At 56.9% G+C, this 56,831-nt stretch carries 57 protein-coding genes (2 of these 57 cut by a window edge); 25 read left to right on the top strand and 32 right to left on the bottom strand.

Going from position 1 to position 56,831, the window contains the following annotated elements; translation table 11 throughout:
• From ABLQ08_RS28390 to ABLQ08_RS28380, 3 genes are all read right to left on the bottom strand, one after another.
• A protein-coding gene (locus tag ABLQ08_RS28390; RefSeq protein ID WP_352949603.1) for a branched-chain amino acid ABC transporter permease crosses the window boundary here: on the bottom strand, positions 1–313 show its 5' portion. It extends 719 nt beyond the left edge of the window; the window shows 313 of its 1,032 coding nt (coding positions 1–313); its start codon is at positions 311–313; its stop codon lies beyond the left edge, outside the window.
• A gap of 4 nt (positions 314–317) precedes the next feature.
• Positions 318–1,238 (bottom strand): branched-chain amino acid ABC transporter permease, encoded by a 921-nt coding sequence (locus tag ABLQ08_RS28385; protein ID WP_352949601.1) that lies wholly within the window; start codon positions 1,236–1,238, stop codon positions 318–320.
• A gap of 103 nt (positions 1,239–1,341) precedes the next feature.
• Entirely contained in the window at positions 1,342–2,628 is a 1,287-nt protein-coding gene (locus ABLQ08_RS28380; RefSeq protein ID WP_352949599.1) for an ABC transporter substrate-binding protein, read from the bottom strand.
• A gap of 181 nt (positions 2,629–2,809) precedes the next feature.
• Here ABLQ08_RS28380 and ABLQ08_RS28375 point away from each other — a divergent pair, with 181 nt between their 5' ends.
• The gene (locus ABLQ08_RS28375; RefSeq protein WP_352949597.1) at positions 2,810–3,622 is read left to right on the top strand and encodes a MurR/RpiR family transcriptional regulator; all 813 of its coding nucleotides are present in this window, start codon (positions 2,810–2,812) and stop codon (positions 3,620–3,622) included.
• Between the two features lie 69 nt (positions 3,623–3,691).
• On the top strand, positions 3,692–3,895 hold the full coding sequence (locus tag ABLQ08_RS28370) for a hypothetical protein (RefSeq protein WP_352949595.1): 204 nt from the start codon (positions 3,692–3,694) through the stop codon (positions 3,893–3,895).
• Positions 3,896–4,013: 118 nt separating this feature from the next.
• Here the strand turns inward: ABLQ08_RS28370 and ABLQ08_RS28365 are convergent, their stop codons facing one another.
• On the bottom strand, positions 4,014–5,153 hold the full coding sequence (locus ABLQ08_RS28365; protein ID WP_352949593.1) for a helix-turn-helix transcriptional regulator: 1,140 nt from the start codon (positions 5,151–5,153) through the stop codon (positions 4,014–4,016).
• A gap of 494 nt (positions 5,154–5,647) precedes the next feature.
• The gene (locus ABLQ08_RS28360) at positions 5,648–6,949 is read right to left on the bottom strand and encodes an aspartate aminotransferase family protein (protein WP_352949591.1); all 1,302 of its coding nucleotides are present in this window, start codon (positions 6,947–6,949) and stop codon (positions 5,648–5,650) included.
• Between the two features lie 101 nt (positions 6,950–7,050).
• On the opposite strand from ABLQ08_RS28360, the gene ABLQ08_RS28355 reads away from it, so the two are divergent.
• Positions 7,051–7,908 carry a LysR family transcriptional regulator gene (locus ABLQ08_RS28355; protein WP_352949589.1) on the top strand — a complete coding sequence of 286 codons (858 nt, stop codon included), beginning with the start codon at positions 7,051–7,053 and terminating at the stop codon, positions 7,906–7,908.
• A gap of 55 nt (positions 7,909–7,963) precedes the next feature.
• On the opposite strand, the gene ABLQ08_RS28350 is transcribed toward ABLQ08_RS28355, so the two are convergent.
• Entirely contained in the window at positions 7,964–8,407 is a 444-nt protein-coding gene (locus tag ABLQ08_RS28350; RefSeq protein ID WP_352949587.1) for a VOC family protein, read from the bottom strand.
• Positions 8,404–8,817, bottom strand: a complete 414-nt coding sequence (locus ABLQ08_RS28345) for a GFA family protein (protein WP_352949585.1) — start codon at positions 8,815–8,817, stop codon at positions 8,404–8,406. The genes ABLQ08_RS28350 and ABLQ08_RS28345 overlap by 4 nt, the downstream gene beginning before the upstream one ends.
• An 88-nt stretch (positions 8,818–8,905) precedes the next feature.
• On the opposite strand from ABLQ08_RS28345, the gene ABLQ08_RS28340 reads away from it, so the two are divergent.
• Positions 8,906–9,634: a helix-turn-helix transcriptional regulator gene (locus tag ABLQ08_RS28340; RefSeq protein ID WP_352949583.1), complete on the top strand. Its 729-nt coding sequence runs from the start codon at positions 8,906–8,908 to the stop codon at positions 9,632–9,634.
• Between the two features lie 14 nt (positions 9,635–9,648).
• Here the strand turns inward: ABLQ08_RS28340 and ABLQ08_RS28335 are convergent, their stop codons facing one another.
• From ABLQ08_RS28335 to ABLQ08_RS28300, 8 genes are all read right to left on the bottom strand, one after another.
• Positions 9,649–10,590, bottom strand: coding sequence for an ornithine cyclodeaminase family protein (locus ABLQ08_RS28335; RefSeq protein WP_352949581.1), 942 nt, complete (start codon positions 10,588–10,590; stop codon positions 9,649–9,651).
• A 3-nt stretch (positions 10,591–10,593) separates the two neighbouring features.
• Entirely contained in the window at positions 10,594–11,733 is a 1,140-nt protein-coding gene (locus ABLQ08_RS28330) for an NAD(P)/FAD-dependent oxidoreductase (RefSeq protein ID WP_352949579.1), read from the bottom strand.
• The gene (locus ABLQ08_RS28325) at positions 11,726–13,222 is read right to left on the bottom strand and encodes a M81 family metallopeptidase (RefSeq protein WP_352949577.1); all 1,497 of its coding nucleotides are present in this window, start codon (positions 13,220–13,222) and stop codon (positions 11,726–11,728) included. The genes ABLQ08_RS28330 and ABLQ08_RS28325 overlap by 8 nt, the downstream gene beginning before the upstream one ends.
• Positions 13,219–14,187 (bottom strand): agmatinase, encoded by a 969-nt coding sequence (speB, locus tag ABLQ08_RS28320; protein WP_352949575.1) that lies wholly within the window; start codon positions 14,185–14,187, stop codon positions 13,219–13,221. Before speB (ABLQ08_RS28320) ends, ABLQ08_RS28325 begins: the two co-directional genes overlap by 4 nt.
• Positions 14,188–14,204: 17 nt before the next feature.
• Positions 14,205–14,951: an amino acid ABC transporter ATP-binding protein gene (locus ABLQ08_RS28315; protein WP_417714961.1), complete on the bottom strand. Its 747-nt coding sequence runs from the start codon at positions 14,949–14,951 to the stop codon at positions 14,205–14,207.
• Between the two features lie 22 nt (positions 14,952–14,973).
• Entirely contained in the window at positions 14,974–15,648 is a 675-nt protein-coding gene (locus ABLQ08_RS28310; RefSeq protein WP_352949571.1) for an ABC transporter permease subunit, read from the bottom strand.
• The gene (locus ABLQ08_RS28305; protein ID WP_352949569.1) at positions 15,641–16,366 is read right to left on the bottom strand and encodes an ABC transporter permease; all 726 of its coding nucleotides are present in this window, start codon (positions 16,364–16,366) and stop codon (positions 15,641–15,643) included. The genes ABLQ08_RS28310 and ABLQ08_RS28305 overlap by 8 nt, the downstream gene beginning before the upstream one ends.
• A 107-nt stretch (positions 16,367–16,473) precedes the next feature.
• Entirely contained in the window at positions 16,474–17,268 is a 795-nt protein-coding gene (locus ABLQ08_RS28300) for a transporter substrate-binding domain-containing protein (RefSeq protein ID WP_352949567.1), read from the bottom strand.
• Between the two features lie 167 nt (positions 17,269–17,435).
• Here ABLQ08_RS28300 and ABLQ08_RS28295 point away from each other — a divergent pair, with 167 nt between their 5' ends.
• Positions 17,436–18,374: a LysR family transcriptional regulator gene (locus ABLQ08_RS28295; RefSeq protein WP_352949565.1), complete on the top strand. Its 939-nt coding sequence runs from the start codon at positions 17,436–17,438 to the stop codon at positions 18,372–18,374.
• A 93-nt stretch (positions 18,375–18,467) separates the two neighbouring features.
• Here the strand turns inward: ABLQ08_RS28295 and ABLQ08_RS28290 are convergent, their stop codons facing one another.
• From ABLQ08_RS28290 to ABLQ08_RS28280, 3 genes are all read right to left on the bottom strand, one after another.
• Positions 18,468–19,307 (bottom strand): polyphosphate kinase 2 family protein, encoded by an 840-nt coding sequence (locus ABLQ08_RS28290; RefSeq protein WP_352949563.1) that lies wholly within the window; start codon positions 19,305–19,307, stop codon positions 18,468–18,470.
• A 12-nt stretch (positions 19,308–19,319) separates the two neighbouring features.
• Entirely contained in the window at positions 19,320–21,899 is a 2,580-nt protein-coding gene (locus ABLQ08_RS28285; protein WP_352949561.1) for a plasma-membrane proton-efflux P-type ATPase, read from the bottom strand.
• Between the two features lie 132 nt (positions 21,900–22,031).
• Positions 22,032–22,556 carry a winged helix-turn-helix transcriptional regulator gene (locus tag ABLQ08_RS28280; RefSeq protein WP_352949559.1) on the bottom strand — a complete coding sequence of 175 codons (525 nt, stop codon included), beginning with the start codon at positions 22,554–22,556 and terminating at the stop codon, positions 22,032–22,034.
• Positions 22,557–22,608: 52 nt separating this feature from the next.
• Here ABLQ08_RS28280 and ABLQ08_RS28275 point away from each other — a divergent pair, with 52 nt between their 5' ends.
• Positions 22,609–22,980 (top strand): VOC family protein, encoded by a 372-nt coding sequence (locus ABLQ08_RS28275; protein WP_352949557.1) that lies wholly within the window; start codon positions 22,609–22,611, stop codon positions 22,978–22,980.
• A gap of 183 nt (positions 22,981–23,163) precedes the next feature.
• On the opposite strand, the gene ABLQ08_RS28270 is transcribed toward ABLQ08_RS28275, so the two are convergent.
• Complete coding sequence (locus ABLQ08_RS28270; protein ID WP_352949556.1) at positions 23,164–24,060, bottom strand: LysR family transcriptional regulator; 897 nt, start codon at positions 24,058–24,060, stop codon at positions 23,164–23,166.
• Between the two features lie 96 nt (positions 24,061–24,156).
• Between ABLQ08_RS28270 and ABLQ08_RS28265 the strand changes: the two genes are divergently transcribed.
• The 6 genes from ABLQ08_RS28265 to ABLQ08_RS28240 all read left to right on the top strand — a co-directional run bounded on the left by ABLQ08_RS28265 (position 24,157) and on the right by ABLQ08_RS28240 (position 29,676).
• On the top strand, positions 24,157–24,300 hold the full coding sequence (locus tag ABLQ08_RS28265; protein WP_352949554.1) for a hypothetical protein: 144 nt from the start codon (positions 24,157–24,159) through the stop codon (positions 24,298–24,300).
• 46 nt (positions 24,301–24,346) lie between these two features.
• Positions 24,347–24,712, top strand: a complete 366-nt coding sequence (locus ABLQ08_RS28260) for a cupin domain-containing protein (RefSeq protein WP_352949552.1) — start codon at positions 24,347–24,349, stop codon at positions 24,710–24,712.
• 69 nt (positions 24,713–24,781) lie between these two features.
• Complete coding sequence (gene speB, locus ABLQ08_RS28255) at positions 24,782–25,726, top strand: agmatinase (protein ID WP_352949550.1); 945 nt, start codon at positions 24,782–24,784, stop codon at positions 25,724–25,726.
• Positions 25,727–25,812: 86 nt separating this feature from the next.
• Positions 25,813–27,207, top strand: coding sequence for an NAD(P)/FAD-dependent oxidoreductase (locus ABLQ08_RS28250; protein WP_352949549.1), 1,395 nt, complete (start codon positions 25,813–25,815; stop codon positions 27,205–27,207).
• Between the two features lie 23 nt (positions 27,208–27,230).
• Entirely contained in the window at positions 27,231–28,172 is a 942-nt protein-coding gene (gene speB / locus ABLQ08_RS28245) for an agmatinase (protein ID WP_352949547.1), read from the top strand.
• Between the two features lie 46 nt (positions 28,173–28,218).
• On the top strand, positions 28,219–29,676 hold the full coding sequence (locus ABLQ08_RS28240) for an aldehyde dehydrogenase family protein (protein ID WP_352949546.1): 1,458 nt from the start codon (positions 28,219–28,221) through the stop codon (positions 29,674–29,676).
• A gap of 122 nt (positions 29,677–29,798) precedes the next feature.
• Here the strand turns inward: ABLQ08_RS28240 and ABLQ08_RS28235 are convergent, their stop codons facing one another.
• Positions 29,799–30,371, bottom strand: coding sequence for a cupin domain-containing protein (locus tag ABLQ08_RS28235; protein ID WP_352949545.1), 573 nt, complete (start codon positions 30,369–30,371; stop codon positions 29,799–29,801).
• 147 nt (positions 30,372–30,518) lie between these two features.
• Between ABLQ08_RS28235 and ABLQ08_RS28230 the strand changes: the two genes are divergently transcribed.
• Positions 30,519–31,796, top strand: coding sequence for a 4-aminobutyrate--2-oxoglutarate transaminase (locus ABLQ08_RS28230; protein ID WP_352949543.1), 1,278 nt, complete (start codon positions 30,519–30,521; stop codon positions 31,794–31,796).
• 1 nt (position 31,797) lies between these two features.
• Complete coding sequence (locus tag ABLQ08_RS28225) at positions 31,798–33,267, top strand: NAD-dependent succinate-semialdehyde dehydrogenase (protein ID WP_352949541.1); 1,470 nt, start codon at positions 31,798–31,800, stop codon at positions 33,265–33,267.
• A gap of 93 nt (positions 33,268–33,360) precedes the next feature.
• Here ABLQ08_RS28225 and ABLQ08_RS28220 read toward each other — a convergent pair whose 3' ends face one another.
• On the bottom strand, positions 33,361–34,002 hold the full coding sequence (locus tag ABLQ08_RS28220) for a TetR/AcrR family transcriptional regulator (protein ID WP_352949539.1): 642 nt from the start codon (positions 34,000–34,002) through the stop codon (positions 33,361–33,363).
• Between the two features lie 123 nt (positions 34,003–34,125).
• On the opposite strand from ABLQ08_RS28220, the gene ABLQ08_RS28215 reads away from it, so the two are divergent.
• The 7 genes from ABLQ08_RS28215 to ABLQ08_RS28185 all read left to right on the top strand — a co-directional run bounded on the left by ABLQ08_RS28215 (position 34,126) and on the right by ABLQ08_RS28185 (position 42,105).
• Positions 34,126–36,198, top strand: a complete 2,073-nt coding sequence (locus ABLQ08_RS28215) for an FAD-dependent oxidoreductase (protein ID WP_352949537.1) — start codon at positions 34,126–34,128, stop codon at positions 36,196–36,198.
• A complete protein-coding gene (locus tag ABLQ08_RS28210; protein WP_352949535.1) occupies positions 36,195–37,532 on the top strand; it encodes a glutamine synthetase family protein in 1,338 nt (445 codons plus the stop codon). The genes ABLQ08_RS28215 and ABLQ08_RS28210 overlap by 4 nt, the downstream gene beginning before the upstream one ends.
• 221 nt (positions 37,533–37,753) lie before the next feature.
• Positions 37,754–38,113, top strand: coding sequence for a cupin domain-containing protein (locus tag ABLQ08_RS28205; protein WP_352949534.1), 360 nt, complete (start codon positions 37,754–37,756; stop codon positions 38,111–38,113).
• Positions 38,114–38,134: 21 nt separating this feature from the next.
• Positions 38,135–39,214, top strand: a complete 1,080-nt coding sequence (locus ABLQ08_RS28200) for an extracellular solute-binding protein (RefSeq protein ID WP_352949532.1) — start codon at positions 38,135–38,137, stop codon at positions 39,212–39,214.
• Between the two features lie 65 nt (positions 39,215–39,279).
• On the top strand, positions 39,280–40,389 hold the full coding sequence (locus ABLQ08_RS28195; protein ID WP_352949530.1) for an ABC transporter ATP-binding protein: 1,110 nt from the start codon (positions 39,280–39,282) through the stop codon (positions 40,387–40,389).
• 12 nt (positions 40,390–40,401) lie between these two features.
• The gene (locus tag ABLQ08_RS28190; RefSeq protein ID WP_352949528.1) at positions 40,402–41,310 is read left to right on the top strand and encodes an ABC transporter permease subunit; all 909 of its coding nucleotides are present in this window, start codon (positions 40,402–40,404) and stop codon (positions 41,308–41,310) included.
• Positions 41,311–41,313: 3 nt separating this feature from the next.
• Positions 41,314–42,105 (top strand): ABC transporter permease subunit, encoded by a 792-nt coding sequence (locus tag ABLQ08_RS28185; RefSeq protein WP_352949526.1) that lies wholly within the window; start codon positions 41,314–41,316, stop codon positions 42,103–42,105.
• Between the two features lie 78 nt (positions 42,106–42,183).
• Here ABLQ08_RS28185 and doeB read toward each other — a convergent pair whose 3' ends face one another.
• From doeB to ABLQ08_RS28135, 10 genes are all read right to left on the bottom strand, one after another.
• On the bottom strand, positions 42,184–43,173 hold the full coding sequence (doeB, locus tag ABLQ08_RS28180; protein ID WP_352949524.1) for a N(2)-acetyl-L-2,4-diaminobutanoate deacetylase DoeB: 990 nt from the start codon (positions 43,171–43,173) through the stop codon (positions 42,184–42,186).
• A 4-nt stretch (positions 43,174–43,177) separates the two neighbouring features.
• Entirely contained in the window at positions 43,178–44,392 is a 1,215-nt protein-coding gene (doeA, locus tag ABLQ08_RS28175; protein ID WP_352949522.1) for an ectoine hydrolase DoeA, read from the bottom strand.
• A 3-nt stretch (positions 44,393–44,395) separates the two neighbouring features.
• The gene (eutC, locus tag ABLQ08_RS28170; protein WP_352949520.1) at positions 44,396–45,388 is read right to left on the bottom strand and encodes an ectoine utilization protein EutC; all 993 of its coding nucleotides are present in this window, start codon (positions 45,386–45,388) and stop codon (positions 44,396–44,398) included.
• A gap of 1 nt (position 45,389) precedes the next feature.
• A complete protein-coding gene (gene eutB, locus ABLQ08_RS28165) occupies positions 45,390–46,391 on the bottom strand; it encodes a hydroxyectoine utilization dehydratase EutB (protein ID WP_352949518.1) in 1,002 nt (333 codons plus the stop codon).
• Complete coding sequence (locus ABLQ08_RS28160; protein WP_352949516.1) at positions 46,388–47,185, bottom strand: ectoine utilization protein EutA; 798 nt, start codon at positions 47,183–47,185, stop codon at positions 46,388–46,390. The genes eutB and ABLQ08_RS28160 overlap by 4 nt, the downstream gene beginning before the upstream one ends.
• Before the next feature lie 49 nt (positions 47,186–47,234).
• A complete protein-coding gene (locus ABLQ08_RS28155) occupies positions 47,235–47,672 on the bottom strand; it encodes a universal stress protein (RefSeq protein WP_352949514.1) in 438 nt (145 codons plus the stop codon).
• A gap of 9 nt (positions 47,673–47,681) precedes the next feature.
• On the bottom strand, positions 47,682–48,965 hold the full coding sequence (locus ABLQ08_RS28150; RefSeq protein ID WP_352949512.1) for a TRAP transporter large permease: 1,284 nt from the start codon (positions 48,963–48,965) through the stop codon (positions 47,682–47,684).
• 12 nt (positions 48,966–48,977) lie between these two features.
• Positions 48,978–49,556, bottom strand: coding sequence for a TRAP transporter small permease (locus ABLQ08_RS28145; protein ID WP_352949510.1), 579 nt, complete (start codon positions 49,554–49,556; stop codon positions 48,978–48,980).
• 68 nt (positions 49,557–49,624) lie between these two features.
• Positions 49,625–50,644, bottom strand: coding sequence for a TRAP transporter substrate-binding protein DctP (gene dctP, locus ABLQ08_RS28140; RefSeq protein WP_352949508.1), 1,020 nt, complete (start codon positions 50,642–50,644; stop codon positions 49,625–49,627).
• Positions 50,645–50,909: 265 nt separating this feature from the next.
• Complete coding sequence (locus ABLQ08_RS28135; protein ID WP_352949506.1) at positions 50,910–52,295, bottom strand: PLP-dependent aminotransferase family protein; 1,386 nt, start codon at positions 52,293–52,295, stop codon at positions 50,910–50,912.
• 65 nt (positions 52,296–52,360) lie between these two features.
• Here ABLQ08_RS28135 and ABLQ08_RS28130 point away from each other — a divergent pair, with 65 nt between their 5' ends.
• The 4 genes from ABLQ08_RS28130 to ABLQ08_RS28115 all read left to right on the top strand — a co-directional run bounded on the left by ABLQ08_RS28130 (position 52,361) and on the right by ABLQ08_RS28115 (position 56,370).
• Positions 52,361–52,861, top strand: coding sequence for an Lrp/AsnC family transcriptional regulator (locus ABLQ08_RS28130; RefSeq protein ID WP_352949504.1), 501 nt, complete (start codon positions 52,361–52,363; stop codon positions 52,859–52,861).
• Positions 52,862–52,975: 114 nt separating this feature from the next.
• Complete coding sequence (locus ABLQ08_RS28125; RefSeq protein ID WP_352949502.1) at positions 52,976–54,460, top strand: NAD-dependent succinate-semialdehyde dehydrogenase; 1,485 nt, start codon at positions 52,976–52,978, stop codon at positions 54,458–54,460.
• A gap of 20 nt (positions 54,461–54,480) precedes the next feature.
• Entirely contained in the window at positions 54,481–55,851 is a 1,371-nt protein-coding gene (locus tag ABLQ08_RS28120) for an aspartate aminotransferase family protein (protein ID WP_352949500.1), read from the top strand.
• 192 nt (positions 55,852–56,043) lie between these two features.
• The gene (locus tag ABLQ08_RS28115) at positions 56,044–56,370 is read left to right on the top strand and encodes a WGR domain-containing protein (protein ID WP_352949498.1); all 327 of its coding nucleotides are present in this window, start codon (positions 56,044–56,046) and stop codon (positions 56,368–56,370) included.
• Here the strand turns inward: ABLQ08_RS28115 and ABLQ08_RS28110 are convergent.
• Positions 56,367–56,831, bottom strand: partial view of a LacI family DNA-binding transcriptional regulator gene (locus ABLQ08_RS28110; RefSeq protein WP_352949496.1) — the end only. 639 nt of this gene lie beyond the right edge of the window; only the last 465 of its 1,104 coding nucleotides appear in the window; its start codon lies off the right edge, out of view; it ends in the stop codon at positions 56,367–56,369. The genes ABLQ08_RS28115 and ABLQ08_RS28110 overlap by 4 nt on opposite strands.

Genomic DNA, 56,831 nt, shown 5'->3' with positions numbered 1-56,831 from the left:
GAGCTGCCGCGGCAATCGCGATTGCAATCCCGCCCCAAAGGCTGACTGCCACTTCCTGTTGGAAGAGACCGAATGCATAGGCCCCGATGCCCAGATAGGCGCCATGACCGAAGGAGTGCAGGCCGATATAGCCAAACAGAAGATTGAAGCCGAGAGCAAACAGGATCCAGATCGCGATCTCGATACCCAGATACTGATAGAGACCCACGGACTCCATCCAGAACGGCGCAGTCAGCAGCAGCAGTGCGAACAGGCCGATAGCTGGCGTGAACGGGGACCCGCCCCGGGCGGGAATGTCGGATAGGGAAATCACGGGATCAGTTCTCCAGTGCGCTTTTGCGTCCGAGCAGTCCGCGGGAGCGGAAACCGACTACGGCAATGAGCAGCAGATACATGGACATCATCGACCAGGCCGGCAGGTAGGCTCCGGTTACGCCGACGGAAAGCCCGACGAGCACCGCTGCGAGAACCGCCCCCCAAAAACTACCGACGCCGCCGATCACGATGATCAGAAATGCGGGGATCACAACATCGAGGCCGACATGGGGACGCAATCCCCAAATGGGTGTCAGGATGATACCGGCGAGACCCGCCAGGGCCGCACCGAAACCAAAGACAAGAAGACGAAGTTTCGACAGATCGTAGCCAAGCGCGCGAACCATTTCGCTATCATGGCTGCCTGCCTTGATGATCGCGCCGTAAGGTGTCCGTTCCAGGAAGAACCAGACGCCACCTATGGCAATCAGTGCAAAGCCCGCAGCAAAAAACTTGTACTTTGAAAATATCAACCCTCCCATAAGGAAGGCGCCGTTGATTACCTGGGGCACCGTCAGACTTTGCTCGCCCGTTCCCCAAACCAGGCGGACTATCTCTTCAATCACCAGAGCCGCACCAAATGTGAGCAGCAAACCATAGAGCGGTGCCTTGCCATACGTGGGGCGCAGGCAGAGTTCAATGATCATGCCAGCGCCCGCTGCCAGCAACGGGCCGATAAACAATGCAAGAACATAGCGCATGCTGATCGGCAGGCTCAGCCACCAGACCCCGATGTCAGTCGATCCGAACCACTCGCCACCGATGGTGGCCAACGCGAAGTAAGCTCCGAGCGCGAAGAGCGACCCATGCGCCAGGTTGATGACCTCCATGACGCCGACGATCAGTGTGAAACCCAGCGCTATGAGCGCAAACAACAGCCCGAGTGTCAGGCCGTTTATTATGTGAGGAACAAGTTCGATCATTTTCTTTGTCCGATGACGTCCGTTCCGCCGGACGCAAGCCTTTGTCCTGAAGAACCGGGCCGGATCATCACTGAACCAACCCGGCTTCAGCTTAACCGATCCGTCAGGCGTCGAAGGTCGGCGTCTCGTCGTAGCTTTCCAGCTTGCAGGATCCCTGACTGGCTTCGTCCCGTACCTCGTTCGGATCCGACTGCGTCAAGATCTTGAACATGTCGTTCTCGTCCCTTGGTTCATCGTTCGCAGTTGCCAGATAGATCGTCTGCTGAACCTGATGGGTGTTGGGATCGATGACGGCGAAATGGTGCTGCATGCGCTCCTCGGCAGACATCACATGGCCTTCAAGCTGCTTGATGACAGCAATGTTGTTTGTCGTACCGGCCCGTTCGATCGCATTCAGCAGTTCCCGTGTCGCCATGTAACCGTTGTAGAAGACATTCCCCGGAACACGCATGGACGTGTCCGGGTACATGGCCTGGTAACGCGCGACAAAATCCTTCACACCCGGCAGGTCGAGGCCGTAGTACCAGGTGGTTCCAAAGACCCCGAACAGGTTTTCCAGGGGCAATCCATAGACATCCGGCCAGTCCTGCTGGTTGTTTATCCAGGCCGGTTTCGATCCCATGCCGAGCTGCGCCACCTGCTGTCGCAGTGCAATCTGGTCGTCTCCGCCGACGGCAGCTGCCACAACGTCCGGATTGACCTGCTGGATCTTCAGAAGTGCCGCCGAAAAGTCTCTTGTGCCCTGTGGGATCAGGATTTCTTCGACGACTTCCCCACCGTATTGATCGACCAGCCCGCGTGTCGACTTCGCTGTATCGTGCCCCCACACATAGTCGTTTGTCAGCAACAGGAACCGCTCCCCGTAGCTGTACATGGAATTGCGAACGGCGGCCTTTGCAAAATTGGTTCCATTACCGTCCCAGACGAATTTGACCCGGTGGCAGTTCTTGCCGCTTTCAGTCGGTGAAGACGAGTTGGTGTTGAAATAGATGACACCGTAACGCTGAGCCACCTGGCTGATTGCATTGGCCACACCGGAACTTACGGCGCCAATCAGAAAGCCGCAGTCTTCACGAGTGATCAGACGCTCAGCGACACGCGACCCGGTGGCCGGAGATGTTTCCGTGTCGATGTGAACAAATTCGATCTGGCGCCCCAGAACGCCGCCGCGCTCATTGGCCTCAGCGATCGCCATCATCATGCCCCGGCGGTCACTCGCACCGGAATTCGCGTATTGCCCGCTGGCATCAGAAGTGATGCCGATCCTGATCGGCTTGTCAGTAGCCTGGGCCCAGACCCTGTTGTGCGTCCATGGCCCTGCAAATGCAGCAAGGCCACCAGCAGCGGCTGACCCCAACAAAGCGCGCCGCGATACCTTCGAGTTAGACATAGTGCTCCTCCCATCAACAATCTCGGCAAGGCCGAGCTCCGACATTGCCGCAGCCCTCCTCGAGACCAATCGAATGTCGTGTCAATATGATTGAAAATTTTTTCTATTGTTGTCAATGAATTTTTTTTCTCGTAATTTGAATGAAATTTCACAAAACGGAATTCAGGCAAAGAAAATTCAGATGAACCAGCAGGCCCCAGAGACTTTTGACGCTCTCAGACAACGCATAAGAGATCGCTTTTCGGACCTCAGCCCGCATCTTCAACGCATCGCCAGGGCGTCCCTGGAAGAGCCAAACGGTTTTGCATTGAACACCACACCGGTGATTGCGGAATCTCTGGGCATTCAGCCTTCAACGCTGATACGATTTGCCAAGGAATTTAACTATGCAGGTTTTTCAGACCTTCAGCGGGTCTTCCGTCAGCGTCTGATAGAAGGCAATGCGACAGTTCGCGATCAGGTGCTTGAGCGCGACGAAGCTTCTCAGGCCATCGACACGCAAGCCGATCTCAAGCAATGCATATCCGCCCATGTTGCCTGTCTGGAGGCACTTGAAAAAACGTGTGATATCGAAGCCCTGAACAAGGCGGTTCAACTGCTGCGGCAGGCACGGCACGTCTACATCGCCGGTCTCCGCCGTTCGCGGCCCATTGCGGATTATCTGAATTACTGCCTGCTTCGCGGCGAGCGCTCCTGCAGTCTCCTGGATTTTGCTGGCGGAATGGCCGGGCCACAGATAGCAACCATCAGCAACGAAGACATCCTGTTTGCAATCGCCTTTCCACCCTATTCGAAACATGTGGTGGATGCGCTGATGGACGCCCATGTTTCGGGACGCCGGATCATCTCCCTGACCGATGGTCCGGACAGTCCGCTGGCGAGCTACGCGGAAGTGTCCTTGTTCATCGGCTCGGACACAACCAGCAGGCTGCAACCGATTTCCGGAGCCGTGGCCTTGATCCAGACATTGGCCGAAGGAGTAACAAGGCCCTAGAAAACGTCATACCGGGTCAGCCACATGACGCCCCAAGGATTTGCTCTGTCTCACGAAAGACGAGAATTCTTGGCAGGCAGTGTTGCAGCCCTACCGAGCCGAAGCTTCGAGCTAAAGCCGTGCTATATCGACATGGTTTTCGAGATCCTGGACGACCTTCAGCATCGGGATGGCAAGACCAATTTCATGGTCGAACAGAACGCAAAAAAGGGATTGGAATTCGCCGACATCGGCTGTGTCCACGTATCCGGTCAGCTTGCCCGTACCGGATAAAACGACGAGCTGATCGCCGATCCGGACATCGGCCGGCTGCTCCTGGGCGGGTGAGACCGTATCATCTGGCAGAAAGTCCCAAAACACTCTCAAGATGATTCAGCGGAGATCGGCAGGATCAGTCGTCTCTCAACAGGTTCACCCCAAAACTCATCAATAGCCGAACGAACTGCGTGCGGGTGCTGCATTGTGTTTTGCTCAGGATCGATTTGACCTGTCCGTTGATCGTCGGCACTGCACGACCGTTCGTCTCGGCGATCTCGGTATTTGTCATGCCATTTGCCAGAGCGGGTATCAGCGCGGCTTCTGCTTGTGTCAGGCCGAATGCCTGTTGGAGGGCCGCCGGATTGATGGATACCGGCAGGCTGGTGTCGATGCTGTAGAGCACGAATCCGGTAAAGATGCCCGAGCTGATTTCCCCGAACCTGTTCAGGTGCTGCAACTCAACGCTAAGATAGCCTCCGTCTTCTTTCGAAATCACCTCTTTTCGAGGCCGGGCACCGAACTTGCCGTGATTTCGAACATCGGACTTCAACTCATGGAACCGCTTTTCGTCTTTGGCATTTTTGAAGCGCAGCACTCCATTGGGGGCTTCTTCAAAGACACCGCACTCTTGCCTCTGTCGACAGAATTCCCGATTTTCCTGAACGATCCGGCCATGCCGATCCAACACCGATATGCCGACAACCAATCTGTCCATTGCTCCCAGAACATCGAGCCGTTCTGAGGCCAGTTGCCGCGCTGGACGGCTCAAATCAAGCGATTTTGCCAGATGCGGAAGAAGAACATTGAGCCGGTTCAGCTCCTCAGCCGTTGCAGGTCCTCTTCCGTCTGCGTATTGCAACGTGAACTGACTGAGATCCAGATTGTCCTTGTTCAAGAAAGCAATCACCCTATGGCGCAAACCGAACTCCATCATAGATTTCACGTTCGGCTGGTTCAGAAACTCTTCGTAATCGTCATAGACCGCTTCATCGCTGATGGCTTCTATCTCGTCGAACGTTGAAAGGGCCGACTTGGCCAGAGACCTTTCGACGGTCTCATGCGCCAGGTATTGCAACGCGTAGTTCTTGAATTCGGTTATCGGGAACGCGTTGCTCATGTGTGCGACCTGAAAGGGAATGGAACCGCCGTACTCATCGCTTTCAAAAATTGCACAGCTAAAGGCTCCCGATGCATCGACCAGCCTGTCCAGCACAGCAGGCCACAGCTTCGGATCGATCGCAGCGTCATAAATGGAATGGATCAATTCGTTCATTCTCGGGTCCATTTTCGCCCCCCCAAATTGCAACGAACGGACTTGCAGATCGCATTTCAGCTCAATTCCTGCGAGCACGTCAACACCGTCACCACTCTGCACGAAATGGAGGTCAATCTGATAACCCATTCACGAAAAGTCACCACGTCATCTACCGAAGCGAAAAGGCTAATTGATCAAACGTCGACGAGGCGCTCTGACAGCAGCTGAGACCAGTGGAGGTCACGCTGTTCGAAGGGATTGCCTGGTAGCGTCCGAACAACTTACCTGTGCCGAAACTGAAGGTGGGCTGAGCGGTGCCCCGGATACCGGAAGGGGCTTCCCGGAGGAGGAGAAAGCGCGCGCGCTCCCCCCCTGTGAGAGAAAAGGCGTTTGGAATTACTGATCGCCAGTTTGCTTGAAAGTGCGCGCCAAAACCGAATGAGGCACCCAAATTCCCCGTGAAAAGTTGCCGTCCCATCAATCAACTAACCTTGGGGTTCAGCGATCTTTCATCAACTCACGGCCGCAATCGACTCTCCAAGAATTTCAACACCTCTTTCAAGTTCTTCATCCGATATCGTCAAGGGTGGGGCAAGGCGGAATACACTGGCCAGTCCGGGCAGATTGACAATGTTCATCCAGACACCACGCTGCGCGGCTTCGCGGCAGATCCGCTGCCCAAGTTCTTCGGCTGGAAGCTTGCTTTGCCTGTCGGTGACAAACTCAACCCCCACCATGAGCCCCCGCCCTCGAATGTCGCCGATGCAATCGAACCGTTGTCGCAGGTCATTGAGCCCGGCCTGAAGCTGTTCTCCTGCTTGCCGGGCCCGTTCGACCAGCCCTTCGCTTTCAACGACATCGAGGACGGTCAGACCGACAGCGGCAGGAAGCGGATCGGAAACATGTGTGGTGAAGAACAGGAAACCGCGTTCGTAAGCCTTTTCCTCTATTTCCTTGCTCGTCAAAACGGCGGCGAGCGGCAGTCCGGCTCCGAGGGTCTTGGAGAGTGTCAGAATATCGGGAGTAACGCCGTCGCGTTCAAAGGCAAACATCGTGCCTGTACGTCCGACACCCGTCTGGGCCTCATCAAGGATGAGAAGCATACCGCGCTCTTCGCATTTCCTTTTGAGCGCTGCGAGATAGCCGACGGGCAGATCCAGGACGCCTCCGACGGACAGGATTGGTTCTGCAATGAATGCCGCAAGGCTACCTGTCGATTGGCTGTCTACCAGAGAAAAGGCATCATCAAGTTCGGTCTGCCAATCAAGACTTCCATCCGGATGAGTGAATCTCGGCCGATAGGGATTTGGTGCGGGTATCGCAAACGATCCGACATTGGCAGGTCCGGTGCCGTGAGGCCGCTTGCTATATGTGGCCGATGCCGCCGCACCGGTCATGCCATGCCAGCTCTTTGAAAAAGCGACGACTTCGTGTTTCCCGGTCACCTGCTTTGCCAGACGAATGGCTGCCTCATTGGATTCGCCGCCCGTTGACAGCAGAAGCACTTTCTCAAGGCCGGGCACAATGGAGCCCAGACGTTCTGAAAGATCGACAACAGGGCGTGAAAGCAATCCGCTGAAGAGATGATCGAGTTCACCAATTTGCCGTCTGACGGTTTCGACAATCGCCGGATGCGAATGGCCGAGCAGTGCACTCATCTGTCCAGACGTGAAATCCAGGATCCGGTGTCCTTCCGTATCGAAGAGATAACTCCCCTGCGCGCGTTCGATGATTGTGCGTTCGAACTCTGCTCCATACCGCAACACGTGATTGTCGACGGTGTTCCAAAATGCGGTGTCACAGTTGCTCGGCATTTTGTGTTCCTCCCGGAAAAAGATTGAATGCCTTTTTGCCATATGGGCATGTCTTAGAAAAATTGATATAATCAAACTCTGATATCAATAAAATCGATAACATGCCTCCATTGGAAATATCTCTTCTTCGCAGTTTCGTCGCCGTAATGCGTCTCGGCTCGATAAGTGCAGCAGCGTTGCAGGTCGGGCGCACGCAGTCCGCGCTCAGCACGCAGATGAAACGGCTCGAGCAGATCGTCGGAGGAGAAGTGTTTCACCGCTCCGGCAGCGGTGTCAGCCCTACCCGGTTGGGCGAACGGCTCATGACCCACGCTCAATCCATCCTTGCTGTACATGATGAGGCGTTGTCCGACCTTACCGACAAGGGGCTTCAAGGGTCGGTCAGACTAGGCTGCCCGGAAGACTACTTGAATGCATTCATTCCGAACATTCTTTCTCGCTTTTCCGCTGAACACCCAGCGGTCGAGATTGAAATTGCCTGTGCTCCGACTTCTGAGCTCAAATCAATGCTTCATCGAAGGCAAATAGACGTCGCTCTCCTGTCTGAGACCATGGACACCATCCCGAAGGAACCGCTTCGCCGCACAAGACTGGTCTGGATTGCGAGCAAACCACGTTCGCAAGTGTTTCAGGGTGAGGTATTGCCGTTGGCACTTGCGGCGCCGAACACTCTGGACCACCAGATAGCATGCGAAGCAATGCGACGCGCGGAGCAGCCCTACCGAATTGCCTTTGCTGCCAGCAGCCTGACCGGACTTCTTGCAATTGCAAGATCCGGTCATGCGATCAGTGTGGTGACGGATACTGCGGTTCCGGAGGATCTGTTCATAGTCAACGATCCGCTGCCGGTTCTTCCCGAAGTTGGTATCTATTTGGAGTGCTCTGTTCCTCAAGCGGGAGACGTTCTGGAAGAATTCTGCCGCGTGACATCTGAAGTCGTTCAAAGCACCCGAACCTGAATGAGAGCATTCAACTGGTCCGTCCGGTCGGGATCGACGCTTTTGACTGGTATCCTCAATCCACGGTCAGAGAAAAGAATTCGATCAGTTGACCGTCAGGATCCTTGAGTTTGAGGAGTTGAATGCCTGGTTCATCGATAATGTCAGGGGCTGGCCCGCCTTGCGCGACCGATCCCCGCTGTCGGATCCTTTCCAGGTCGTTGGTGTGAATGTACGGCACTGCACCTGATCCGGGAACAGAACCTGGCGCATATCGGTCTCGCGACACGATGGCAAACCAGCCACCGGCAAAATCAAAGGCGATGAAGTCATCAAGCTGGAGGGCTGGCTTGCGTGCGAAAAGCGTCTGATAGAAGGTCCGAGACCGATCCATGTCGTCGGAACTCACATAGGCACCCATTTTGAGAACCGCTTCTGCAGTGCCGCTGGTCTGTGCTTTGGCCGCAAGCGGCGAACTGAACATTGCCAATACCACCAAGACCTGGATCAAATATCTCATTTCTCGGGCTCCAAGGTTTCGGGATGATGCTGAAACTGCCGTGCATTGTCGCAAATCGAATACCAGTCAGGCTTTTCCGCAACGAACTCGTGAAACGCATTGCGCACGATCGGATCATCATCGAGGCAATGTGCGTTGATCGGAAACGTGCTCTCCTCAGAAAGAGGTTCGCCCAATGACGTCCCGCAGCGACGACAGAAGGAACGGATGTATTTGTAAGGGTCTTGGGGCATAACGGCCTGAATGTCCGCTTCGCCGCTCACGAGTTTGAACTGGGTTTTCTTCACAAACACAAACGGCGTCGCGCCAAGCTTCCGACACCTGGTGCAGTGGCATGATGCCATCATGCCCGGCATGCCTTCGATGACAAACCGCACAGTCCCGCAACCGCAACTTCCTTTGATTTCCACAAGGCTCTCCCTGGTTTGAGTGGAACTCAGACCGGTTTAGCTTCACCATGCTGACAGCATGGTGTCAGCATGGTGCGGAACAGGAAGCATGAGACGAGGCGACCGTCTGTTCGAACTGATCGAGATCCTCCGGCGCGCACGCGGGCCCATCTCCGCAGAAGCGATTGCGAATGAGCTCGAGGTCCATAAAAGGACAGTTTACCGGGACATTGCCGCCCTGATGGCGCAACGCGTTCCGATACGCGGAGAAGCGGGCGTCGGCTACGTTCTGGAGGCAGGTTTCCACATGCCGCCGCTCATGCTGACGCCGGACGAGATAGAAGCTGCGATACTGGGTGCTCAATGGGTCCAAACACGCGGCGAACCTGAACTTGCGCAAGCGGCAGCCAAGCTGATCGCCAAAATCGAAACGATCTCCCCCGCCGACCTGCACACGTTCTTCGCCGACCCCGCGACAAGTGTGTCACCAGTTGAAACGACCAAGGAAACACTCAGTTCGTCAAAAATCCGCTCGACCATACGGCAGAGAAAGAAGATCCGGATTACATATCGCGACGACAAGGGAAACACTTCGGATCGCACCATCTGGCCGATCCTGCTCGGATACAGAGACACCGGCAGGATCCTGGCAGCCTGGTGCGAGCTCAGAGAAGACTTCCGTTACTTTCGAACCGAACGGATCATGAGCGCACATGTGCTTAACGACAAGGTTCCTCGCCGCCTGGATCACTTGAGAGCCGAGTGGCGGTCAGCCATGGAGCGCGAGCGCCGGCGTCTTGCAGCATCGTCCACGCCAACCCAAAGAGCAAAGAAGTAACTGAACAACTTAAGTTACCGAATTATCCTTGTTGCCCAACCTACCGCCGTTATGGATGCCGCGAGATCCATCGTCGCGTTTCCAACGGATTTGAACAAGGTGATGTCCCTCGCATCCTGTCGCCGTCTTTCTCCGGTGCAAATCGCGAAGAGGTCGCCGACGATATCCTGTTGGCGGATCGCGCCGCACTCCAGCGGAATTTTCAGCTCTCCTGCTTCGGTGAGCGCGAATTTCGTGTCGACAAACAGGCGCGCCCGTTGAAGAGCGCGATCGTCAGCCTCGCGCATTGTGGGAGTGAAAGCACCGATCAGATCCACATGCTGCCCTTCCCGCAGCCAGTCTCCCAAGATCAACGGTTGCGTCGACAGTGTCGCGGCGGAGACAATATCGGCCCGTGGAACGGCGGCGGCCAGGTCGGTTACGGCTTCCGCGTCCCAGCCGCGTTCCGTCAGGGTCGCGGCCAGGTTTTGAGCCGCTTCGGGAAAGACATCCCAGATCCGAACAGTCTTGATCGGGCGAACGGTGCGAAAGGCTTCAGGCAATTGAGCGGCGACCTTGCCGGCACCGATCAGCAAAAGATGTTCTGCGGTCTCGGAAGCCAGATGACGGGCTGCAAGAGCGGAAGCTGCCGCTGTCCGCCGGGCAGTCAGCACTGCGCCGTCCAGAAGTGCCAGATGCGCACCGGTTTCGCGATCGAAGACAAGAACGGATCCGGCAATGGCCGGCAACCCACGGGTCGAATTGCCCGGCGTTGCAGTGACGACCTTCACGCAACCGATCTTGTCGGTCCACGCGGGCATCAGCAACAGGGTGGCATCAGGTTCGCCTGCCATTGGCAAAGTGTGATGATGCCGGTCCGGGGCGACCGACCTGGATGCAAACAGGTGCTCCATCTGGTTGATCAGGGTTTCATAGGGCAGCGCCGCGGCGGTGGCGGAAGCATCAAGAACCTGCATGTCTCAACCTTCAAATCGGGATGGGGAAAAGAGCTCTGCACGCAGTCCGGTGGCACAGATGCCTTCAGGCAGTTCAGCACTCAGAAGCAATGCTGCTGCAATCTTTCCGACGGCCGGAGAGGTTTGAATTCCATACCCGCCAAGCCCTGCGAGCCAGAACAGCCCTTGTGTTGTTGCGGAAGGACCGATGACCGGAAGCCGGTCCGGCGCAAAGGTCCTCAACCCGGCCCAGCTATGTGCCACATGGGTGACATCAAGAATTGTGCACTCACTGAGATAATGAGCGGCATAAGCGATATCGATTTCTTCCGGCCAGGCATCGTGAGGCTCGACCGGCGTTTCATCCGCGGGACTGATCATCAGCTGGCCGGCATCCGGTTTGAAGTAAAACACTTCATCAATCTCGTTGACTTCGGGCATTCGGCCGAGGTCGTAGTCGGGAACCTTGACGCTGATTGCCGTGCGCCGGTGCGGAACAATGCCCAAAGGAGCACTACCGAAGACCTGTGCCACAACGTCGGCCCAACCACCGGCTGCGTTCACGACCGTTCGTGCCCGGACTTCATCTTGAGACGTCTCAAGCACCCAATGGCCACCTTCCCGGCGAGCATTGAGAAGCCGACTATCCTGTCGGAACTCCGCCCCATCGGCTTTAGCGGACCGGGCATATCCCTGCAGAAGGTTTTCGACTTCTATGTCCCAGCAGTCCGGGTCGTGGAACGCCGCCTTGACCCAATCGGGATCCAGAAAGGGCACCTTTTCCAGTGCCGCGTCGACATCAAGAAGCTCCACAGGGGACGCACCCTCCGGAGAACTGGCACGTTCGTGTTCGTAGACGTCCTTGAGATGGCCCGCCTTGTCTGCATCGGCAATCAAAAGATTGCCACGCGGGCGAAGAAGATCAACTTCAGTGAAACCGACAGGGGGCGCCATCATGAAGCTGGCGCTTGCCGCAGTCAGCCGGCCGGTTATGTCGGAATGAAAGCGGCGGGTGAATTCCGCGGCGGAACGGCCTGTCGAATGAAACCCGAGCGCACTTTCCTGCTCCAGCAGCACCACTGAACGTTTGCCGTTCAGAAAATGCGCAACAGACGCACCGGCAATGCCACCGCCGACAATTGCGATATCGAAGATTTCAGCCATTGATCTGATCCATTGGAAACACCGGGCGCCGGAGACGGGAATAGGTACGGGATCTGACATCGGGCGTGCACAGGCCACCGGCATCCGTGACAAGAATCTCGGACGCAATCGGCGCGAAGGCACCTTTGAAATGCTGCATGGACTTCACCGCCAGAACGGATTTCTGAGTGGGTTCAATACCAACTACGCGGAAGATGTTCTTGTCGAGCATCTGCATCCGGTCGGACACGATCATGATATCGAGACCTTCGACCTGGAAACACACGCTGATACCAGTCGAGCCCGGCAACCCGGTGAACATCGGCCCTTCGAACCTGAAGGCCCCATCGCTGATTGCTTTCACATATCCACGAACCGGTATCGGACCACCACCCACGGAAGGATCTGTCTTGCCGCCGATGGAAAGTGAGACTTCGCGACCGACCCCATGGGCGGCGAGTTCTGCGACTGCTTCAGGATCAAAGAGCGCGCCGGCAGCTGCATTGGTGACACCAGCCTCAAGCAACGCGCTGATGAGCGCTGTGCAATCGCTGTAGGCGCCGGAACCCGGGTTGTCCGAAAAGTCCGCGATGACAATCGGTTTTCCGGTCTGCGTGGCTGTATCGATCCTGGAGATGCAGGTGTTGAGAGGCATGGGCCGCTGCCAGTCATCGCGATGCTTCCAGATTTCCGTGCAAACGCGATCCGCCGCAACTGCCGCAGAATTTTCGCGGAGCTTTTCTGTGTCATAGGTAACCAGAACCGATGGACCAGCCGCCCAGACATCGGCATCCGTGAAACCTGCATTGACAGCAACATTCAAGACGCCGTCGGTACTCATTTCCCGCTCGGCACACTCCAATATCCGGCACATCGGACCATTTTCGGTCGTTCGACCGTCATCGCATCCCACAAGCATGGGAGGGCGGCGAATGACAATCTCCGGTGACGTCCGGCCATCCATCGCGTCATTGAGAAGACCGCAGGCCTCCAGACCGACTTCACGCATGTCTACATGCGGATAGGTTCGAAACGAAACTGCGATATTGGCCAGACCGGCGAGTTCGTCGAAGACATTGGCATGCAGATCAAGCGTGATCGCCAGCGGTATCTCCGGCCCGACCACGGCGCGAATTTCACGAAGGAACTGGCTGTCACCATCTTCATCGGTTTCCGTAACCATTGCACCGTGCAATGCCACGAAGACGCCATCATAAGGACCATTTTCCTTGAGCCGGCGGACGCACTCCCGGGTAATCTCCGATCGGGCCTCTTCCCGGACCGGACCACCGGGCTCTGCGTGGGCGGCAGTGATATAGATCGGAACCCAGTCGTGTCTTTCTGCGACCTCGATCGCCCCGCCGACTTCCGAACCGGTACCGCGAAAGTTTGCCGGTATTTCATCGCCCTTGAAGTAATGCGACGCGTGAAAGTCGTTCATGCCGGTGCGCATTACAGTGAATGTATTGCTTTCATTGATGAACTCGATAACGGCAACACGGTGGGTCATACAGCTCCCCTTCGCCCCGCGGCGCGGGCGCAGATGTATTCCAAAATGAGAGACGCGCCCAAAAGGGCAGTGATATCCGCGTGATCGTAGGGGGGAGAAACCTCGACCAGATCCATGCCGACAAAGTTCATGTCGACGGTGTTGCGCAGGAACCGGATAATGTCATTGGGTGTCAGCCCGTCAACAACAGGTGTTCCGGTGCCTGGCGCGTAGGCAGGATCAAGACTGTCGATGTCGATGCTGAGATAGGCGGGGTGAGCCCCGACTACTTCACGCACACGCTCAAGAATGCCGCTCCAGCCACAATCATGGCACCAATCCCGGTAAAGAACCGTGATCGGATCATCCCTGTCATAGAATGTTCGGATACCGATCTGGATCGACCGCTCCGGATCGATAAGCCCTTCCCTCATTGCATGGTGAACGAATGTTCCGTGATCCAGCCAATCGCTCTTTTGCGTATCGCGATGTGCATCGAACTGGACCAGGGCAAGCGGGCCATGTTTTTCAGCATGCGCCTTGAGCGCAGTGTACGTGGTGCAGTGATCACCACCCAGCATAATGGTGCTGGCACCACCTTCAATGATGGCGCGCGCCATTGCTGTCGCGCTATCCAGCATTTGCCCCGTCTGCCCTCGGCGAAAGGGAACATCGCCGCAGTCAACCACCGACAGAATGTCGAAAGGATCGAAATCCCAGGGCCAAACCTCGCCCCAGGCGAGCTGCGTGCTTGCTTCACGCAACGCACTTGGTCCGAGACGCGCTCCGGGCCGGCCCGACGTCGTCAGGTCGAACGGAATGCCATAAACGCCGATATCGACGCCCTGCATGTCTACGCTCGGCCGGCGGCGCAGGAAGGTGCGTATCCCGGAATACGGCATTTCCACGTGGGTTCCGTCAGGCCCGTGCGTTTGCGAAAACACCCCTTCGTTTCCGAAGGAAATCTCATTGCACTGAATTTTCATGGAACTGCTCACCGATGTCAGTGATTGATCACCTGTTGGAGAAACTTGCGCGAACGCTCGTGCCGTGGATTGGTGAAGAAGCTTTCCGGATCGGCGACTTCCACGATCTGACCTGCGTCCATGAAAACGATCCGGTCCGCCACTTTCCGGGCAAAACCCATTTCGTGCGTGACGCACATCATGGTCATGCCTTCATTGCCGAGGTCGGCTATCACATCTAGCACTTCAGAGATGGATTCCGGATCAAGGGCCGACGTGGGTTCGTCAAAAAGCATGATGTCGGGCTTCATGCACAGGCTGCGGGCGATGGCGACACGTTGCTGCTGCCCGCCGGACAACTGATTGGGAAACTTGTGCGCATGCCCGTCCATACGCACCTTCGCCAGATACTCCATGGCGATGACTTCGGCCTCGGCCCGCGGGACCTTGTGCGTGTAGATCGGCGACAGGGTGCAGTTGTCCAGGGCACTCAGATGCGGAAACAGGTTGAACTGCTGAAAACACATGCCGACGTGATCGCGGATCTTGCGAACTGCCTCCTTGCTGTTGTCCATCCGGATACCGTCCACGGTCAGAGCGCCGGACTGATACGCTTCCAAATGGTTCACGCAGCGGATCATTGTGGATTTGCCTGATCCCGACGGTCCGCACACAACGATTTTTTCACCGCGCGCGACCGTGAGATTGATGTCTTTCAGCGCATGAAACTCACCGTATTTCTTGTTCAGGTTCTCGAACCTGATCGCGATTTCGGATTTGGACATTTTGTTTTCCTTGGACATCAGATCAGACCATCCATTTGAAACGGGCTTCGATCCGGCGCAGCACCCATTCGATTGCCATCACGAGCACGAGGTAGTGGATCGCGGCGACGTAATAGACCCGCAAGTCGAAAGTCTCGGAGAAGATGAACCGCGCCTGCCCCATCAGATCGAACACGGTGATGATCGCCAGCAGCGAGGAAGCCTTGAGAAGCAGAATGAATTCGTTCCCGATTGCCGGCAGCGCCTTGGCAAAGGCAATCGGCAGCAACACACGCCTGAAGGCGGTCCAACGGGTGAGGTTCAGCGCCTGGTTCGTTTCCAGGATGGATGTTGAAATCGTATCCAGACTGCCGCGGATGATCTCAGCCTGATAGGCGGCTGTATTCAAAACCAGCGCAAACAACCCGCAATACCATGCATCGCGAAAGAACCACCAAAGGCCAATCGCGCGCAGTTCGCGATTGAACTGACCCACGCCGTAGTAGACCAGGAACAGCAGCACCAACAGCGGCATGCCGCGGAAGAAGTTTACATAGCCAAGCGCCAGCCAGCCGAGCGGTCCACGGGATTTGGATCGGGCGAGGCCAATCGGCAACGCCAGGAAAAACCCGAAGAAAATCGCCAATATGGTCAGTGAAGCCGTGGTGATGAGCCCATCGAACCACAGCTGCCGGTAATTCCACCACAGGTCAAACATTGCTCGCCTCCTCCCGGTTGAAACCTTTGGAAGCGCGCTGCTCGAGGCGCCTTTGAGCGCGTGACGACAGCGTCACCAGAAGGATGTAGATGGCGGCGATCACCAGATAGAAGAAGAATGGTTCGCGCGTCGTGTTGATCGCCAGTTCCGCGACATGAGTGATGTCGCTCAGCGCGATGACGGACACCAGCGAAGTATCCTTGAGGAGGATCACCCACAGATTGCCGAACCCCGGAATAGCGTGGCGCCACAGTTGCGGCAGGATAACCCTGAAGAAGGTGTTGAACGGCGATAGTCCCAGCGATTTTGCCGCTTCGAACTGGCCCCGCCCGACTGCATTCAGTGCTGCGCGTACGACTTCGCTGCCGTAGGCACTGATCACGAGGCTCAAGGCGATGAGACCTGCCAGAAACGGGCTCATGGAAAAATCCCGGTCCGGCGCAACCCAGCGGATCACCCACGCGACCGCCGCCTGAGACTGATAGTAAAGGATCAGCAATGTCAGAATTTCAGGCAGGCTCTTGAAGACCGTCGTATAGGCGCGGGCAGCGACCCGGACCGGAGCAATGGACGAAACCTTGCCCCAGTGGATCAGGAAAGACAGCGCGATGGCAACGGGGAAGGTTGCGAACGACAAGGCCAGCGTCACCAGCAGACCATGAAAGAGTTCGTCTCCCCACCCCTTGTCTCCAAAGGACAGGAGGCCAAGAAATTCCATTGTGAACCCTCCGGGAATCAAACGACGAAAGAGGAGAAGCGAGCTGATTTCATGCGCCAGGCAGCTCGCTTCTCATTGCCCGCTATTTTGGAGCAAGCGGGTGTTCATCAGTTCCCGTAAAGCGCACTGACCGCCTTGGGCTGCCCCATGATGTCGAAATCGAAGTACCGGGCCCGAATCTCGTCATAGGTGCCGTTCTCAATGATTGCCGCAAGCGCCGCATTCACTCTGGCCTGCAGGTCTGTATCCTCTTTGCGGAAAGCCATTCCGGTACCAATCGTTCCGTCCAGCAGGAAATCCTCACCAACGAACTCGCAGCAATCAACGCCGTCTTTCATCCAGTCGCCGATCGCGAACTTGGATTCCAGAACAAGATCAAGCCGGCCGCTTTCCATATCCAGGAATGCCTCGCCCAGTTTCGGATAAAGCTTGATTTCATTGTCCGGGAAATACTGCTGCAGGACCTTCACCGCAACGGAACCCGACTGCGTGCCGATGATCATGCCCTCAAGCGAGTCCGGCGTTGCATCTGTGAGACCCAGATCCTTGAGCGCGGCAAACCGCATTGTGTTGAAGTAATACGGGTCGGAGAAATTGACCTGTTCCATCCGCGCTTCGGTAATGGCCATGGAAGCTGCCATCACATCGAACTTTCCGGATTTCAGCGCGGGTATGATCCCGCCCCAGTCATGTTTGCTCCATTCGCACTCGACTTTCATTTCGGCACAGATCGCGTTACCGATGTCGATATCGAAGCCCTTGATGTCACCGTTTTCGGCAACAAAATTGAAAGGTGCGTATGCGCCCTCCGTTCCCATGCGAACGGTTTCGGCCTGCGCAATTCCGGCTCCAATCACCGAAGCGGTGAGCGCAAACACAAGCGATTTTCCGCGGTTTCGCATTTTATTCTCCTCCTCGATCGGACAGTGCACGATCTTTGGTTGTTCTTGTCTCTCTTCACCGACCTATAAGTTTTTTTGACTTAGAGGCCTGTGAAGTCTCTCCCTTCGGTCACCGGTTATACGGGTTACGGCTTGCAACACTCAAAGCAAAAGAACTATTCTGAGATATGAGAAAAATTGATATCTCAACTGCCCAGCGCAATTTGCGGAAACAACTGCCACACTTGCGGGCCCTGCGCGCTTTCGAAGCTGTCGCCCACCATCTGAGCTTCACGCTCGCCGCGGAAGAGTTGTCGGTCAGTCAGGGAGCGATCAGCCATCAGATCAAGTTGCTCGAGGAACGTCTGGGCAGGCAACTGTTCACCCGCACGCGCAATGGTGTTCTGCTGACACCGGAAGCCGAACTGCTCAGGGAAGTTTGCTGCCGGAGCTTCGACGAGATCGGGGAAACGCTTTCACTGATCGGGCAAAAACGCGATGCCCAGGTGCTGCGCGTTCGTTCCGGACCGTTCTTCGCGATGAAGGTGATCGCCCCTAGGATTTCCGAATTCCTGAGCGCCAATCCTGGAATTCAGCTGCATCTGAACAATCTGGACCCGGATTCTCCTTCGCTCGGAAGTGAAGATGTCCTGATCAAATATTGCGTTCACCCACCGGCAAATACGACTGCGTTTGAGATCCTCAAGGAAAATCTTGTTCCGATCTGCAGCCCGGACCTGCTTGAAGCCGGTCATAAGGCGGAAGAGATACTCTCAAGGTCTGATATCACCCGCTTGCACTATCGCGACATGAGCGATTGGGATGCCTGGCTGGAGCAAGCAGGCTTCAGCGGCTTCAAGTCCCTACAAAACCTGGTGTTTGACGACCAGCATACAATTCTTGAAGCCGTTCGTTCCGGACAAGGCATCGGAATGGCAGAACGTTCGATGATCCATGGAGACGTCAAACGCGGCCGGATATCTGTCCTGTCTCATCAGACGCTACAGCCTGAGGCATCCTATAAATTCATCTACAAATCCGAACGCGCTGCTTCCAACCGGGCGATAGAACTGTTTCGGGAGTGGCTGGAGCAGATCGTCGCTACCATGCAGGAGCCGGAGGCCTGAAGAAGGTCAAAGTTCCGGTTAATTTCTGGCTGCCACAGGCCTCAGCAAACCTGGTTTGCGACCTGTGCTTTCGGGTTCTCGACCTGACTCGCATCAAGCGCCCTTTTCGCTCGCAGCCTTATGATATTTTTCGCGGATCTCGTCGATATTCACTGTGGGAGGCGGTGCCTTCAGATTCATTTTCTTCAACGTTTCCAGGATGATATGAGAAGCGGCAAGGTTGCGGAACCATTTGTGGTTTGAGGGAAGAACATACCACGGCGCGTGCTTTGTGGAGCAACGCTCAAGCATGGCTTCATAGGCTTTTGTGTAGTCGTTCCAGAGCTCGCGTTCGGAATAATCGGACTCGGAGATTTTCCAGTGCCGCGCCGGGTCATCGAGGCGGCGCTTGAATCGCTTCAACTGTTCTTCCTTGGAGATGTAGAGGAAGAACTTGAGGATGGTTACGCCACTTTCCGTCAGCTGTTTTTCGAAATCATTGATGGTTTCATAGCGCTTTTCCCAGACATGCCTGGGCGCAAGATCGTGCACCCTGACAACGAGCACGTCTTCATAATGCGAGCGATTGAAAATACCCACCTGCCCAAGACCGGGAACGTGTTTATGCACTCTCCACAAGAAGTCATGAGCCCGCTCTTGCGCAGTCGGTTGCTTGAAACCGGTAACGGAGGTCCCTTGCGGGTTCATGGCGCGGATGACGTGCCAGCAAACCCCATCCTTGCCCGCCGCATCGATGCCCTGAAGCACGATCAGCAGTGCATGCTTCTTTTCCGCATAGAGGAGCTCCTGCAAGCTGGTTATCTCGGCCAGCGTTGCATCAAGCTCAGGCAGTGCCTTTTCGTGGCTCTCATGCACGCCGTGAAAACCGGGATCGATATCGGCAAGCTTCACGTGGCTTCCGGGTTTGACAATCAGGCGTTCGCGGTAGTCCATCTCGACCTCCGTTTATCCGTGCAGATGCCCATGGTGGCTCAAAGGGGCGTTGACGATCTCGGCCGACCGGGCACGCCGCGACAGGCGGTTGTCCATGAGCCTCTCAAGGGCAACGCGCACGATGCCCAGGACACAGAGCCAGACTAGAAGATAGATCCAGATCCAGCCGATGGTCGTCCAGGCGATCTTCGGTACGATCCAGCCGAAGCCGCACATGAGTACCGCCAGAGCCTGTGTCAGAACAATGGCGATGAAGAGCGGGCGGGCCGGGAATGGCGGCTCGAAGAACCATTTGTAGGTGCGCGTGACCAGCAGGAGCAAATGCCCCCCGGCAACGAGTTGCAGGAACATGACAGTTTGCAGCTGCGCCTGGTCATGCAGTCCGAAGTAATCTCGCGCTGCCGCGTCGTTCATCACCGCGAAGCCGATGAGCAACAAGCCGAAGGACTGAACGATCGACGCAAGGCCGAGAACCGCCGAAACGGAAAGCAGCCTCGGCATTCGCCAGCGTATCGGGTCCTTGGCAACGGCGGTGTTGTCATAGGCAATTGTCATGATCGGCACATCATCGAGCAACGACATGATGACAATCATGACAGCCGTGAGCGGCTGGAACCCGAGAAATATGGTGGAAAGCACAACCAGGAACATAATGTCCATTGTCAGCGCCACCCGGTAGATCGTGTAGCTGGTGATCCGACCGAAGATACGCCGGGCTTCATCGATGGCGTTGTCGATAACGGACAGACCGGGCGCCGTTAGAATGAGCGCTGCAGCTCCGCGTGCTGCATCGGTTGCCCCGGAGACGGCCGTGCCGCAATCCGCCTGTTTCAAGGCCGGTGCATCATTGACGCCATCGCCCGTCATCGCCACCAGGTGGCCGCGCTGCTGCAGCGCTTTGACGATTGCGTATTTGTGCTCGGGGAAGACGCGCGCAAAACCGTCCGCCTTCTCGATTGAATCGGCAATCTTTCCGGGCACGTTATCCGGATCCATGTCTTTCGGAAACGCATCGGCAGCAGCGATGATGTTTGTGCCGAGGCCGAGCTGGCGCGCCGTTTCCCGGGCAATCGCCGTATCGTCTCCGGTCACCATCTTGACCGCGACACCCTTGGCACGAACCTTGTCGATTGTGGATTTGGAATCGTCCCGAGGCGGATCAAACATCGGCAGGATGCCCAGCAGTTTCCAGGTCTTGCCACCATCTTCTGATCGAGTAACTCCAAGGGCGCGATACCCTCGTGAGCCGAGCGCGGCGACTTCCTGCACCACTTTCTTGGCAAGATCGTCGGGAGGTGTCGCCAGATCGATGATCGCCTGCGGCGCACCTTTGGCGACGGTGATTTTCTTGCCCGAGCTGTCCGTGAGATCCGCACGCGTCCGCTTTGAAACGGGATCAAAGGGCGTGAATTTGTCGACCTTGTAGCCATCAAGGCCGGACTTGTCCTTCAACGCGTCCAGGACGGCGGTATCGATGACGTCACTGTTTTCCCGTTCGGAGGCAAGGGCTGCGGCGAACACCACTTCCTCCGGCCCATTGGCGTCCAGAATGATTGGATCACCGAGTGTCAGAAGGTTCTTGGTCAGCGTACCCGTCTTGTCGGAACACAAGATATCGACGCCGGCCATTTCCTCGATGGAAGCAAGACGTGAAACAATGGCTTTTTCCTTGGAAAGCGCCAATGCGCCCAGCGCCATGGTGATCGAAAAGACGGCGGGCATGGCCACAGGAATGGAGGCAACGAGCAGGATCAGCACGAATTGCAGGATATTGAGTGCGTCGTCCACACCCCATGTGTCGGCAACGACGATGTCACGCCAGACCTGCACGGCAACCATGACCAGAGCGAGAACGACTGCAACAGCAATCAGAAAGTTGCCGATCTGGAACATAGCGCGCTGCGCGTGACTGACGGCCCCGGCGCCGGCCACCAGCTTGGCCGTGCGACCGAAGAACGTATTGCCGCCGGTGGCAATCACCAGCCCTGTCATTTCACCCTGCTTGACGACGGATCCGGAATAAGCCTCATCACCGGACTTCTTGGATACCGGCAACGACTCTCCGGTCAGTGCCGCCTGGTCGATCGATGCAAATTCCCCGGATACGAGCCGCAGGTCGGCCGGCACGATTTCTCCCAGACGGATCCTTACGATATCACCCGGAACAAGCGCTGCCGCGTCGATGGTCTTGAAGGCCCCGTCGCGCAGGGCCGTTGCGTGCGGCGCGAGACTTTCTTTCAACGCGGAGAGCGCGTTGGAGGCTTTCATATCCTGCCACAACTCAAGGCTTGCATTGAACACAAGCAGACCGAAGATGATCGCAAAATCGTCCCAGCGGCCGAGAAACGCGGATACCAGTGCCGCCGCTTCAATCATGAACGCGATGGGGCCGATGAAATATTTGAGAACCTTGTTCAAAAGGCTTTCGTGTTTTTCTGGCAGGGCATTGGGCCCGTAACGCCTGAGACGCTCTTCCACTTCACCAGTTGAAAGGCCTTTGTCTCCGTCGGCGTTCAGCGCCTTCATCGCCACTTCCAGCGGCGCCTTTTCCAGATCGATATCGTTCGCTTCAGCGGTCCGGGTCGTGCTCATGCGATCTCCTCGCGATCATGTGCATAAACGAGTATGATCAATCTGAGGTGGAAGTGAAGCCGATTTTGGTGACAAGAAAGACATGTTGCAGCACACCCGCTCGCCTGCGAGCTGCAGCTTTACCTGGTCTGCCTAGACACTTAGTCCGATTGCCCTGTTGATTTTCATTCCGGCGTTTACCGCATGGTAGGTTGGATAAGGTGAGCGATTGGAAACATCTATTTCACGCTTGAGCCAGTCCCGCTCTTCCAGAATGCCCAACGATTTTGACAGAGCCCGATCCGTGATTGCTCCCAGCCCGGATCTGATGATCGAAAAGCGTTTCGGAGTTTCTGTCACCGCCAATATAGGCACAGCCCAACTCCGCCTGATGACGGTGAACGCATCCTCGTCGGGGGCAAGCTCCACCACACGGCTCGCCATTGCGGCAACCACTACGCCTTTTTCAGTCAACCGGAACTCTGGCCGCAGCGGATGACCATGGCCAGGATTTCTCTCAAGCAATCCGAGTTGAACCAAATGATCCAGGCTCGATGCAAATGAGCTGCGGCTTGCATTGGTCGCCGCCAGCAGCGGCGCCTGCCGCCCCGGGACACCGGAATGCAGAAGCGCCAGAATCTTCAATGACCAGGCTTTGGATGTGAGCTTGACAAGCAATGTGATATCCATAATGTATAGTTACTATACTTTTGATACATAGGAAAGCATCATGTCAGTCGTTTCTTTGGACAACACAATCACCTTGGCTCTTTCGGTTCGTGACAGGCACGCAAGTGCCGAGTGGTACGAAAAAAATCTCGGCTTCCAGCTGCTCATGCATATTGACGAAGCTGGCTGGAGCGAAATGCAAACCAAGACCGAGGGCGTTACCCTGGGATTGGGTGAGCAAGCAGAACCCACCCCCGGCAATACCGTTCCCGTATTTGGCGTTGCGGACATTGCAACAGCCCGCGCCGCTCTCGAAAATGTTGATGTGAAGTTTGATGGACCGACCGAGACCATCGAAGGAATGGTCAGCACCGCAACGTTCTATGATCCGGACGGCAATGCCCTCATGCTTGCCCAGGACCTCTCCAAATAATCCGGATCTCGGGAAACAGTGCCATCGGCAGGCATCTTTGCCCAACCCGATTGCCTTCGAGTACCAACCCGTTTCTTTAAGAAGGTCGGCGGTACTGAAATGCACCGCCGTCTATTGTCATTCACCCGCGCCAGAAGCGTGGTGTCTTAGTGACATCACCGCGTTGATCACGGATCGAGAAATTCAGGTCACCTTGTAGAGGGACTTCATCAAAGACCTGAACAACTCGATGGTTTTGGGCTGGGGGCCCGATCTCGTCACCACCTGCATGACGCAGCTATAGTCTTCCTCTGCCTGAGGAAGCTTCTTCAGACGACCGCTTTTCACAAATGGCTCTGCGGCATGATCCGGCAACAACCCCAGATACTGACCGCTAAGGATAAGAAAGAACTGCGCTTCGATATGATAAACGACCCGGTCCAGATCATTCGGCCGGATTCGCTTCTGCCGTTGCCGGTTCCAGTATCCGCGATGCACCCAGGGGTATTCGAACAAATCCTGCATCGAGAGAGACTCCGGCGGCAGGTTGGCGATCGGGTGATCTGTTCCGCAATACAGCTCATGCCATTCGTCATAGAGGTCTTCATAGCGAAGACCGGCGATCTTATTGTCAAAACTGCCAATCCCGACATGAAAACTGCCATCGGCAATTCCGTTCAGGATGTCTTGTGGCTGCTGGATCTCCATGCAGATGCGTACCGCAGGAGCCTGCTCGGCCATTTTTCGAATGGCTTCGGGAAGTTTCAGATTCGGGTCTGACGCGGAACAATCGACAGCGGCAATGTTAAGCCGCCCGATCAGACTGCCCTTGAGCGCGCTCAACTGCCTGGACTGGTCGTCCAGCGTATTGATCAGCGACTGGGCTATCTCATGGACGATCAGCCCCTTGTCGGTGAGAAGGAAGCCCCTCCGCCCTCTTTGACACAGCTTGGCGCCAAGGCGTTCTTCAAGCGCTGCAATGTGGTTGGAGATGGTTGGCTGGCTGAGACCGAGCTCGGCCTGGGCCGCACTGAACCCACCGTTTCGGACTACACAGTCGAAGACTGTCAGCAGATGAATGTCGGAACCTGAGATTTGCATGCTTTCATTGAAATCATCAAATGTAAAAAATTGCAAAAGCAAATTTTCCGGCTCCAGGGCGCGACATAGTCTAGCGATCACCGGGAGTTTTGGGCTGTGCAGGTCAAGATTTTGCACAGCCGGATTTCAGCTTCAGGACGGGGTGACGACGCTATTCACGGATTGATCGCAGCTATCGCCGCGGTCTTTTGGATCAGCGCTCCGAACTATGGGGCTTACAAGCCGAATGCCCGCACCTGAAACAGAAATCAAGAGCGACAACATTCGCGAACATTGGAATGAAAGAATGCAGAAACCACAGAAACTAGACCCCAACGGCCCCACCGGCACCCTCGATAGCATCAGCGTGGTCGATCCGGCGACCGTGATCGACGGCAGGGCGGTGGAAACCGGCGCCAGCTACATGGGCGCAAAGACGGACGCCTTGCTCGTCGGCGTTTGGGACAGCACACCTTATGCCGAGGTCTTCTCCGGTGAAGGCTATCCGGCTGACGAGTTCTGCCAGGTTCTGTCCGGAAGCGTCACGTTGACCTGCAAGGATGGCACTTCTCAGACTTTTTCCGCTGGAGACACTTACATCGTCAACAAGGGTTGGTGTGGTGAATTCCGGGTCAACGAGCAGTTCCGCAAATATTACGTGATGGCCGCCTGATCGCGGCACGGCAAAGAAATCGCCCGGTCCAAGAGGCTGTGAGCCAGAAACATCTCCAGGGAGCTCTTCATGTACAACCAACCGCTTGGCGGCAACGAAATGCCGCGTTTCGGAGGACCTGTCACATTCATGCGTCTGCCGGCGGCGGAAACGGCGGAAGGCCTGGATGCGGCCTTCATCGGCATCCCGATGGACATCGGAGCCAGTCACCGCCCCGGCACAAGGTTCGGCCCACGCCAGATCCGTGCTGAAAGTGCGATGATGCGGCCCTACAACATGTGGACGAAAGCAGCTCCGTTTGACGGATTGCAGGTCGCCGATATCGGCGATGTGCCGATCAACACCTTTGACCTCAAGGATGCGGTCGAACGTATTACCGCGTTCTATGACAACGTTCTGGAGGCGGGCGCCACTCCCATGACCATGGGCGGCGATCACACCCTCACCTACCCGATCCTCCGTTCCATCCGGAAAAAGCACGGTCCCGTCGCCCTGATCCACGTGGACGCTCATGCGGACATCAATGATCACATGTTCGGTGAAACGATTGCCCATGGGACTCCTTTCCGCCGCGCCTATGAAGACGGTTTGCTGGTCCCGGAAAAGGTGTATCAGATTGGCCTTCGGGGCACGGGATATGGTGCCGATGATTTCGACATTGCCCGTCAATGGGGCTTCACGGTCATTCATGCAGAAGAACTCTGGTATAAATCTGCCGCTCCGCTGATGGAGAAGATCCGGGCTGAAATCGGCGATACACCGGTTTACCTGACCTATGACATCGACAGTCTGGACCCGGCATGCGCTCCGGGCACCGGCACGGTGGAAATGGGCGGATTGATGACCAGTCAGGCGCTGGAGATCGTGCGAGGCTGCAAGGGTCTGAACCTTGTGGGCTGTGACCTGGTTGAAGTCTCTCCACCATATGATCCGTCCGGCAACACAGCGACCATCGCCGCCAATCTTCTTTACGAGATGCTCTGCGTCCTGCCTGGCGTGCCTTACCGCGACTGATGGCAGAAACCGACTTCACCGTCGACCGAAAGTGAAGTTCCGGAGCACCGGAAACACGCAAACCGAAGTTTCAAGTGAGGAATGTCATGTCATTCGCCGAGAAGGCGCTGAAGGATGTCACGTTTTTCCCGTTCTGGCTGGACAGCCCGGACGCGCCTGAAGTGCAGGATCAGTTAACCGGCAGGACCGACGCCGATCTTCTAATCGTCGGAGGAGGCTTCACCGGGCTTTGGGGAGCGATCCAGGCCAAGGAACAGAACCCGGGCCGTGACGTTGTACTGATCGAGGCGGACAAGATCGCTTTTGGCGCATCCGGCCGACCGGGTGCGGTGGTCTCAACTTCGCTCATGCATGGACTGCACAACGCGGTCAGGGTCTTTCCCAAGGATCTTGCGGCGCTTGAGCAACTCGGCCACGACAACATTCAGGGCTTCCGAAAGACCCTTGATGATCACGATATCGATGCACACCAGACCTGGGGCGGTGAGTTGACGGTTGCGATCGGCGACGAACGTGTCGGCGACATCGAAGCGGAATACAAGCTTCACCAGGACCACGGTTATGACGCCGAATTCCTTGATCGTGACGCTGTGCGTCAGCATGTCAATTCACCCTTGTTTTCCGCCGGTCTCTGGAACAAGAGCCTTTCGGGCACGGTGCACCCGGCGCGGCTGGCCTGGGGCCTGCGCAAAGCAGCCCTGGCTCTCGGCGTCAGGATCTACGAGCACACACCGCTTGAAAACATTGAGCGCGTCGATGGTGCCTTGAACGTTCGCACGCCCTACGGCCTCATTCGCACGCCAAAGATATTGCTTTGTACCAACGCCTTCGCCGCCGGACACAAGAACATCAAGAAACGCGTTGTCGGGATCCGGGACCGGATCATCATGACCCAGCCGCTCAGCGATGATCAGGTCGAAAGCATCGGCTGGAAAAACCGGCAGGGCGTCTACGACACCAGGACGCAGCTCAACTACATGCGGATGACGAAGGACAATCGCATCCTGTTTGGCGGCCGCCTGACTTATTACTACGACGGCACCAGCAACACCAATCCAGCCGGTGAGCGGGTGGTCGATCCCTACCTGCGACTGGCCGGTGCGTTCAACAAGACTTTCCCTCAGCTGGAAGACATCAGCTTTTCGCACGCCTGGAGCGGTCCGATCGCACTGACGACACGCATGGCGGTGCATTTTCAGAATTACTGGGATGGCGATGTGGTCTGGGCCGGCGGCTATTCCGGGTTTGGCGTCTCGACCAGCCGTTTTGGTGCCCGGATCGGTCTTGCCAAACTGGATCGGCTGGACCTTCCCGAACTGAAGCTGGATTTCGCCACAACCATGCCGAACTGGATACCTCCCGAACCCTTCCGGTGGATCGGCAGCAAGATAACACTCTATGCGCTGGACACAGCGGACGAGAAAGGCGGTTGGCGGCATGCGTGGATCAAATTCGTCCATGCCCTCGGCTTCCCGCTCTGAATTGCCGGCAAAGGAAACCTCCTATGGAAAAACCGAATATCGATACGGCGATAACCCGAAAATCCGCCAGGGGCATGATCGGCGAAGTCAGCTATTCCGGAGTGACCAGCTTTGCCCGCTGCAAGTACAGCAAGGATCTTTCCGAAGTTGACGTCGCCGTTACGGGAATCCCTTTCGACGTTTCGGTGACCCATCGAAACGGGTCCAGGTTCGGGCCGCGTCAGGTTCGCGAACTGTCGACCATGCTGGCCTGGGATGCTCCCTATGGCTGGCCGGTCAATCCGCTGGAAAAATTCAACGTGATCGACTACGGCGACTGCGCCTTCGATCACGGCAAGCTGCACCACGCTCCGGCCGCGATAACTGATCACATCAAAACCATTCTGGATGCGGGCGCGGCGGCCATCTCCATCGGCGGCGATCACTACTGCACCTTGCCGATCCTGCGGGCGCATGCCGAAAAACACGGCCCGATGTCGATCATTCAGTTCGATGCGCATTCCGACACCTGGGTAGACGACGACGCAGAGAGAATGGATCACGGAACCTTCATGTATCGCGCGATACAGGAAGGGCTGGTAGTACCGGAACGCTCCGTGCAGGTAGGTATCCGCACCAGCAATCCGGATACACAAGGCTTTCATACGCTCGACGCACGCTTTGTGCACGAACATGGTCCGGTCGAGACCGCAAGACAGATCAAGCAAATTGTCGGTGACAGCAAGGTTTATCTGACCTTTGACATCGACGGACTCGATCCGGCGTTTGCGCCGGGCACCGGAACCCCGGTTTTCGGCGGCCTCACATCCGGCCAGGTTGCAATCATTCTGCGGGACATCGCGGGGATCGACCTAGTCGGCGGAGACGTGGTCGAGGTTTCCCCCGCCTATGACACCACTGGGGCAACAGCCGTTGCAGGTTCGCAGATCGTCCTCGAAATCCTGTGCCTTCTGGCAAACAAGTAACAGCGATACCCACAAGACCCGACCGACCATGTCTGGAGTGAAACTCTTGAGTTCCAATTCTCTCTTTGATCGCAACAAGACGGTGTTTGCCGGCGGCTGCTGGCGCGATGGATCCGGACAAGACCTCCTGAAGGTCTTCAACCCGTCTACAGGCGAAGTGGTTGCGAAAGTTCCTTCCGGTGGACCATCTGATGTTGATGATGCCGCCGCAGCAGCCGCCAACGCATTTGGCAGTTGGAAATCGGTACCATCTGTAACGCGTGCCGGATATTTGCGCGCCTTTGCGAGGGGACTTGCCGACCGGCAGGAAGCGCTCGTGGACGTTCAGATGACCGTCAACGGTAAGCCCCGGCTTGAAGCCGAGATCGATGTGGGCGATGCCATCGCCACGTTCGATTACTATGCCGGACTTGCAGACGGCCTGGACGAGCGGCAGGACGCGCCCGTGATTCATGCCGGTGGCGAGCACCTGGGGCGCGTGCGCCATGAGGCTCTCGGACCCGTCGGCATGATCGTTCCCTGGAATTTTCCGTTGGTCACCAGTGCCTGGAAAATCGCCCCGGCCCTGGCTGCCGGATGTACAGCGGTCATGAAGACCTCGGAATTCACGCCACTCATTGAACTTGTTTATGGCGATATTGCCGCTGAAATCGGATTGCCCGCGGGTGTCCTTAATATCGTTACCGGCGGTGCGGATGTGGGTATTGCAATCACTGAGGCGCCGGAATTCCGCAAGGTTTCCTTCACCGGCTCCAACATGGTCGGTGCCAAGGTCATGCAAGCTGTTGCAAAACGATGTCTGCCGATTGCGCTTGAACTCGGCGGCAAGTCCCCAATTATCGTGACCGAGGATGCGGATCTGGAAACCGCGCTCGACTGCGTTATGGGCGGGATTTACTTCAATGCAGGCCAGATGTGTTCCGCAACTTCAAGGTTGATCGTTCACGACGATCTGGAGGCAAAACTGCTCGAAGGTCTGGTGGAGCGCTCCCGCGCCACGAAGGTCGCCTCGCCCTTTGAAGAAGGCACGGAAATGGGACCGATCACGACCCGTGCCCAGTTCGACAAGATCCGGGAATACCTGGACCAGGCATGCAGCCAGGGCCTGGATTGCCTGACCGGCGGGAAGGCACAGGCTGATTGCGCCGGTAATTTTATCGAACCGACAATCTACCGCAATGTGCCTCACGAGCATCACATCTGGCGCGAAGAGGTCTTCGGGCCGGTCCTGGCAACAACCACGTTCCGAAGCGACGAAGAGGCGCTCCGGATTGCCAACGATACCCGCTACGGGTTGGTGGGATCAGTGGTCTGCAGCGATCCCGATCGAGGCAAAGCACTTTGCGATGGCATCGCGGCCGGGCAGATCTGGTTGAACACGCCACAGATCGTTTATCCGGAAAGCGCCTGGGGCGGTTTCAAGGCAAGCGGCATCGGCCGCGAACTCGGCCCCTGGGGCCTCTCCGGTTTCCAGGGCGTCAAGCACGTGACGGCACCCTGCTAATCCACCAGCCAATACACCTGAGACTATTTCACGGCCCGCACTGAGGACATAAGCGGCGGGCCAATCTTCCGGCACTCAAACCAGCTGGTGCCGGAGGTCAACCTTCCTTCCAAATTCTCACCTCAGAAGGTCGGCGGGGTGCATGCGCTTATGATGACGCATTTGCTGGGCCCCACCGCCTTGAAGCGGTGTGGCATCCGGCTGTTGAACAGGTAGGCGTCGCCTGGTCCCAAGATTTTCCGTTCATCACCGACCGTAACCTCCACACGTCCGGAGACGACAATTCCCCCTTCTTCACCCTCGTGATGATACGCCCGCGTGCCTGTATCGGCGTTCGGCTGATACGTCTCGTGCAGGATCTGCAGGGAGTGACCATAAAGGTTTCCACCCACCTGCTTCAGAGATAACTTTCCTTTCCCGATTTCCGTCAATTCTTCAGCTGCGAAGAACACCTTGCGTTCGGGTTCAGGCTCGAACGCAAAGAACTCCGACATGCCGATCGGGATACCGTCCAGAAGCCGTTTGAGAGAACTGACCGAGGGGCTGGTGCGTCCCGCCTCGATCAACGAGATCGTGGAATTGGGTACGCCGGTGGCCTTTGCCAGCGCCCGCTGAGACAACCCTGCCCGCTCGCGCAGGAAACGAAGTCGCGCGCCAATTTCAAGGTTGGTGCCATCGGTGTTATTTGTGTTCATAATAATGAACAAATAACATCTTCTATATTGTTTTTCAATGAGTTAAAAATGAAAATGAAATGACTTTTCAAAAGGTTGGCAGGCCCATAAGGTGAGGCGATTTTGCTTCAACCGTGTCATGAAAACCGGTCTTGGAAAGGTCTTGAAATGAAGAATTCAGAGATAGCGGCACGGCGCGATGACGCCATTGCTCGTGGCGTTGGCATGATGACACAGGTCTATGTCGAGCGGGCCGAGAATGCTGAAGTATGGGATGTCGAAGGCAACCGCTACATCGACTTTGCAGCCGGCATTGCCGTGGTCAATACGGGCCACCGGCATCCCAGGGTCATGGCGGCCGTGCAAAAGCAGCTCGACAGCTTCACCCACACCTGTCACCAGGTGCTGCCTTACGAAGATTACGTTCGTCTGGGAGAACGCCTCAATGCCGCCGTGCCAGGCGACTTCGACAAGAAGACAATCTTCGTAACAACAGGTGCCGAAGCCGTTGAAAATGCGGTGAAAGTTGCCCGCGCAGCCACCGACCGCCAGGCGGTAATTGCCTTTGGCGGTGGCTTTCATGGCCGCACATTCCTGGGCATGTCGCTCACCGGCAAGGTGCAACCATATAAGGCCGGGTTCGGCACGATGATGTCTGATATCTTTCACGTCCCGTTTCCGATCGACCTTCACGGCGTTTCCGTCGACGACACCAGGGCTGCCATCACGCAGTTGTTCAAAGCGGATCTCGACCCTGCCCGTGTGGCCGCAATCATCATCGAGCCGGTTCAGGGCGAAGGCGGTTTCTACCAGGCACCGGCGCAACTGATGCGCGCCGTGCGCAGCCTTTGCGATGAGCACGGCATCGTCATGATCGCCGATGAGGTGCAAACCGGATTTGCCCGCACGGGGAAACTGTTTGCAATGGAGCATTATGACGTTTGCGCCGACCTGACCACCATGGCCAAGGGATTGGCCGGTGGCCTGCCTTTGGCCGCGGTCACCGGCAAGGCCGACCTGATGGACGCGGCCAATCCCGGCGGATTGGGCGGCACCTATGGTGGTAACCCTCTGGGGATTGCCGCTGCCAATGCCGTCCTTGACGTGATCGAGGAAGAAGACCTGTGTGCACGCGCCAACGAGCTGGGGTCCCGCCTGAAACAACGTCTTGAATCGTTTCGTGAGGCCGTACCGGAAATCGTCGACATACGTGGCCCGGGCTTCATGATTGCTGTCGAGTTCAACACCGCTGACGGTTCCGCTCCGGACGCGAATTTCGCCAATCGGGTCCGTGCCGAGGGACTGAACCGAAATCTTGTTCTGCTGACTTGCGGAACTTACGGCAACGTGGTTCGTTTTCTCGCCCCGATCACGATTCAAGATGAAGTGTTTACCGAGGCGCTCGACCTGCTAGAAGAGTCGATAATGGCCGCGAAAGGAGACTGAGATGCTGGACCGAATTGCCAAGGAATTGAAACTCGCAGACCCGTCTCTGCTGGAAGGCCGGGCCTATATCAATGGTGAGTGGCGCGATAGCGACGCGAAGTTCAAGGTTGTCAACCCGGCGACCGGCGCACTTGTCGCGGAAGTGACCGACACGACCATGGCCGATGTGCAGGAAGCCATCGACGCTGCTTATGTTGCCCAGAAGGAATGGGCACAGCGGACCGGCAAGGAGCGCGCAGCGGTGCTGCGCAAATGGTTCGAGCTGATGATGGAAGCACAGGACGATCTGGGCACCATCCTTTGCGCCGAGATGGGCAAGCCGCTTGCCGAAGCCAAGGGCGAAGTTGCCTACGGCGCTTCATTCATCGAGTGGTTCGCCGAAGAGGCAAAGCGCATTTACGGTGACACCATTCCCGGCCATCAGCGCGACAAGCGGATCATGGTGCTGAAACAGCCTGTGGGCGTTGTCGGCGCCATCACGCCGTGGAACTTCCCGAATGCCATGATTGCGCGCAAAGTTGCGCCTGCCCTGGCGGTCGGGTGTTCCTTTGTCGTTCGCCCCGCTGAACTCACGCCCTTGTCGGCGATCGCCATGGCGGTTCTCGCCGAGCGCGCCGGCGTTCCAGCCGGTGTCTTCAGCGTTGTGCCGAATTCCGATGCATCCGGCACGGGCAAGGAGATGTGCTCCAACCAGAAGGTCGCCAAGATCACCTTCACCGGATCCACGCGCGTCGGACAGATCCTGATGCGTCAGGGCGCTGACACCATCAAGAAAATGAGCCTCGAACTCGGCGGCAACGCGCCGTTCCTCGTTTTCGATGATGCTGACCTGGATGCAGCGGTCGAAGGCGCAATGATCGCCAAGTTCCGCAACAACGGACAGACCTGCGTCTGCGCCAACCGGATCTATGTGCAGTCAGGCATCTATGATGCGTTCGCCGAAAAGCTCAGCGCCGCAATCGGCAATCTGGTTCCCGGCAACGGCATGAACGAGGGTGTGACCACAGGTCCGCTGATCAACGAAGCGGCGGTGGCCAAGGTCGAAGAACATCTTGCGGATGCAACCGGAAAGGGCGCACGCGTTCTGACCGGCGGCAAGCGCATGGAAGGCACTTTCTTCGAGCCAACTCTGCTTACGGACGTGCCGACCTCCGCCAAGATTTCACACGAGGAAACCTTCGGTCCGATTGCACCGCTGATCCGGTTCGAGACGGAAGAAGAGGTCATTGCACTGGCAAATGACAGCGAGTTCGGCCTCGCCGGATATTTCTATGCCAACGACCTGGGCCGTGTCTGGCGGGTTGCCGAAGCCATGGAAACCGGAATGGTTGGCGTGAATACCGGCCTGATCTCGACCGAAGTCGCGCCATTTGGCGGCGTGAAGCAATCCGGCCTTGGCCGTGAGGGGTCCAAATACGGTGTCGATGACTTCCTCGAGCTGAAGTATGTCTGCCTCGGCGGCATCAGCTGATTCAAAAAAAGCCCGCTGGAAACAGCGGGCCTAATTCTTTTGAGAACTTTATCGCACTATCCGGTTTGCACAACTTGCCTGCAGTTTAGGCACTCAATTCACTTGGAAGTGCCGCGGAAAGAAGCTCCGTGCCGCATTGAGGCACACATTCATCGCCAGCTTCTTGTCGAACCGGTCGGCGTGGAGATGAAAATCCGTCCAGAACCCCTCCAGTATGACGGTGAATGTCTTTGCCGCCAGAATCGGATCAACGTCCGGATAGTTGCCTTCTTCGCAGAGCTCGGTGCAAAGGGCCTTGAACTTTTCTTCCGTCTGCAGGTCTCCCTTGTCGACCAGAGTGCGGAAATTGACCGTGCCTGACACCTCGGAGCGAAATGAAAACCAGATTGCAACGCATTGAGGGTTGAGGACTTTTTCCGACAAATCGGCTCTGAACATCCCCTCGATCTTTTGCGCCGGGGTCAGCGCCGGATCCCGGATTTCAGCTTTCCAGTTCTCCAGATATTCGCTCATCAGCTGCTCGGCGACCGCCCAGAGCAGAGCATCCTTGCTGCCGAAATACTGATTGATCATACCGCGTGAAAGTCCCGAGATTTCCTGTATCCGGTCAATCGTCGTCGCCTTGAAACCGTACTTGTAGATCGCCAGCGCAGCTGCATCGAGCAACGCCTTGCGGTTTCTCGCCTTGTTGAAGGCCCTGGCGCCTTGAGGTTCCGTCAATTGCAGGTCTGACACAGTTGCTCCCTTTCCAGACTGCCGTCTTTCCTAACCGAGTTTTGGCTCCAAATCAAAACTTGAACAAACGTACATTTTGTGATTTTTGTTACAAACATGCTGCGCACCAGACAGGAGGCGACGTTGACGCTTACCGATCCAAGATATGCCGTGTTGTTTGAGCCCGTGAAAATCGGACCGGTGACCGCACCGAACCGTTTTTACCAGGTGCCGCATTGCAACGGCATGGCGCATGCCCGCCCGAATGCGCTGGCGGCGATGCGGGGTGTGAAGGCGGAAGGTGGCTGGGGCGTCGTTTCGACGGAAGAGGTGGAAATTCACCCGACTTCGGACCTTTGTCCTGCAATCGAAGGACGCTTGTGGTCGGACGACGATATTCCATACCACGCCAGAACGGTCGACGCGATCCACGAACACGGATCGCTGGCGGCAATCCAGCTGGCGCATAACGGCGTCGCGGTGGCAAACCACTTTTCGCGCCTCTCCCCGCTAGGCCCCAGCAACATGTCCATCGTTTGGGACTTCGGTGACCCGGTCCAGGCCCGGGCCATGGACAAGGATGACATTCGCAACTTGAGACATTGGTACCGGGCAGCCGCCCGGCGTGCGAAGTCCGCCGGCTACGACATCGTCTACATGTATGCGGGCCACAACATGACCACGCCAATGCATTTCCTGGGCCGCCGGTACAATGATCGCACTGATGAATATGGCGGCAGCGTGGAAAACCGTGCACGACTGATCGGCGAGCTTTTGCAAGATATCAAGGAGGAAGTGGGGCAAACCTGCGGGATTGCGTTCAGGTTCGCCGTGGACGAAATGCGCGGGTCCGACGGGATCACGTGGGATGAGGAAGGTCGCGCCGTTCTGGAAATGTACGGCGAGTTGCCGGATCTCTGGGACGTGAACGTTGCCGATTGGAGTAATGACAGCCAGACCGCCCGTTTTGCACCACAAGAGGGCTATCAAAGCGATTTCATTCGTCATGTGAAGGAATACACCAGCAAACCGGTTGTCGGGGTTGGCCGCTTTACCTCAGCCGACGGCATGGTCGGCAAGATCAGGAAAGGAGAACTCGACCTGATCGGAGCGGCCCGGCCATCGATTGCCGATCCTTTCCTTCCCGAGAAAATCCGGACCAACCGGATCGATGAAATCCGCGAGTGCATCGGCTGCAATATATGCGTTTCCGGAGACAACATCTCTGCCCCGATCCGATGCACGCAAAACCCGACCATGGGCGAAGAATGGCGGCGTGGCTGGCACCCTGAACGGATTTCTCCATCGCAAAGTCCCGAACCGGTCCTGGTAGTGGGTTCAGGTCCAGCCGGAATGGAAGCAGCATTACAGCTCTCCAACCGTGGACACCCGGTGACGATTGCAGAGGCAGGCACGGAGCTTGGTGGACGCGTCACGCGCGAAAGCCGGTTGCAGAGTCTAACGTCCTATATCCGCGTCAGGGATTGGCGGGCGCACTATTTGCTGACTCGCCCCGATGTCGAGATCTACTATGACAGCAAGCTTGGTGCAGACGACATCCTTCAGTTCGGCTTCGAACATGTCTTCATTGCCACCGGAGCGAAATGGAAGCGAACTGGTGTCGGCAGGGACAATCGCACGCCGATTGCCGGGTTGGACCAGATCCGTGTCCTGACGCCGGACGACATCATGGATGGTGCCGAAGTGACCGGCCGCGCCGTGGTTTACGACCTCGACTATTACCTGATGGGATCGACTATTGCCGAAACACTGCGCAGCAGAGGCTGTGATGTTGCCTATGTGACCGACTCCTCCAAGGTGGCAAGCTGGACGGACTACACACTCGAGCAGTCCCGTGTTCAGACCGGGCTAATGGAAAGCGGCATCAAACTTCATCTCAACCGGACCATTTCAAAGGCAGCCGGGGATCGGCTGACTGCCAACTGCGTTTATACCGGAAGCGCGGAAGACATCGCATGCGACACGCTCATTCTCGTCACCGAGCGCGCTCCCAATGACGGCCTTTACCTGGAACTGAAGGAGCGCAAGGACGAGACCGAAAAGGCAGGGATCAGGACCCTGGAATGCATTGGTGATGCCTATTCTCCGGGAACGGTGGCTGCGGCTGTCTATTCCGGCCACAGGGCGGCCCGCCTGTTTCCAAACTGTCAGGACGATCCTGACATGTTCAAGTGGGAAAGGCCTGAAGTCGCATGAACCTGCGCAACTGGATCCAAACCCGTCCGGAAGTCGACACGCTTCTGCTATGCGCACCCGATGTGAACGGTGTCATTCGCGGCAAGGCGATACCGGCCGCGCAAGTTGCCAAGCTGGAAAACGGTGACACCCGCATGGCGCTTTCCACGGCGACCGTCGATATCTGGGGCAACGAAATCTTCGGCTGCAGTCAGGTACGCGAAACCGGCGATTGCGATGTTGTTCTGCGTCCGACCGGACGGGCACCGTTTCAGTCGATCCTGACCCCTTCATGCGCCATTGTTCCGGTCGACTTCTGGATGGAAGACGGCACGCCCATGGAAACCGGATGCCGACATGCACTGGCGGCGTTGCTGCAGCGGTTCAATGCTCGCGGCTGGAGGCCGGTTACAGCTCTGGAGTTCGAGTTTTACCTGTACGACCCCAAAACATCCGGACTGGATCATCCGGTTTCACCTCTCACAGGCGAGCGCCTGTATGGCCGGGAAGCTGGACAAATCTCGGATCTGGAGCACTTCTCCGCCTGGTTGACGGATGTCAGATCGAACTGCGAAGCCGCCGGTATTGCCGTCACGACCCTCAACTCGGAAAACGGCACGGGCATGTTCGAGGTCAATCTGAGCCATTGCGACGATGTCCTGCATGCTGTGGACGATGGTGTTTTTCTTCGGCGCGTCATTCGTGACACCGCACACAAGCACGGCCTCGGCGCGACGTTCATGGCCAAGCCGTTTCCGGATCTGGACGGATCGGGTCTGCATATACATTTCAGCCTGATGGATGAGGCTGGCGCAAATCTGTTTGACAATGGCGGCGGTGAAGGCACATCGCTGTTGCATTCGGCTGCCGCCGGTATCTTGCAGCATGCCAACGAGATGCAGCTCATCATGGCGCCGCATTTGAGCTCTTATCGCAGAGTCCAGCCCAATTCCTATGCGCCGGTCAATATTTGCTGGGGCTATGATAACCGCTCTGTTCCGGTTCGAATTCCGGGCGGCGACCACCGTGCACGGCGCATCGAACATCGCCTTGCCGGGGCTGATGCGAATCCTTATCTGGTAACACTTGCCATCCTGGCCGCCGCTCTGGATGGAATTGAAGCGGGCCTGACACCGCCTCCCCCCGTTCAAGGCGCCTGTTACGACCAGGGTTATCCCAGCGTGGTCTCAAACATGCAGGATGCCCTGCGATTGTTTGAAGAAAGCAGCTGGACCAGATCGTTTCTCCCCCCTTTACTTCGCGAGGCATACGTCAACTGCAAGACACAGGAACTGGCTGTCTTTCAAAGCCGTGTCACCGAGTTTGAAATCCAGACCTATCGCGACAGGATCTGATCTGACCGGGCCGCACAGCCACCTACGTCGTTGCCCGTGACTTTTACATTTGCTCCGTTGAATGAATGAATTTGCACTGGTTTGTATTTCACGCAAACCGGCGGCGGTAACCTGTTTCCCAAGTCAGAGGTGATGTCGGGCCATTCAGGTCTCGTCCGGAAAAGAACAAAATCAACAACCGGCGACATCACCTCTGCCTGACAGACCAACAGGAAGTGAGCATGAGCAAACTCGTCAAAATGAACCCCGATGCGGCCCTTGAGCCGGTCGCTTTCGTGGATCCCGCAACTGTCGTTGAAGGCAAGGCCGTCGAAAAAGGCCTCGGTTACATGGGCGACGATGGCGGGGCGCTCGCTGTCGGCATCTGGGAGACAACCGCCTACGCCGAAGTGTTTTCAGGCGATGGCTACCCTGAAGACGAATACTGCCACGTCCTGACCGGAACGCTGACAATGACGGACGCGGAAGGCAACACGCAAACCTTTGAATCCGGTGACAATTTTGTCGTTCGCAAGGGCTGGTGCGGAGAATTCCGCGTCACCGAAGGTTTCAAGAAAATCTATGTGATGCCGGCCGGCTGACAATCGAATTGGGAGGACATCATGAAACGACTTCTGGCAACCGCGGCCTTGAGCGCGGTCATGGCGACACCTTTGAGCGCGGAAGAGCTCAAAGTGTTCAACTGGGCGGAATACATCGGACCGGAAACGATCGCGAATTTCGAGAAAGAAACCGGCATCGACGTTACCTATGACACCTACGATTCCATCGAAACCCTAGAAACACGGATTCTTGCCGGCGGATCGGGCTTTGACGTGGTTGTTGCAGCTGGCCCGACTGCACAACGGTTCATTACCGCAGGTCTTGTCGACCCGCTCGACAAGGACGGCCTCTCGAACTACGGCAACCTGAACCCGGAAATCATTGACCGGATTCAAGGTTTTGATCCGGAAGCCAAGCATATTGCGCCATACATGTGGGGCACGATCGGGCTTGGATACAATCCGGCCAAGATCAAGGAAATCCTGCCAGATGCCGACATGTCCGACCTGGGCACGCTCTTCAACGAAGCCAATGCGGCACAGCTCGCCAAGTGCGGTCTTGCCGTTATCGACTCTCCCAACGAAGTCCTTGGCCTTGTGCTCAACTATCTGGGCGAAGACCCGAGCTCCGGCAAGAAAGCGACGGTGAAGAAGGCTGAAGAAACCATCGCGGCAATCCGCCCGCATGTCCGCTACTTCGACAGCATCAAGCCGATCGACGATCTGGCCACCGGCGAAATCTGCGCTGCATTGATGTATAGCGGCGACGCTGGAATTGCAGCCTACGCCGCCAGCGAAGCCGGCAACGGAACCGAAGTTCTCTACGCAATTCCGAAACAGGGCAGCCTGGTCTGGGTCGACAGCTTCCTGGTTCTGTCTGATGCAGCCAACAAGGACGCTGCTGCAAAGTTCATCGACTACATGATGCGCCCCGATGTGATCGCGGACGCGACCAACTTCATCTTCTACGCCAACGCAAACTCTGCTGCGACCGAACTGGTTGATCCGGAAATCACCGGCGATCCGAACATCTATCCGACGCCGGAGGTGATGGAACGGCTCTATCCGGAAGTTGCCCTGAACAACAAGGCGCAACGTCTGCGGACCCGCACATGGACCCGCATCAAGACCGGTCAATAAAGCAACATGGATTTCAAGCGCGGCACGGGCAAACCCCGTGCCGTTTCGTTTGGAGGGAGAACGAGATGAGCAACGGCAACCAATCCGATTTTATCCGCATCGAGAACATCGTTAAGAAATTCGGCACGGTGACAGCCGTTCAGAGCATCTCGCTCAACATACATCAGGGCGAGGTGTTCTGCCTTCTGGGGGGATCAGGCAGCGGCAAGTCCACGCTGCTGCGCATGCTGGCCGGCTTCGACCAGCCGACGGAAGGTCGCATCATCCTGGACGGTGAGGAGATCGCCGGACGGCCGCCGGAAAAGCTTCCGGTGAACATGATGTTCCAGTCCTACGCCCTTTTCCCACATATGAGCGTTGAAAAAAATGTTGCTTACGGCCTGCGGCGCGACGGCGTTGCCAAGGCAGAAGTGAAGCAACGGGTCGACGAAATTCTGGACATGGTCAAGCTGACGCCATTTGCAAAACGCAGGCCCCACCAGCTGTCCGGTGGCCAACGGCAGCGCGTGGCGCTGGCCCGGTGCATCGTCAAACGCCCGAAGGTGCTGATGCTCGACGAACCTCTCGGCGCACTGGACAAGAAGCTGCGTGAGGAAACCCAGCAGGAACTTCTCAAGATCCAGCGTGAACTCGGTCTTACCTTCATTGTTGTCACCCATGATCAGGAAGAGGCAATGACCATGGCCGACCGGATCGGCATCATGGATATGGGCAAGCTGGTGCAGGTTGGACCTCCAAGGGAGCTCTATGAGAACCCCAACAGCCTCTTCATTGCCGACTTTGTCGGCTCGCTGAACAAGTTCGACGGAACCGTGGTCGGTCAGGACGATGGCCGGACGGTGGTTCGCCTGTCTGAAGACCTTGTCCTGAAAATCGAAACGCCGTTCGAGCACAACAAGGGCGAGGATGTCATGCTGACGACCCGCCCGGAAAAACTCGAGATTTTCCCCGAGACGTCATCGGCCCAGCCTTCGACCCAGAACGTCGTGACCGGACGGGTGAGTTTCGTCGGCTACATGGGAGAGCAGACGAACTATTCCGTTGATCTGGGCCATGGCATTGAGGTGCGCGTCGCCGAACAGAACCACCACATGTCGACAAAGATCTCGATCGCTGCCGGCGATACGGTCCGTGTGGCCTGGCCTGCCCGGGCCTCCCACTTGTTCGCAGCTTGAGGAGTTCTGGCTATGCGCGCTCAACCCCTCGTCTGGCTGCAAAACAGGATGGGCAAGAACCTTGTGCTTCTGCCCCCCTATGTCTGGATGCTGCTGTTTTTCCTGCTTCCTTTCGGCTTTGTTTTGAAAATCAGCTTTTCCGAAGCAGTCATCGCAAGCCCGCCCTTTGCTCCACTGCTGGAATATGACCCTGAAGAAGGCATCCTCAACGCCGTCTTTCGGGTGTTCAATTATCAGTACCTGATCGAGGACACCCTTTATCTCAAGGCGTATCTCGGCTCGATCAAGATCGCGGCGGTTTCAACTCTCATTTGCCTCTTGATCGGATATCCTTTCGCGCTTGGCATCGCACGCGCGCCGAAGTCTCGCCAACCACTGCTGCTGATGGCGCTGATGCTGCCGTTCTGGACCAGTCTGCTGATCCGCGTCTATGCCTGGATCGGCATCCTGCGCCAGGATGGCGTGCTCAATAACCTTCTTCTATCACTGGGAATAATCGACGAACCTCTGATCATGCTGCAGACCACGTTCGCCACCTATGTGGGTATCGTCTACGCCTATCTGCCCTTCATGGTTCTTCCGCTCTACGCTGTCCTTGAGAAGCAGGACCTGACCCTTCTGGAGGCCTCCCGCGATCTCGGCGCCTCCCCACTGCGCAGCTTCTTCGATGTCACCCTGCCGCTGTCGATTCCGGGGATCATTTCCGGTTCGATGCTGGTGTTCATTCCAGTGATCGGCGAGTTCGTGATCCCGACCCTTCTCAGCGGTGAAAGCACGCTGATGATAGGCCGGGTGCTGTGGACCGAGTTCTTCAACAACCGCGACTGGCCGGTCGCCAGCGCCGTTGCGATCATCATGCTTCTGGTGCTGATCATCCCGATCATTGTCTTCCAGAACCAGCAAGCCAAGCAGGAGAGATAGGTCATGTCACGCTTCCTGAAATTCTCCCTGTGGCTCGGCTTTGCCTTCCTCTATCTGCCGATCTTCGTGCTGATCGCCTACAGCTTCAACGCATCCCGGCGCGGCAGTATCTGGGGTGGTTTCTCCACCCATTGGTATGTGGAACTGTTCAAGGACGAGCAGATCCTGAAAGCTGCCTGGATCAGCATCCAGATAGCCGTCTACAGCGCGACGGGCGCCACGGTCCTCGGACTTCTGGCTGCGGTCGCCATGGTGCGCTTCGGCAAGTTTCGCGGGCGCACGCTGTTTTCCGGCATGATGTCGGCGCCGCTGGTGATGCCTGAAGTGATCACCGGGATCTCGCTGTTGCTCCTGTTCATCTCGGCCGAACAGCTGATCGGCTGGCCTGCTGGCCGGGGCATGCTGACGATCACCATCGCGCATATCACCTTCTGCACGGCCTTCGTGCTGGTGGTGCTTCAACCCCGCATGGCATCCATGGACCGGAGCCTTGAAGAAGCCTCGCGGGACCTTGGGGCCGGGCCTGTCACAACATTTGTCCTGATCACGCTGCCGGTCATCGCCCCGGCGATCATATCCGGCTGGCTTCTGGCCTTCATCCTGTCCTTCGATGATCTGGTCATCGCCAGCTTCACCGCCGGACCGGGCTCTACGACACTGCCGATGCTGATCTTCTCCAAAGTCAAGATCGCCGTTTCGCCGGATGTCAACGCACTGGCCACCTTGATCATCCTGGTAGCAGCGCTTGGTCTGGCACTGGCAATGTTCTTCACCAGAAGACGAAGCGACTCTTAGGACGCACAAAAGGGTAACGAGGCTTCGATGAAGCCTCGTTACCCGACCTGTCTGACACGGGTATTGATCGGGCTGAACTCAGACCTCAACCGCGACCACGGCGAGGCAATCTCCTGCCTTCACCAGTCCCGGGAAGTGGCGGGCAGCCAGCACCCCAGAGCGTCCTGCCCGGTACTCGATCGGCGGATTTCCCGTCCGGTCCGTTGGCCAGACCCGTGCCACCACCTGGCCTTGTTCAACGGTTTCGCCAAGGTCGGCAACCGGTTCGATCATGCCGTCGTCTTCACAGAAGACAAAGCAGTCTCCATCGGGCATATCCAGGGAAACGCTCGGCTCCAATTCAACTTCCCCATCCAGTATGCCTGCATGCTTGAGGACATTGCGAACGCCCTTCTTGGCAATCGCCACGGAGCGCGCGGTTGAGGTGCCTCCGCCGCCAAGCTCCGTTGTCACGAAAACCTTGCCCTGATCTTCGACCGCCGTGTCGTACATGCCGACATTGTCGATCTCCAGCATGATCGTCGTGTAGGGCGCGTTGAAAGCACGGACGGCAGCCGTGCAGGCCTCCTGTTGCTGCTTGTTTTCAAGGACATGGGCCGACGCGAACGGCACGAAGTCCAGCGTCTTGCCTCCGGAGTGGAAGTCAAGAACGATATCAGCCAGGGGAACCAGGACAGTCTGGAAGAAATCGGCAATTTTCTCCGTCACCGTGCCGTCGGGCTTGCCGGGAAACGACCGGTTCATATTGCCTCGGTCGATGGGGGATGTACGAGACCCGGCGCGAAAGGCCGGGTAGTTCATCGCCGGAACGATAATGACGCGACCGGAAATGTCTTGAGCTTCCAGATTAAGCGCCAGGTCCTGCAGGGCAATCGGGCCTTCATATTCGTCGCCGTGGTTGGCTCCGGTCAGCAAGGCCGTCGGACCCGATCCGTTCTTGATCACGGTGATCGGGATCATCACGGAGCCCCAGGCAGAATCGTCGCGGCTATAGGGCAGGCGCAGGAAACCGTGCTGCTTGCCGTCCGCATCCAGTTCGATGGTCGGTACAATGGGATTGGTCGGCATAAGATCAGTCCTTCACCAGAAGACGACGCGGCACGTCCGCGAGGCAAGTCGGCCCGCTTTCGCCAATGACAATGCTTTCAGTGATTTCAAATCCCCAGTCATCCATCCACAGACCGGTCATGAAATGGAAGGTCATGTTCTCTTCCAGCACGGTCTTGTCGCCGGGGCGCAGCGACATGGTGCGCTCACCCCAGTCGGGTGGGTAGGAAATCCCGATCGGGTAGCCGGTGCGGTTGTCCTTCTCAATGCCGTACTTGTTGAGCACAGCAAAGAAAGCCTTGGCGATATCTTCGCAAAGGTTTCCAGCCTTGGCTGCTTCCAACCCGGCCTCCATGCCTTCAAGAACCGCCTTTTCCGCATCGACGAACGTTTGCGTCGGCTTGCCGAGGAAGACGGTGCGCGATAGCGGACAGTGATAGCGCTTGTAGACACCGGCAATCTCGAAGAACGTTCCCTCGCCGGCCACCATCGGCTTGTCGTCCCAGGTCAGATGCGGCGCCGAAGCCGCTTCGCCTGACGGCGACAAGGGAACGATCGCCGGGTAGTCGCCTCCGAAACCACGCTCGGCATCAAAGCGCAGGCCAGCCTCGTAAATGTCGGCGACGAGATCGCATTTGCGATAACCCGGCGCACACTTTTCGAAAATGACATTGTGCATGCGCTCGACGAGCCGGGCGGCGTTTTGCATATATTCCAGTTCGCGCGCAGACTTGACCGCACGCTGCCAGTTCACAAGAGCTGTTGCGTCACTGAAGCGGGCATTCGGCAGGTTCTTCTGCAGCGAGGCAAAGGCGGCAGCGGAAAACCAGTAATTGTCCATTTCCACGCCGATCCGCATGCCCGACCATCCGCGGTCTTCAATCCGCGCTGACAGGTAGTCCATCGGATGGCGTTCGGTCGACTGAACATAGTGATCGGGATAACCGATGATATCCGCGTCGCTCAGATAAGTGGTCCGCGTCGCTCCATTGCCATCCTGTCCCCGTCCGAACCAGACCGGATCTCCATCCGGGCCGACGATCACACACTGATGGACGTAGAACGACCAGGCGTCATAGCCGGTCAACCAGGACATGTTGGAAGGATCGGAAACGATGAGGACATCAATTCCTGCCGTTTCCATCGCCTTGCGGGTCTTTACCAGCCGATCTGCAAACTCCTCCCGGCTGAAAGGCAATTCACGGCCTGCCGGATCCGATCCGTTTACGATTTCATTCATGCGTCAGTTCCTGAAGATGGTGCCGGTTTTCAGCGCGGCAGCACGTTTGCGAGCGTAGGTGGCGATGGCGGTGTCCTGAACGCCGGTCCCGGTCAGATCGGCGATGGTGATATCCCTGTCGCTGACCCGGCCAAGTGATTTCCCGTTGACGATATCGCCAAGCTCGGAAAATTTTACGTCCTGAGAAAAGAGCCCCGCCTCGATCGCCGAGCGCAATTCCCCGAGTGAGCGCGTTTGGGAAAGCCTGTCCGGAACGTAAAGGTCCGCGCGCTCAATACAGGCCGGATCCAGTTCGTTCTTGTTGTGCTGGTCGGATCCCATGGCAGTCACGTGTTGTCCCGGACGCAACCAGTCTGCCTGAAGAACCGGAGACCTGGCCGGTGTGGTGGTCACGATGACATCCGCCTCGGAAATCGCAGTGGCCGCATCACTTGAAGCAGTCACCTGAATGCCCAGCTGATCTTGCAGCGCCCGCGCGGTTGCCTCTGCTTTTTCCAGGTCGCGCGCCCAGATCGATGCCTGCGTTATAGGTCGCACGAGGCAAAGCGCCTGCAATTGCAAACGCGCCTGTGTCCCGGCGCCGATCACACATGCCGAGGATGCATCTTCGCGCGCTAGATGTCTTGCTGCGACAGCTCCGGCAGCCGCTGTCCTGACATCTGTCAGGTAACCATTGTCGAGAAGCAGCGCTTCAACCATTCCGGTCCTGGAGGAAAACAGAACCATCAGCCCGCTGGTGCTGGGCAGACCCAGCTTCGGGTTGTCGAAAAAGCCCGGAGAAATCTTCACGGCGAAACTATCGATGCCCGGCACATAGGCGGTCTTCACATCAACTTCACCGTTGTACTTGGCAACTTCCAGCGACAGGATCGGCGGCATGACCACCTCTCCGCCCGCAAGAGCGGCAAACCCTTGTTCAACGCAGTCAATTGCGTCGAGGTCGAGCGGAACAGCTGCTCTCAAGTCTGCTTCGGTGAGAATATTGATATCCACCATTTCACGCTGCCTCTTTCGTAACGTCGACATCTTCGCCGGAAATGATCCGGTGATGTTGCTTCATGTCTATGTTTCCGCCGCTCATGATGACAGCGACGGGACCTGAATTCTCGATCTTGCCGGCCAGGAGTGCAGCAACACCGACGGACCCCGATCCTTCAACGATCTGGCGCTCCTGCCAGTAAATGTGACGGATGGCTCCGGCGATTTCAGTTTCGCTTACAAGCACGATGTCTTCGACCAGGTCTCGTGTCATTGCGAAGGTCAGGCGGTTGTCGAGCCCGATGCCGCCGCCGAGCGAGTCTGCGAGGGTCGGCAATTCCTCAACCAGGATTGGTTTTCCCGCCTTCTGGCATTCAAACATCGCCGCGCCGCGCTCCATGGAGACGCCGACAATGCGAACATCCGGCCGCCTGGCCTTTACGATGGCAGCAACACCGGAAATGAGCCCGCCCCCGGAGACGGGGACCAGCAGGGTTGCCATGTCCGGAACCTGCTCCAGGATCTCGAGGCCGACCGTCCCCTGCCCTGCAATGATATCCGGATGATCGAATGGCGGGATCATTGTCATCCCCTCTTCGTTCACCAGACGATCGACCTCTTCCTGAGCTTCGTCTTGCGAGCGGCCAATAATGCGCACTTCCGCGCCGTGGGACTTGATGCCGTCGATCTTGGCCTGCGGGACCAGGCTGGACATGCAGATGATACAGCGAACTCCGGCTGCGTTTGCAGCATAGGCGAGGCCGCGACCGTGATTTCCGGTGGACACGCCGACAACACCTTTGGCCTTCTGATCTTCCGTCAATCTGGCTATCGCGTTTGTGGCACCACGCAGCTTGAAACTTCCCGTCACCTGGGTGTGTTCCAGCTTCAGATGAACGGGCACACCAGTATGTGCCTCAAGCGAGGGGGACAGGTTGACCGGGGTTTTGCGGATCGGTGCTGAAATGGTTTGCTGCGCAGCGACAATCTGTTCAGCTGTTACAAAGTCTTCTTCTTTCACACGGCCTCTCCGAAGCTGAAATCTGGAAGTTTTTGGTCGAACAATCGACCATAGTTTTTTGAAGGTCGATCCTGCAGTCCAGCAATATTCGCCATGACCCAGGAACTCGCCTGATTTGAAGTCACGACCGGCTTTCCGGTTCTGCTTTCGATTTCCGATATCGCGTCGATGGCCTGAAGCGCGGTGCAGGATATGAAAAGAGCTTCGGCATCATCTGTGTTGGCGGCCAGGGCACCATCGATGATGGAAGCAACCGAAATACGCGCCATGTCGCGGTCATCCTCGACACCAAAACAATGCATGCGCGTCACTTCAAAGCCGTTTTGCGAGAAGTAGGTTTCCATCGGCTGAGCCGTTTTTTCAAGGTAGGGCGTCAGGATCGCTATTTTCCGGGCACCAAGGGATGACAGTGCCATGCGTGCGGAGGCGGTCGGCGTGACCACAGGCACACCGGGCCTTGCCCGGTTGATCGCAGCAGCAATCTCACCATCTCCGATCATTACCGAAGCCGCCGTACAGCTGTAACAAATGGCTTTCAGTTCTTCACCCGGTGCAATCAGATCCGCCGCCGTCGTCAGGTGCGGCGCCATCTTGCGCAGGTTTTCCGGCGTCGTCGGGTTTTCATAGGCAACACGGGTCGCATGAATGGAGACATTGCGACCGGTCAGCAGGCGAAAGAGATCCCGTTCACTTGTCAGGTCGGTCGCAAGCGCAATCAGCCCAAAGCGGATCTGATCGCCTCGTTGGTCAAATTCAGGGATTCGCGGCGAAAGGGAAACACGGCTCGTGTTCATATGAGCGAGGCTCCAAAACTTCTCAATCGGCCCAGGACAGACCGAAACACTAAACTACCAGAACCGGACAGTCTGCCAGGCTCGTTACCTTGTGGGATACACTGCCCAGCAAAAAACCTTCCACGTCACCAAGCCCGCGACTGCCCACCACGATGAGGTCGGCTTCATGGTCCTCGGCAAACTTGACGATCGTCCGGGCAGGTTGACCGCCCTTGACGAAGGCCCGAACATTTTGTGCCCCCTCAGATACTGCGGTCTGCTTTGCCTCTTCGGCAAGCTGCCGGGCATGATCGCGCATTGCATCATCGAGAATGACAGGTTCTTCCGGCCGCACCATGGACATGGACGCTTCAAGCAGCGAGTGGTGCCGATAGATGGTGAGCAGCAGCAGCTCGCCACTACAGGTCACCTGAAGACCAGCCGCCAGTTTCAACGCCTTTTTCGATCCTTCAGATCCATCAAAGGCGACTATCATGCGTTTGAACATCGGCCCCTCCTAGCGGAATGCAAGGTCACGCAGGAACAGCGCGATTTGCGGAAAAAAGATCAGCGCCGTCGAAACAGCGAGCAGGATGACGGTGAATGGGAAGATGCCCCGGATGACTTCGATGTAGGGTCGCTTGAAGATCGCAATCGCCGTGAAGATGTCACAGCCGAAGGGCGGCGTTGCCGATCCGATGGCGACCTGCAATGTGATGATCGTTCCAACCAGAACCGGATCAAGCCCGACAGATTTCACCACCGGAGCAAAGATCGGTACCAGGATCAGGATGACCACGATCGGATCAACGAACATGCAACCGATGAAAAACGCGATCGAGATGACGGCAAGAACGCCCTTGGGGTCCATATCGGCCACGCCGACGGCAGCGAGGATCTGCTGCGGGACTTCCGCAAATGAAATTACCCAGGAAAACGCTGCGCCCGCGCCGACCAGAATGAAGACAACCGCCGTGATCAAGCCCGTTGACTTGGCGATCGTGTACATGTCCGCCGGTTTCAGCGACCTGAAGATCACGAATTCCAGTATGGCGGCGTAAAGAACACAGACGGCGGCCGCCTCCGTCGGGCTGAAGACACCTCCATAGATGCCCCCGACGATGATGACTGGAAAGCCGAGCGGCCAGACAGCCATGCGGACAGCCTGCCAGCGCTCACTCCAGCTTGCCTTGGGTTCCGTCGGCACGTCCTTGATCGTTGCGTAAATTATGCTGTAGGCGGAAAACAGGACAAGCAGGAGCAGGCCCGGTCCGATCCCTGCAATGAAAAGCTCGGCGATAGACGTGCTGGACACAACACCATAGATGATCATGCCGATGGAAGGCGGAATGAGAAAGGCAATGTCGGACGCGTTGATGATCAGCGCCAGAACGAAGGAATCCTTGTAGCCTGCCTGCAGCATACGCGGTCTCAAGGGTGAACCGACGGCAACCACGGTCGCTTGAGTGGACCCCGAAACCGCTCCGAACAGGGTACAGGCCGATGCGGTGCTGACCGCAAGGCCGCCTTTGATATGGCCGATGAATTTCATCACCATGTCGATGAGCCTGTTTGCGGACTGACCACGGGTCATGATGTCGGCCGCCAGGATGAACATGGGAACAGCGATCAGCGATGCAGGCCGGATGCCCGCCATGATCTGCTGGACCATGAAGTCCATCTTGTCGAAATTGCCGAACATCATGAAAAAGCCGACAAAGGTTGCGGCCAGAAGCGGGATCATCATCGGAAAGCCGAGAAGCAACAACGCGATCATGATCAGGAAGATGGTCAAAGCCATGACGTCACCTCCCTAAACTTCCAACTCGTCGTCATCATAGCCCTCCAGAACCTGGGTGGAGAGGTAGATGTCGTGCGAGACGATGTTCTTTATGGCGGTAAATCCGTATTGCAGACCGGTCATGAAGAAGCCGACCGGTACCCAAAGGAAGATCCAGTAGACCGGAACCTGCAACGCGGGAAGAACGCGGCCTGAATTGGCGACCTTGCTGATATAGCCGATCGAGAAATAGCAAAGCGCAAACATCGCGGCGGCCGTCACTGCAGCGATCAGAACCATCAGCGGTTTGCGAACAGCCGGAGGCAAGGCGTCATAGAGAGCGGACATGCGGATGTGACGGCCCTGACGCGCCGCATAACTGATGCCCGCGAAAGTGATCAGGATGATCAGGATCCGGTTGAGCTCTTCTGTGAAGAACAGACTATGCTGAAGCAGAAACCGGCCGACAACATTGGCGACCGTGTTCAGCGCCATCAGCAACACACCTGCGGCAAGCAGAATGGACTCCAGACGGCTGATGACTGAGTCTACAATACCCAAAACACCCGGCAGCGATGAAGCATGCGGGTCGCGGTTTTCCGAAACCTCCACTGTGTCCTCCCACTGTGGCCGTGAAGAGGTCCGGAGACGAAGGGGCTCCGGACCTTTTTCTCGATTGATCAGTCCCTGGTGGCTTCCAGGTCTGCTTTCAGCTGCTCGAGGATCGCCTTGCCGCTATCACCGGTCATTTCGATGAACTTGGCTTCAACTTCCGCCGCGGCTTCCTTGAAGCAGCTGCGTTGCTCTTCGTTCAGAACCGTCACGGTCATTTCAGGTTTGGCTTCCATGATCTTTTTCAGCTCGGTTTCAGCAAGGCCCTGCTGATACTCCACGATGTAGTCATAGGCTGCTGCCGAAGCGTCGTTGATGACCTTCTGGTCCTCCGCACTCAAGCCGTCGAAGAAGTCCTTGTTGGCCATCACTGCCGTGGTGAAATTGTTATGGCCGGCATAGGTGATGTGATCGGTCACCTCGTAGATCTTGGTGGAATAGAGGAAGAAGGTCGGGTTTTCCTGCCCTTGAATGATGTTGGTCTGCAGTCCGCCATAGACCTCACCCCACGGCAGAGGTGTCGGCGTTGCCCCGAAAGCCTTGTAGGACTCGACCAGCAACGGGTTGGTCATGACACGGAACTTGACCTCGTTGAGGTCCTCACAGCCGGTCACCGGCGACTTGGTGGTCATCGCCACTTCGCCTTCCGGGAACATGACCAGGAGCTCCAGGCCCTGCTGCGCATAGAGCTTGGTGAAGTCCTGATTGATTGCCTTGCTCTGCTTGTAGAAACGGCCAAGATGCGCCTGATCGGTCGGCAGCAGGTAAGGGACAAAGAAGACTTGCGCCTCGGGAATGAGTGCACCGGTAAATCCGGGAGACTGATCGACGAACTGCAGAATTCCGGCCTGAGCCTGCTCCATGATGTCCGCGGACTCGCCAAGCGTTCCATACGGGAACAGTTGAACCGTGTGATCGGAGTTCTTTTCGATCTCTTCCTTGAATTTCTGCGCGTAGACGCCCTGGACTTCCGTCAGGGATTCCTCAAAGGCATATTTCCATTTGTCCGCCTGTGCGGCCATCGCGGTCGAAACCAGAATGGCTGCCGCGGCGGTTGTGCTCAGCAGATTGCGAGTGCTCGGCTTCATTTTCACGTCTCCTCCAATACCCGTCATGGCAGCGCCGCCCGCGAAGGCCGCGCCGTAAGGATTGCATTTGTCGGACTGGATCTGCCGGTGCAGGTCATGCGGCCGCGGCAGTCATTCTCTGTATTGTTATGATTTGAAGAAACTGAAACAGAGACAAAAAATAGTCAATTTAAATATAGTATCATGACAATTTTTGCCAAACAGTCCCTGATTGCCATGAAAAGTATCATGACCTCCGTGCAGCAACTTGTCGGGGAAACCGCTTTTAGCTGAGCAGAGCGGGCTCTGGCTGGCTGCGGATCAGACGTGACACGATCGTCAGTCCGGTCTCAAGCGCCTCCAGACTGACACCACCAATACACAGACGCACGCCAACGCTCGGAATGACGTCCGATGTGACAAATGTCGACCCGGGCCCGACGGCGACGCCCTTTTGGGAAGCATGTGCAACAAAGCCGTCTTCGGTCCACGCATCCGGCAAAGGCAACCAGATATGCATACCGGTGTCCGTTCCATGAAACGGCACGTCGGCAAGAACTCTACGCACCAGCCGATTGCGTTCGGCCAGTGCGTTGCTTTGCCAGTTCATCAGACGATGCGCGGTTCCGTCGATGATCCAGCGCGAACCGATCTCCGCCATCAGAGCGGTCACCATCCAATTGGTCACAAGATGCCGGTTCGAGGCGGCAGCCTCATAGGCTTCCGGCACGACCAGGAAACCAAATCGAAGCCCCGCCATGAGGCACTTCGTCAGGCTTGTGAAGTAGAAAGTGCGCTCCGGCGCCATCGCCGCGACGGGGGCCGGCCGCCCTGGCTGCAACGGACCCCAGGCGTCGTTTTCGATAATGAGAATGTCCTTGGAACGTGCGATTTCCACCAGTTCCGCGCGGCGATCATTCGACATGATCGTTGCTGTCGGGTTCAGGCCGGTCGGCATGAGATAGAGCGCCTTTACGACCTCTTTCTCGCACTCGCGGGCGAATGCTGCCGGCACGATGCCTTCGTCATCTATGGCAACGCCGCGAAGACGCAGTCCCAGATACCGCGTCAGCGGTTTCAAGGTGTGATGGCCCAGCTCTTCGGTCAGGATCAGATCGCCGGGGCTGGCAGCGGTCATCAGTGCAATTGTCATTGCCGATGTGTTGCCGTTGGTAAGCAACAGGCTTTGCGATTGCGGCTTCAGCCCACAGATCTCCAACCAGGAAAAGGATGGCTCGGAGTACCGGCGCAAAGCGCCCAGGGGCCGGAAAGAGGAAATGACAGATTGCGGAATGTCGGTACTCAGTGTGGCCAGCGCTTCGCACATCGCTTCATGGTGCAGGTTATCGAAAACAGGTTTCAACATCGAACAGTCGATGAGTTCGCCCTTTTGCCGGTCAGGCAGGAACGGCGTTTTGGTGTCGCTTCGTTCCAGACGCACAAATGTACCCCGACCGACCTCGCCCGCAATAAATCCACGGCGGATCAGCTCGTCATAGGCCCGGCTGACGGTCTGAACGCTGATATTGAGATCATAGGCCAGATCACGGTGGGTCGGCAGTCGATCGCCATTGCGCAACTCACCCGCTTCCACCGCCCGAATGAGCGCTTCTGCCAGGGAACGGTATGCCGGTCGTTTCAGGTCTTCGGGTCGAGGTGGCCATATTGTCATGATTTATTGATGGCCTTTTTCGGGACAATTGACAAGCCCATTGCCCTGCCCCATTGATGGTAGCCATGGCAGCTATCAAACTCGACGACCGCGACATCAAGATTCTGACCCTGCTGACACGGGAGGGCCGCATGTCGAAGGCCGCCCTGGCCGAACAGGTCAATCTGTCCGCGACGCCTTGCTGGGAACGGCTGAAACGGTTGGAAAAGGCCGGCATCATTTCCGGCTACCATGCGGAAGTAGAACTCAAGCTGATTGCCCCGTTTGTTTCCGTTTTCGTCATGGCCGAACTGGAAAACCATCGCGCCGAGACCTTCCAGAGGTTTGAAGCGGCGGTCCAGCGATATGAGGAGATCACCGCCTGCTGGGCCGTCGGCGGCGGTTACGATTATCTGCTTCAGGTCATCACGCACAATGTCGAGACGTATCAGGCGCTCATCGATGAGCTTCTGGAATCAGGCACCGGGCTGGCCCGCTACTTTTCCTACATCGTGACCAAACCGGTGAAAATTTCACCAACACCGCCCTTATCTGTTCTCCTGTCGGGCACTGACCAGAAGAAATGACTGCTGACAGTGTCAATTGCAGATGAATCGTCTGCCAGCACCAACCGGTTTGAAAGTTTCCTCTCCGGCTCCACGAGTACGTTCAGGCAATCCATCAACTTGACGAGTATTGCCATGTCCGTAGCCGAACTCGCCCCTGAAGAAACGACCTGGGCACTCACCCAGCCAGCGCTCCTTCATCACGAAAGTTATATCGACGGCCGCTGGATTGCTGCGGCTGATGACAAGCGCATCGCCGTGACCAACCCGGCCGACGGCTCCGATCTTGGAAAGGTTGCCAGCTTGTCGCCTGCTGAAAGCACCAAAGCGGTCGACACAGCTGATGCGGCTTTCAAAAACTGGTCTTCCCTGCTGCCGCAGCAACGTGCCGCGATCCTCCGGCGTTGGTTTGAACTTATTCTGGAACACAAGGAAGACCTTGCCAGGATCATGACGCTGGAACAGGGCAAGCCGATCTCCGAAGCGCGCGGCGAGATCGACTACGGTGCATCGTTTGTCGAGTTTTATGCGGAAGAAGCCAAGCGTCCGAATATCGAGAACGTCACATCCCATCTGGCTGATGCCGAAGTCGAAGTCTGGCGCGAACCCGTTGGTGTCGCCGCCATGATCACCCCCTGGAATTTTCCGTCCGCCATGCTGACGCGAAAGGCTGCCGCTGCTCTGGCTGCCGGTTGCACGATCGTTGCCCATCCCTCCGGCGAAACCCCATTCTCTGCGCTCGCGCTCGCCGAACTGGCTGAACGCGCAGGCTTTCCCGCAGGCGTCTTCAATGTCGTCACCGGGGATGCAGCGACAATCGTTGGACCCTGGATGTCCGACCCTAGAGTGAGGGCGGTTTCGTTCACAGGCTCTACCGGCATCGGCAAGCTTCTTTATGCCCAGGCAGCCGACACAGTGAAGAGACTTGTGCTCGAACTGGGTGGGCACGCCCCGTTCATCGTGTTTCAGGACGCCGATCTGGACCTGGCCGTGGAAGAAGCGATCAAGGCGAAGTTCGCAACATCCGGACAGGACTGTCTGGGTGCAAACCGTTTCTATATCGAAAAACCGATCTATGAAGAATTCTGCAGGCGCTTTGCCGAGCAAACCGCTCGTCTCACCATCGGATCAGGTTTCGACGATCCAGATATCGGTCCGTTGATGAATGAAAAGGCGGTCGCCAAACAGGAAGAACATGTTGCCGATGCTCTGGCGCAAGGCGCAAGGCTTCTTATTGGCGGCAAACGGGACAATGCCGGTCCGCTGTTTTATCAGCCGACTGTTCTGGCCGATGTTTCCTCTGATGCGTTGATCATGCACGAGGAAACCTTCGGCCCTGTGGCTGCAATAACATCCTTCGACGACGAAATGAGCGTGTTCCAACAGGCCAACGACACGGAATACGGCCTGGTTGCCTATGTCCACACCCAGGATCCGAGACGCATCTACCGTGCCAGTCGGGCACTCCAATTCGGCATGGTCGCGATCAATCGAACCAAAGTGACCGGCGCCCCGATCCCCTTTGGCGGCATGAAGCAATCGGGCCTCGCCCGCGAAGGGTCACGCCTGGGTCTGGAGGCCTTCACCGACGTCAAATATGTGTGCCGCGACTGGGCCTGAATTCAAAAAAGGAAAATCAAATGTTGAGAAACGATCAGTTGGAACAGTGGGATCGCGACCACTTTTTCCATCCTTCCACCCATCTGGGCCAGTTTGCGCGCGGTGAAGCTGCCCACCGTGTCATCAGGGGCGGCGACGGTGTTTACATTCAGGACCGCGACGGCGTTCGCCTGCTGGACGCCTTTGCCGGGCTTTACTGCGTCAATGTCGGCTATGGCCGCCAGGAAATCGCAGAGGCAATCGCCGAGCAGGCACGTGAACTCGCTTATTACCATTCCTATGTCGGACATGGCACGGAGGCCTCCATCACGCTCGCAAAAATGATTGCGGAACGGGCACCGGATGGTCTCAACCACGTCTATTTCGGCCTATCGGGATCAGACGCAAACGAAACCAACATCAAGCTGGTCTGGTACTACAACAACATCCTTGGCCGGCCTGAAAAGAAGAAGATCATTTCCCGATGGCGCGGTTATCACGGCTCAGGACTGATGACCGGTTCGCTGACCGGGCTTGAACTGTTTCACAAGAAGTTCGACCTGCCCTTGTCACAGGTGATTCATACCGAAGCCCCCTATTATTTCCGCCGTGAAGACCGCTCCATGTCAGAGGAAGAGTTTTCCAATCATTGCGCGGCGGAACTGGAAGAGCTGATCGAGCGCGAAGGCGCCGATACGATTGCCGCCTTCATTGGAGAACCAGTCCTTGGAACCGGCGGTATCGTGCCGCCTCCCAATGGTTATTGGGCAGCCATCCAGGCCGTTTTGAAAAAACACGACATCCTGCTGATTGCCGATGAAGTCGTCACCGGTTTCGGGCGATTGGGCACCATGTTCGGTTCGGCGCACTATCAGATTGAGCCGGACATCATCACCATTGCCAAGGGGCTGACATCCGCTTATGCGCCGCTCTCCGGCTCGATCGTTTCCGACAAGGTCTGGAAAGTGCTTGAGCAGGGCACGGACGAGAATGGTCCGATCGGTCATGGCTGGACATATTCCGCCCATCCGATCGGCGCTGCCGCCGGTGTCGCCAATCTGGAATTGATCGACCGCCTCAACCTGGTCGAAAATGCCGGAGCAACCGGCGACTACCTGAACACCGTCATGGGCGAAGCCCTGTCGGCACATCCGAATGTCGGCGAGATCCGCGGCGAAGGCATGCTGTGTGCTGTCGAGTTCGTAGAGGACAAGAACGATCGCACCTTCTTCGATGCAAGTGAAAAGGTAGGTCCTTCAATTGCTGCAGCACTTCTGAAGCACGGCGTCATCGCCAGAGCCATGCCGCAGGGGGATATCCTTGGCTTTGCACCGCCCCTTTGCCTGACGAAGGAAGAGGCGAATACCATTGTCGAAAAGACCCAGATGGCAGTGAAAGAAGTGCTCGGCTAGCGACGGTCAACTCTGGCCATTTTGAAAAGAAATCAACGGCCTGCACGGACCCCAACTCAGAGCTCCGTGCAGGTACATTTTCGTGCCGCGAAGACTGGGCTAAACCATTCATCGCTTTCGTGAATCGGTCACGGCAAACCGATTCAAATCATTCATTGGAATGCGATTCCGCCTTGTAGAACACTACAGGGCATGACCAATGAGCCAATACATCTGTCGCTTTATCGAATTGACCCTAGTAGGAACATGCAGCGTTTTTACGAGATGACGCTCCAGCCAAACTTGTTTGGCGGCATTTCCCTGATGCGTAATTGGGGTCGCATAGGCCGTTCCGGTCAGTTCAGGATCGATCTGTTCGATGATGAGGCCGCCGCAGCAAGCGCCTTTCAAAAACTCGCCTCGGCAAAACAGCGAAAAGGGTACTTCTGTCCGCGCAACGGGATCGAAATTCAGAAGCTTGGTGCTGATGATGATCAAAGACGAATTCTGGGGCCGATGCCGGAACCGGGTTCGATCTAACCCCGCGCGAGCGGTGCAGTGCTTTTTCGCTCTATCAGCCGACAACCGAGCTCAACCCGTCTGGGACTGCGCGCCCCTTTGGGCAACGTCAGGGCTTCTTCGAGCAGATTGAGCGCAACGTGGCCGATTTCCTCCATCGGAACATGCATGGTCGTGAGGGGTGGCTCTTGAAACTCCCCGAACAGGGCATTGTCAAAGCCCATCACCGAAATATCTTCCGGAATTCGGTATCCGGCCTTTCTCAGACTGTTCATCGCGCCGATGGCGGCATTGTCGGCCGCACAAAAGAGAGCGGTAAAGGGCAGTTTCGGCCCGGCAGTCTCGATCCAGCGATCCATGTTCTTTTCAACGACATGCTGCTGGTAGTCGCCAACATCAATGATCGCATCGTCGTGGACCTTCAGCCCGCGCTCACGATGCGCATCGATAAATCCATACATGCGCTGCCGGGTCGTCAATCT

It is taken from the genome of Roseibium sp. SCP14, from assembly GCF_040329475.1.
Lineage (GTDB): Bacteria > Pseudomonadota > Alphaproteobacteria > Rhizobiales > Stappiaceae > Roseibium.
The sequence above is the reverse complement of the archived record's forward strand: the minus strand, read 5'-3'. Positions and strand labels throughout refer to the sequence as shown.

Excerpts from the sequence above, each read along its gene's own strand:
- ABLQ08_RS28385 (WP_352949601.1), bottom strand. The coding sequence starts at position 1,238 with ATGATCGAACTTGTTCCTCACATAATAAACGGCCTGACACTCGGGCTG.
- ABLQ08_RS28380 (WP_352949599.1), bottom strand. The coding sequence starts at position 2,628 with ATGTCTAACTCGAAGGTATCGCGGCGCGCTTTGTTGGGGTCAGCCGCT.
- ABLQ08_RS28375 (WP_352949597.1), top strand. The coding sequence starts at position 2,810 with ATGAACCAGCAGGCCCCAGAGACTTTTGACGCTCTCAGACAACGCATA.
- ABLQ08_RS28365 (WP_352949593.1), bottom strand. The coding sequence starts at position 5,153 with ATGAACGAATTGATCCATTCCATTTATGACGCTGCGATCGATCCGAAG.
- ABLQ08_RS28360 (WP_352949591.1), bottom strand. The coding sequence starts at position 6,949 with ATGCCGAGCAACTGTGACACCGCATTTTGGAACACCGTCGACAATCAC.
- ABLQ08_RS28355 (WP_352949589.1), top strand. The coding sequence starts at position 7,051 with ATGCCTCCATTGGAAATATCTCTTCTTCGCAGTTTCGTCGCCGTAATG.
- ABLQ08_RS28350 (WP_352949587.1), bottom strand. The coding sequence starts at position 8,407 with ATGAGATATTTGATCCAGGTCTTGGTGGTATTGGCAATGTTCAGTTCG.
- ABLQ08_RS28340 (WP_352949583.1), top strand. The coding sequence starts at position 8,906 with ATGAGACGAGGCGACCGTCTGTTCGAACTGATCGAGATCCTCCGGCGC.
- ABLQ08_RS28335 (WP_352949581.1), bottom strand. The coding sequence starts at position 10,590 with ATGCAGGTTCTTGATGCTTCCGCCACCGCCGCGGCGCTGCCCTATGAA.
- ABLQ08_RS28330 (WP_352949579.1), bottom strand. The coding sequence starts at position 11,733 with ATGGCTGAAATCTTCGATATCGCAATTGTCGGCGGTGGCATTGCCGGT.
- ABLQ08_RS28325 (WP_352949577.1), bottom strand. The coding sequence starts at position 13,222 with ATGACCCACCGTGTTGCCGTTATCGAGTTCATCAATGAAAGCAATACA.
- speB (WP_352949575.1), bottom strand. The coding sequence starts at position 14,187 with ATGAAAATTCAGTGCAATGAGATTTCCTTCGGAAACGAAGGGGTGTTT.
- ABLQ08_RS28315 (WP_417714961.1), bottom strand. The coding sequence starts at position 14,951 with ATGTCCAAATCCGAAATCGCGATCAGGTTCGAGAACCTGAACAAGAAA.
- ABLQ08_RS28310 (WP_352949571.1), bottom strand. The coding sequence starts at position 15,648 with ATGTTTGACCTGTGGTGGAATTACCGGCAGCTGTGGTTCGATGGGCTC.
- ABLQ08_RS28305 (WP_352949569.1), bottom strand. The coding sequence starts at position 16,366 with ATGGAATTTCTTGGCCTCCTGTCCTTTGGAGACAAGGGGTGGGGAGAC.
- ABLQ08_RS28300 (WP_352949567.1), bottom strand. The coding sequence starts at position 17,268 with ATGCGAAACCGCGGAAAATCGCTTGTGTTTGCGCTCACCGCTTCGGTG.
- ABLQ08_RS28295 (WP_352949565.1), top strand. The coding sequence starts at position 17,436 with ATGAGAAAAATTGATATCTCAACTGCCCAGCGCAATTTGCGGAAACAA.
- ABLQ08_RS28290 (WP_352949563.1), bottom strand. The coding sequence starts at position 19,307 with ATGGACTACCGCGAACGCCTGATTGTCAAACCCGGAAGCCACGTGAAG.
- ABLQ08_RS28285 (WP_352949561.1), bottom strand. The coding sequence starts at position 21,899 with ATGAGCACGACCCGGACCGCTGAAGCGAACGATATCGATCTGGAAAAG.
- ABLQ08_RS28275 (WP_352949557.1), top strand. The coding sequence starts at position 22,609 with ATGTCAGTCGTTTCTTTGGACAACACAATCACCTTGGCTCTTTCGGTT.
- ABLQ08_RS28270 (WP_352949556.1), bottom strand. The coding sequence starts at position 24,060 with ATGCAAATCTCAGGTTCCGACATTCATCTGCTGACAGTCTTCGACTGT.
- ABLQ08_RS28260 (WP_352949552.1), top strand. The coding sequence starts at position 24,347 with ATGCAGAAACCACAGAAACTAGACCCCAACGGCCCCACCGGCACCCTC.
- speB (WP_352949550.1), top strand. The coding sequence starts at position 24,782 with ATGTACAACCAACCGCTTGGCGGCAACGAAATGCCGCGTTTCGGAGGA.
- ABLQ08_RS28250 (WP_352949549.1), top strand. The coding sequence starts at position 25,813 with ATGTCATTCGCCGAGAAGGCGCTGAAGGATGTCACGTTTTTCCCGTTC.
- speB (WP_352949547.1), top strand. The coding sequence starts at position 27,231 with ATGGAAAAACCGAATATCGATACGGCGATAACCCGAAAATCCGCCAGG.
- ABLQ08_RS28235 (WP_352949545.1), bottom strand. The coding sequence starts at position 30,371 with ATGAACACAAATAACACCGATGGCACCAACCTTGAAATTGGCGCGCGA.
- ABLQ08_RS28230 (WP_352949543.1), top strand. The coding sequence starts at position 30,519 with ATGAAGAATTCAGAGATAGCGGCACGGCGCGATGACGCCATTGCTCGT.
- ABLQ08_RS28225 (WP_352949541.1), top strand. The coding sequence starts at position 31,798 with ATGCTGGACCGAATTGCCAAGGAATTGAAACTCGCAGACCCGTCTCTG.
- ABLQ08_RS28210 (WP_352949535.1), top strand. The coding sequence starts at position 36,195 with ATGAACCTGCGCAACTGGATCCAAACCCGTCCGGAAGTCGACACGCTT.
- ABLQ08_RS28205 (WP_352949534.1), top strand. The coding sequence starts at position 37,754 with ATGAGCAAACTCGTCAAAATGAACCCCGATGCGGCCCTTGAGCCGGTC.
- ABLQ08_RS28200 (WP_352949532.1), top strand. The coding sequence starts at position 38,135 with ATGAAACGACTTCTGGCAACCGCGGCCTTGAGCGCGGTCATGGCGACA.
- ABLQ08_RS28195 (WP_352949530.1), top strand. The coding sequence starts at position 39,280 with ATGAGCAACGGCAACCAATCCGATTTTATCCGCATCGAGAACATCGTT.
- ABLQ08_RS28190 (WP_352949528.1), top strand. The coding sequence starts at position 40,402 with ATGCGCGCTCAACCCCTCGTCTGGCTGCAAAACAGGATGGGCAAGAAC.
- ABLQ08_RS28185 (WP_352949526.1), top strand. The coding sequence starts at position 41,314 with ATGTCACGCTTCCTGAAATTCTCCCTGTGGCTCGGCTTTGCCTTCCTC.
- doeB (WP_352949524.1), bottom strand. The coding sequence starts at position 43,173 with ATGCCGACCAATCCCATTGTACCGACCATCGAACTGGATGCGGACGGC.
- doeA (WP_352949522.1), bottom strand. The coding sequence starts at position 44,392 with ATGAATGAAATCGTAAACGGATCGGATCCGGCAGGCCGTGAATTGCCT.
- eutC (WP_352949520.1), bottom strand. The coding sequence starts at position 45,388 with ATGGTGGATATCAATATTCTCACCGAAGCAGACTTGAGAGCAGCTGTT.
- ABLQ08_RS28160 (WP_352949516.1), bottom strand. The coding sequence starts at position 47,185 with ATGAACACGAGCCGTGTTTCCCTTTCGCCGCGAATCCCTGAATTTGAC.
- ABLQ08_RS28155 (WP_352949514.1), bottom strand. The coding sequence starts at position 47,672 with ATGTTCAAACGCATGATAGTCGCCTTTGATGGATCTGAAGGATCGAAA.
- ABLQ08_RS28150 (WP_352949512.1), bottom strand. The coding sequence starts at position 48,965 with ATGGCTTTGACCATCTTCCTGATCATGATCGCGTTGTTGCTTCTCGGC.
- dctP (WP_352949508.1), bottom strand. The coding sequence starts at position 50,644 with ATGAAGCCGAGCACTCGCAATCTGCTGAGCACAACCGCCGCGGCAGCC.
- ABLQ08_RS28135 (WP_352949506.1), bottom strand. The coding sequence starts at position 52,295 with ATGACAATATGGCCACCTCGACCCGAAGACCTGAAACGACCGGCATAC.
- ABLQ08_RS28130 (WP_352949504.1), top strand. The coding sequence starts at position 52,361 with ATGGCAGCTATCAAACTCGACGACCGCGACATCAAGATTCTGACCCTG.
- ABLQ08_RS28125 (WP_352949502.1), top strand. The coding sequence starts at position 52,976 with ATGTCCGTAGCCGAACTCGCCCCTGAAGAAACGACCTGGGCACTCACC.
- ABLQ08_RS28120 (WP_352949500.1), top strand. The coding sequence starts at position 54,481 with ATGTTGAGAAACGATCAGTTGGAACAGTGGGATCGCGACCACTTTTTC.
- ABLQ08_RS28115 (WP_352949498.1), top strand. The coding sequence starts at position 56,044 with ATGACCAATGAGCCAATACATCTGTCGCTTTATCGAATTGACCCTAGT.